This is a genomic window from Brucella oryzae, from assembly GCF_041929965.1.
Classification (GTDB): domain Bacteria; phylum Pseudomonadota; class Alphaproteobacteria; order Rhizobiales; family Rhizobiaceae; genus Brucella; species Brucella oryzae.
This window is the reverse complement of sequence record NZ_JBHEEO010000020.1, coordinates 1-55,408: the sequence shown is the minus strand read 5'-3', so window position 1 is coordinate 55,408 and position 55,408 is coordinate 1. Positions and strand designations below refer to the sequence as shown.

Sequence of the window (55,408 nt, the reverse complement as noted above, 5' to 3'; positions counted from 1 at the left end):
CCTTCGTCTGGTATTTCATGATCGCCTTCGCGGTCGCCGGTATGTACGCTTATCTCAACCTCGGACGGGAGGAGGATCCGTCCTTTACCATCAAGACGATGGTGATCCAGGCCCAATGGCCGGGCGCTTCTGCCGAAGAGGTCACCCAGCAGGTCACCGATCGTATCGAGAAAAAGCTCCAGGAGCTCGACAGCCTCGATCGGACGCGGAGCCTCACGACCGCCGGCAAAACCACGATCTTCGTCGATCTTCTTCCGACGACCAAGGCACGCAATGTCCCGGCGACATGGCAGCGCATCCGCAACATGATCGGCGATATCCAGCAGCAGTTTCCGTCCGGCGTCGTCGGGCCGTTTTTCAACGATCAATTCGGCGATGTTTACGGAAATATCTTTGCCTTCACCACGGAAGGCTTGAACCAGAGGCAGTTGCGCGATCTCGTCGAGGATGCCCGCACCAAGGTCCTGACAGTGCCGAATGTCGGCAAGGTCGACATCATTGGCGCTCAGGACGAGGTGATCTATCTGGAGTTCTCCACCCGCAAGATCGCAGCGCTCGGCATCAATCAATCCGACATCGTCGAAACCCTGCAAAAGCAGAATGCCGTCACCCAGTCGGGCTTCGTCGACGCCGGGCCGGAGCGCATCGCGCTACGCGTCGGTGGCCGCTTCATCTCCGAAGATAGCCTCCGGGCGATCAACCTGCGCGTCAACGATCGCTTTTTTCCGCTGACGGATGTTGCAACCGTCAAACGTGGTTACGTCGATCCTCCCTCGTCGCTGTTCCGGTTCAACGGCAAGCCGGCGATCGGGCTTGCAATCGGAATGAAGGCCGGTGGCAATCTGCTTGAGTTTGGTCACGCTCTTGACGAGATGATGGAGCGCATCGTCCAGGATCTGCCGCTCGGCGTGTCCGTCGATCATGTCTCCGATCAACCAGCCGTGGTCGATGAAGCCGTTTCCGGCTTTACCAGAGCCCTGTTCGAGGCGGTCGCCATCGTGCTTGCCATCAGCTTCATCAGCCTTGGCCTGCGCGCCGGGCTGGTTGTGGCGATCTCCATCCCGCTGGTGCTCGCCATCACCTTCATGGTGATGCAATATTCCGGTATTTCCCTGCAGCGCATCTCGCTCGGTGCTCTCATCATCGCGCTCGGTCTTCTGGTCGACGACGCGATGATCGCCGTCGAAATGATGGTGGCCCGCCTGGAGGTCGGTGACACTCTGCGCAAGGCTGCGACCCATGTCTACATATCGACTGCCTTTCCGATGCTGACCGGCACGCTGGTCACCGTCGCAGGCTTCCTGCCGATCGGTTTCAACAACAGCAACGCCGGCGAATTCACCTTCACGCTATTCGTCGTACTCGCGGTTTCGCTGACCGTGTCCTGGATTGTCGCCGTCCTGTTCACCCCGCTGCTGGGCGTGACGATCCTGCCGAAGACGATGAAAAAGCACGAGGAGCACAAGAGCCGTATGGGCGCCGCCTTCTCATGGCTGCTTCAGCTCTGCCTTCGCTTTCGCTGGGTGACCATCATCGTAACAATTGCCGCGTTTGGTCTGTCCGTTGCCGGCATGTCGCTGGTTCAGCAGCAATTCTTTCCCGCGTCCGACCGTCCGGAGCTTATCGTCGACTGGAACCTGCCGCAAAACAGTTCTATGGCCGAGACGAGCCGGCAGATGGCGCAATTCGAGCGGGAAAAGCTCACCGGCAATCCCGATATCGATCACTGGTCGAGCTATGTCGGCAGGGGCGCCCCGCGCTTCATCCTGTCCTTCGACGTCCAGCCCGACGATCCCACCTTCGGCCAGATCGTCATCGTCTCGAAGGGTATTGAGGTCCGCGACCGGCTCAAGGCCGACCTGCAGGCCTATTTGCTGAAAACCTTCCCGGGCACCGACGCCTTCGTCAGGACACTGGACATCGGCCCGCCGGTGGGCAAGCCAATCCAGTATCGCATCTCCGGTCCCGACATTCAAAAGGTCCGCGACCTGGCGCAGAAGACGGCTGGTATCGTGATGTCGCACCCTTCCCTGACCGGCCTCGTCTTCGACTGGAACGAGCCGGCGCGCGTCGTGAAGGTCGACGTCCTTCAGGACAAGGCCCGGCAGCTCGGGGTCTCGTCCGAAGATATCGCGACCGCCCTCAACGGTGTCGTCCAGGGTGCGACCGTGACACAGGTCCGCGATGCCATCTATCTGATCAATGTTGTCGGACGGGCAGAAGCGAAGGAACGCGCCTCCATCGACAGCCTGCTCGACCTCCAGCTGCCAAACTCCAGCGGCAAATCCATCCCGCTCTCTTCCGTGGCCAGATTCGATTACGGCCTGGAACAACCGACGATCTGGCGGCGCAACAGAATACCAACGATCACGATCAAGGCGGGTGTTCGCGACAACCTGCAGCCTGCCACGATTGTCCGGCAGCTCGATCCGAAGATAGAAGAACTGAAGGCCTCTTTGGAACCGGGATACGATATTGCCATCGGCGGTACTGTCGAGGAGAGCGCCAAGTCCCAGGCGCCGATCATAAGCGTGGTGCCGGTCATGATTTTCGTCATGACAACGCTTCTGATGACGCAGCTTCAAAGCTTCCACAGGTTGTTCCTTGTCTTCTCGGTCGCTCCACTTGCGCTGATCGGCGTCGTTGGCGCGCTGGTCTTGAGCCAGGCGCCATTGGGTTTCGTCGCAATCCTCGGCGTGCTCGCCCTGATCGGTATCCTCATCCGGAACTCGGTGATCCTGATCGTCCAAATCGAAGACCTGCGCACAACAGGAATCCCGCCGTGGCAGGCCGTCGTCGAGGCGACGGAGCATCGGATGCGACCGATCATGCTGACGGCCGCCGCTGCGACCCTGGCGTTGATCCCCATCTCAAGAGAGGTGTTCTGGGGACCGATGGCCTACGCCATGATGGGCGGCATCGTCGTCGGAACCGTCCTGACCCTGCTGTTCCTTCCCGCTCTCTATGTGACCTGGTTCAGGATTCCCCGCGATGTCGAACACAATTGATTCCACGGCATCGCTGCGACGGCTTTCGTTACTGGATGCCGTTGCCGCCCGAAAAGCCTGCTTACGCAATTCACGCGCGTGGCGAAGGCGCATCATATTGTTTCCGCTCCTTCTTTCCATGCTCGGCGGCTGCGCTGGCCGGCCGGAAAATGTCCTTCAGCCCGTGGCTTTGACGACGAACGACACAAGCCGCGTCGACATGCTGGTCGCGACCACCCGAAAACCCGCCGCAGATCCCGGCGAGCTTTATTCCGGAGAGCGCGGAACGGCGATCTCGCTCAACAACCTCACCGTTTCCATCCCGCCGGATGATGGGCGGAAGATCGGGGAGGTCCAGTGGCCGAAGCGCGTGCCCCCCAACCCTGCGAAAGAGTTCGCCGTGCTCAAGGACGAGAAGGTGATCTCAGAGCAGCAGGCGCTCAACTGGTTTCGCAAGAACCGGAATGCAAAGCGGCAGGTGATCATCTTCGTGCATGGCTTCAACAACACCTATGCGGATGCCGTCTTTCGTTTTGCCCAGATCACTCATGACGCCGGAACCGATGCCGCTCCGATCCTGTTCACCTGGCCCTCCCGCGCCAGCGTTCTCGGCTATCTCTACGACAAGGAAAGCACGAACTATTCACGCCGTGCCCTGGAGGATTTGATCATCCAGGCTGCCCGCAGCCCTGACGTCGGCGATATCACCATCCTTGCCCATTCCATGGGAACATGGCTGACGGCCGAGGCTCTGCGCGGGATCGCGATGCGCGAAAAGACGATCCCGGCGAAGGTCCGCAACGTCGTGCTGGCGTCGCCCGATATCGATGTCGACGTCTTCCGCCGCCAACTCATAGAGATGGGACCGAAGCGGCCGCAGTTCACCATTTTTGCCTCGACACGCGACCGGGCGCTTGAGGTATCGAGATGGATCTCCGGCGGAGTCAACCGTGTCGGCGGTGTCGATACCACCGCTTATACCGGCGTGCTGAAGCAGCTTGGGATCACGGTGATCGATACCAGCACCGTGCGTTCCAAGGACGCCCTCGGCCACAACGCCTTTGCCGATAGCCCGGAAATCATCGGGCTCCTGGGGAAACGCCTGGCTGGTCAATCCCTCGAGGGCGGTCAGGTGACATTGGCCGATCACGTCGGGATGGCGGCAATCGGTACGGTCAATCTGGCCGGCTCCGCGGCGAGAACTGTCGTTGCAGCCCCGATGTCGGTGGTCAGCCCCGAAGCACGGAAGATCTTGCAACAGGAACTATCCGGGACATCAGGGGGCCTCGTCAATGGACAGATCGCTTACTGAACGTCAGCGAGGCTGTATCATTCGCTTTACTATGAAGGGAAATCGGCAATGAACACCATTCAGGCAACACCGGCGGCTGTTACTGTTGTTGGCAATAATCTTCTGTATTTAATGAAACACAATCGCGTCTGCATTTTCACTTGCCATCATCCAGCATGAATGGATATATGGTCGCCGGCAGTCATCGCATGATGACATGAAATTAACCTGTCGGTTCAGGGGGATGCTGGCCTTTCCCATGTCAGCCAAACTGCTGACGTATTTGGGGCGAGCTGAGGGCGGGAATATGCAGCAAGAAAAATTCATCACGACAGCCTCATTGGACGCCGGGGAAATCAATCTCATCCATCGCTACTGGTGCGCCGCCAACTATCTGTCGGTCGGCCAGATCTATCTTCTCGACAATCCGCTCCTGCGCGAACCGCTCCAGGCCCAGCATATCAAGCCGCGCCTGCTCGGCCACTGGGGCACGACGCCGGGGCTGAACTTCATCTATGCGCACCTGAACCGGGTGATCAAAGCCCGTGATCTCGACGTCATCTATATCTGTGGCCCCGGCCATGGCGGGCCGGGCATGGTGGCCAATACCTATCTGGAAGGCATCTATAGCGAGATCTATCCGGAGATCGCCGAAACGACCGACGGGATGCGAAAACTGTTCCGCCAGTTCTCCTTCCCGGGCGGCATTCCGAGCCATGCGGCGCCGGAGACGCCCGGATCGATCCACGAAGGCGGCGAGCTCGGTTATGCGCTGGTTCATGCCTATGGCGCGGCCTTCGACAACCCGGACCTGATCGTCGCCTGCGTGGTGGGTGACGGCGAGGCGGAAACCGGTCCGCTGGCAGCAAGCTGGCATTCCAACAAGTTCATCAATCCGGCCCGCGACGGTGCGGTTCTGCCGATCTTGCACCTGAACGGCTACAAGATCGCCAATCCGACTCTGCTTTCGCGCATCGGCGACGAGGACCTGAAGAAGCTGTTCGAGGGCTACGGCTACGAGCCGCTCTTCGTCGAAGGCCATGAGCCCGAGGTGATGCACCGGCTGATGGCCGGCGCGATGGACAGGGCGATGGAGCGTATCCGGGCGATCCAGGATAGGGCGCACGGCGGTGCCTCCCCTGCCGAACTGCCGCGCTGGCCGATGATCGTGCTGCGCAGCCCGAAAGGCTGGACCGGTCCGAAGGAAGTGGACGGCAAGAAGGTCGAAGGCTTCTGGCGCGCCCATCAAGTGCCGGTTTCCGGCTGCCGGGAAAATCCGGATCACCTGAAGATACTCGAAGACTGGATGCGGAGCTACGATCCGGAAGATCTGTTCACTGCCGATGGTGGGCTGAAGCCGGAACTGAAGGCGCTCGCGCCAGAAGGCGACCGGCGCATGGGCGCCAACCCGCATGCCAATGGCGGCCTCTTGCGCAAGGAACTGAAATGCCCGCCGCTTTCCGACTACGCGGTCGACGTGCCGGAGCCCGGCAAGACCGTGGTGCAGACGACGGAAATCCTCGGGCGTTATTTGCGCGACATCCTGACCCTCAACGACGCGGAGAAGAATTTTCGCATCTTCGGCCCGGACGAGACGGAATCGAACCGGCTGGGTGCCGTGTTCGAAGTGACCGACCGCGTCTGGATGGAGAAGATCGAACCATACGACGTACATCTGTCGCCCGACGGGCGGGTGATGGAAGTGCTGTCGGAGCATCTGTGCCAGGGATGGCTGGAGGGTTATCTGCTGACCGGGAGGCACGGCCTCTTCTCCTGCTACGAGGCCTTCATCCACATCATCGACAGCATGTTCAACCAGCATGCCAAGTGGGTGAAGGTGACTCGCGAGCTGGAATGGAGAAAGCCGATCTCGTCGCTCAACTATCTGCTCACCTCGCATGTGTGGCGGCAGGACCATAACGGCTTCTCGCATCAGGATCCCGGCTTCGTCGATCTCGTCGCCAACAAGAAGGCGGACATCGTCCGCATCTACCTGCCGCCGGATGCCAATACGCTGCTCTGGGTCGCCGACCATTGCCTGAAGACCTGGGACCGGATCAACGTGATCGTTGCCGGCAAGCAGCCGGAACCGCAATGGCTGGCTATCGAGGACGCCGCCAAGCATTGCGAGGCGGGCATCGGCATCTGGGACTGGGCGGGCAACGAGGAGGATACGGTTTCACCCGACGTGGTGATGGCCTGCGCCGGCGACGTGCCGACGATGGAAACATTGGCGGCGGTGACCATCCTGAGGGAAGCGATCCCGGACCTGAAGATTCGCGTCGTCAACGTCGTCGACCTGATGACGCTGCAGTCGAAGGACCAGCATCCGCACGGGATTTGCGACGAGGACTTCGACCGGCTGTTCACCACCGAGCGGCCGGTGATCTTCGCCTATCACGGCTATCCCTATCTCATCCACCGGCTGACCTACAAACGCACCAACCATCAGAACATCCATGTCCGAGGTTTCGTTGAGGAAGGCACGACCACGACGCCCTTCGACATGACGGTGCTGAACCAGCTCGACCGCTACCACCTCGCCATCGAGGCGATCGAGCGCGTGCCGGGGCTGAAGGAAAAGGCCGGTCATGTGGTCGAAAGCCTGCGCGGCAAGCTGCAGGAGCATTTCGCCTATGTCCGTGAACATGGCGAGGATATGCCGGAAATCAGGGACTGGGCATGGCGATCCGGTTCTTAGCTTGCGACAGTAGAACAACATCCAGTCTGTCCCCGCCCCAGAGCGTTTGTGACAGGAATTCGAGACGGTTCCCATGGTTCGTATCCTAGCCCAAGCAATTCTGTCTGCTGCAGGCGTTGTGGTGGCCCTCTTCGTTTCGAGAGACGCGGTGGGTTTTCCCGTCTACGAAATGGTCGGCGCGCTGTTGTTGATCGCAGCTTTGGCCGTCATCGTCTGGTACGGCCCGCGTGTTGTTAAAGCGCTCTTCGGCCCCCGCTCGAAAGAATGATCGAGCAGGGCAAGGAAGGTGCGCGTGATACGGAACAGCAATCCTTCCTGAAGCCATGAAATACTCGAAAACGGAAAAATTGTGAAGGTAAACGATGCGGAGTTGCAACAGGAGATAGCGTTGGAAGAGTTTCTTGAGCAAGTAAAACATACCGGGCTCTCGCTTCGGGACATGCACATCATTCTTGATGCTCTGCCAATTCCAATCTCGTGGGCGGCAATACCAGCGGGTAAGATTCAGTTCATGAATCGTGCTTTCAAGGAGACCTTCGGTTATGACGAAAGTCATTTCGAAACCGTGGGTGCGTGGATTGAACAAAGCTATCCAAAAATAGAACAGCAACTCTTAGCTCGTGAGTACTGGAACCGTCTGCGGAGAGCCGATTCCACCGGAATATCCAAAGTAGAACCATTGGAACTGGACGTGGTGTCGGCGGATGGCGGTATCGTTACCGTCAACCAGCGTGGCATCCTTCTACATGACATAGGGGTCGGGATTGCTACATTCGAGGATGTCTCCGAGCGAAAGCGGGTGGAGGAGACGCTAAGACGCATCGCCTTCGAAGACCCATTGACGAGCCTTGGTAATCGGCGGCGGTTGTCAGCAAAATGGAACAGTATCGCAACGTCTTATGAAAACGACGTGCGGCCGATGATCGCTCTTATTCTGATCGATCTCGATGAATTCAAGCCAATCAATGATCTACTGGGACATAATGCCGGTGACGAAGCGCTGTTCTTGATAGCCAACAGGCTTCGCGCATGTGTTCGCAGCGACGATGCTGTGTTCCGATTGGGTGGGGATGAGTTTGCCATTCTCGTAGAGAACATGGGATCGCCATACCAGGCAGAACAAGTCTGCCGACGTGTCGAAAGAGCGCTCAAGCAGCCCATCCAGATTGGCGGGACGAGGACTGTGCTTGGTGCAAGCGTTGGCGTGAGCCTCTATCCTGACGACGCGACTGGTCTGGCGCAACTCATGAAACATGCCGATGAGGCACTCTATCGACTTCAGCGGGCCAGCAAGGGTGGTGGGCATGGTTCTCGCCGCCGGAAGCCACGAGATATCCGAAGAGCTCACCGCAACGCAACGTGCATGACCGCGAGCGGCCGAGGAACAACCGGCCGAACAAGTCAAGTTGGCAGCATAGATGAATGGCGAAGTGAGCAGGCGAAAGCAAGGGACTGGATCCGGTCTTCAAGAGCCGAATAGTCGCTTAGCGATTACCTCTAAGACAGCATAAAAGACTGTTGGATGCCGGATCTCGCGCTTGACCTGCGATATTTACGATATGCATTGTTGGTCGCCGAACACGGAAGTTTTCGCCGTGCGGCGGATGCGGTTGGCATGTCCCAATCTACTGTAAGCCGCCGGGTCCAACTGCTTGAACGACGTCTTGGTGTACCCCTCTTTACTCGTAGTCGCACCGGAGCAAAGCTAACCGTTGCAGGAGCGCGGTTTCTGCAAAACGCCGCATTCGGTGCATCCCATTTGCATCAAGCTGTGAAGGACATGCAAACGGCGCATCACGGCGACACAGGTGAGATACGAATCGGGCTGATGACGTCCCTGGCAAGCGGATTTCTTTCAGATCTCGTAGGCGAATATCATTCCCGCTTCCGCGGTGTAGAGGTGAAAATAGAGGAATCGACGTCCGAAGTGGCAGCCGCCAATCTTCTCAGCGGCCGTATCGATGTGGCCTTTCTTCCGGGAGAGCCTCAGTTAGCCGGTTGCAAAACGGTTCAACTGTGGACCGAGCGACTTTTCCTTGCGCTGCCAAAACGGCATCCTCTTGCAACGGCAGAGAGCGTTTCCTGGGCAGATGTGCGCAACGAGACATTCCTGATCCCGGCCGGTATCGCTGGTGCGGAATTGGATCAATATCTACTGCGGCAGCTTTCCAAATCCGATTCCGAACCGAGAATATCCATTCAGGGAGTCGGACGAGACAATCTTTTGAACATGGTCGGAGAAGGGTTCGGCATTTCGCTCATATTGTCGTCAACGTCCGGCGGTGCACACAAGGAAGTCGTGTTCGTTCCCATCTTGGATGGCCTGGAAGACATTCGTTTTAGTGCTGTCTGGTCGCCAAGGAATCATAATCCAGCACTGAAGCAATTTCTGGACTTGGCCACTGGAAAAGTTCGATGGAATGCAATTGCCAATCAGACCGATAGCGCTCGGTGAGCGGTGCCGGCGGCTCCGGTACTTTAGCGCGATTCGTCAATCTTTGGTGTTTGAGACGATGCGCCGGAAAAACCCAGAACAGCGCGCTTTTGCTTTGCGAAGCCGCGATCGGTCGTAATGAATCGCTGAAGCATAGGCACGATCAGCTTGGCGGGATCTGCCGACGATTGGCCTTGTTGCTGACGGTGGAGCAGCTCCGCATAGGCAACAAGATCCCGATATAGCGGTCCGGGAAGTTCAATACTCACCTTGACGGGCTTGTCGTCGACGAGCGGCCCGAGTTTCAATTTTGTCATCGGGCTAACCTCTATAGGGCTCCATCACAAGGTCTCGGGTGACGATGATCCGCACCGGGAAACCTGGCCTGATGGTGAGCGTGGGCGCGATCTGCAACTGGCGGCGGATGATCTGCTGACCAGCATCGTTGATGGTATCTTGCGCACCATTGCGGATAGCCTGAACCAGCCGGTCTTCGTCATCCATGGCAAGCTCTGCGCCGACCGCGAGCAATGTCGAGAGGCCAGCAGCTTTCGCCAGATCCCACCAGTGGTAGTCGACGCCGTCCTCGAGACCGGCATAGCCCTGCGTGTCGGCGCCGGGCTGTCGTTCAAGGACGATGGATCGGCCATTCGGGAATATCAGCCGGTTCCAGACCAGCAGGACACGCCTCTGCCCGAAACCGACATTGTTGTCGTATTGGCCGATGATGCGGGTTCCTTGCGGTACGAGCAGGATGCGGCCGGTCGGGCTGTCGTAGATGTTCTCGGTGACCTGGGCGGTAATCTGGCCGGGGAGATCGGAGCGAATGCCGGTGATCAGCGCTCCGGAGATTACCGAACCGGCCTGCAGCACATAGGGCGACACCGGCGGCATCACGCGATCGGCCGCCACAGTGCGTCGGTCGACGGCGGCGTTGAGGAAGGCGACCTGTCGGTCCTGCGCAGTAGGAGTGCCAGCCTGATCGAGACCGGCAAGATTTGTGGTCGTATTCGCGTCAGGCGCTATTGCGCTTGCCGTCGTGCGTGTTTCCGTCTGGAAGAACACGCGGCTGGTTCGGGCGGATTCCGCTTCGGCGAGGCGGCGTTGTTCGGCCGGATCGACACCCGGCGCTGTCGGCACAACAACAGGCTGGCCACGATCCTGCGCACTGAGGATCGGACGGCCGAGATCGCCGGGCAAAGCCGGCCCCAGGATCGGGCCGGTATAGTCCCGCGGCAGGCCTGCCAGACCGTCGGCCGTGGTCCGGTTCTCGGTGGTATAGAGTTCTTCGCCACCATTGCCACGATCTCGGGTCTGAAGAGCATAGATCAACGCGCCACCGATGCCGAGCGATGCGACCAGGCCAAGGCCGAGGAGCACCCTGCGCGATAGCCGGGTTACGCGTGGTGGTTCTGCCCGCAAGCGCATGGGTGGAACAGGACCGAGGGTCTGGGTTGCATCTTCGCGATTATCGGCCTCCCTCATGACGACCGCCCTCCCTTGATTCGGGCTGTCGGCGCCTGCACGACACCGCTTGTTCGAACGATCCTCACAGTCTCCTGATGCTTGCCGCTACCCAGGCGCAATTCCGCAGCACCGAAGAGGCGATCCACGATCAGGATATTCCGATAGATACGGGTATTGGCGATCTGCACCTCTCCTTCCGAACCGATGACGAAGAGTGGCGGGAATTCCCCCTGCACGATACCGCGCGGGAATTCGACATAGACCTTGCGGCCATCGTCATAGACGGAGACGGGCCGCCACGGCGGCGTGTCTCCGGTGAGACCGTAGCGGTAGTTTCGTGCCACGACAGCCGGAATAGCCGGCGTGTCCGGAATGGACTGCTGCGAGCCCGGCACCTGCGGGTAAGACCAGGCGACCGACGGCATGTAGGGCGTTTCGCCGGATCGCAGTTCGAGCATGTAGGTGCGTCGATCGGTGGAAATCACCAGATTGGTGGTGATGTCGGGGCGCGAGGGTTTCACAAGGACATGGACGCGCCGGGTGGTGCCGCTGCCGCTCTCGGTGTCGCCGATAATCCAGCGTGTGGTGTCGCCGGCAGCGATCGGCCCGGCTCCGGTCAGGCTTTCGCCGGGTTCAAGCGTGATGTCGGTGATCTGGCCGGGTGCGGCATAGACCTGATAGAGGGCGCCTTCGCTCCAGGGATAGATCTGGATTGCATTGTAGTAACCATCCCGGCGTGGCTCGACGCGGGCCGCCGCATTGGCATTCTGAACCCGGCCGGTCGGCGTGGTTGCGGTGGCACCCCCACGCGCCGGCGTCCAGCCCGGCGGAATGTGCAGCGGCTTCGGGCGCTCATCCCTCAGCACGGTGGGAACGACCGGCAATGCCGGCACATCGGAATCGTAGCGGATCTGCGGCGGCTTCTGCGGCGTGGCGCATCCGGCCAGCGCAGCGGTGGAAAGGAGCACGGCGACAATGGCGGGTTTGCGGAAAGAAGGGGTTCCGATTGTACGGATCGGCGACTTCTTCATTCGCCCATCTCCCGCGACCACGATATTGCATTGACATAGATGCCGAGGGGATTGGCCTTGAGTCGATCAGCATCGCGGGGCGTCTGGATCACTATGGTCAGGATCGCGGTCCAGCGCTCGGTGGTGGAAAGCTGTCCGTTCTCGTATCGGCGCTCGATCCAGGCGACGCGGAAGCTGTCGGGAGATGCGCGAATGACGCTGGAAACCTCGACGGCAACCTGCTGCTTGCCGACCTTGGTGAACGGGTCATTGCTGCGCGCATAGTCGTTCAGCGCCGTCGCGCCCCGATCCGTCGTCCAGTCATAGGCGCGGAGCCAGTTCTGGCGCACGATGATGGGATCGGCGGGAATGCTCCTGACCTGTTCGATGAAACGCGCCAGATGCCACGCGACCTGCGGATCTGTTGGACGATAGTCGGCCGTGGCGGCGGCGACGGTCTGTGCCTGACCGAGCTTGTCGACCTGCACGACCCAGGGCACGACGGTCCCTCGCGTGGACTGCCAGACGAGTGCTGCGGCAAAGCCTGCCGACAGGATCAGGCTTCCAAAGGCCATGAACCTCCAGTTCTTCGCCTGCACGCGGGCCGAGCCGATGCGCTCATCCCAGACCTGTGCGGCCTTCTGATAGGGTGTCTCGGGTTGCGGCGTCTTGCCGTAGTGGGTTGCCGGTCGTTTGAACAAGCTCATGAGCGGTCACTTTCGGAGAGATTAACAGAAGAGCCGCCGCCATGACTGTCGCCGGAACGAACGGCATGGGCGGCCGCGGAAACGCCGTGGCTGACGTGCTGGCTGCGTTTCATGCGCCTGGCCCAATCGGGGGCGCCATTGCCCGAAGCTACGGGGGTGGCGGCAAAGGAATCATCATTGGCGGCTTCGGCACCGCCGACCGTGCCGAGGGTGGAAAAGCCGCCGGTGGCGCTGAAGCCGCCTTTCACGCCTCCGGAGAAATCCGATTTAACGCTTTCGGACGCACGACCGATCGCGCGCTTCAGAGGCGAGACGGTGGCGGAGCCTGCTCCTCGCGCGACACCGCCGAGACCGGACGCCACACCGGCAGCGCCGGTCTGCCCCATCGATCCGAGATTGTAGGCGGTCGAGGCGGCACCTGCCGCCGCTGCGCCACCACGAACGGCAGCAGCGCCGCCGGACAGTGCCGCAGCCCCACCGCGCAAGGCCAGGCCAGCCGCACCGCCTGCGGCAAGTGCAGCACCTCCGACGGCGAGGCCGGTGCCAACGGCAGCACCAGCACCAAGTTGCGGGCCTCCGGAAACCAGACCGTTGGCAATGCCCGGTCCGAAGATGCCGAGGCCGAGCAGGGAAAGTGCTGCGAGCACGATCGCCATCGCGTCGTCGATCGTCGGCGTGACCCCGCCGAAGCCGGAGGTGAACTCGCTGAACAGCGTCGAGCCGATGCCGATGATGACAGCGAGCACCAGCACCTTGATGCCGGAAGAGACGACACTGCCGAGGACCCTTTCGGCCATGAAGGCCGTCTTCCCGAACAATCCGAACGGGATGAGGACAAATCCGGCGAGAACGGTCAGCTTGAATTCGATCAGCGTGACGAACAACTGGATCGCCAAAATAAAGAAAGCCAAGAGGACGAGCGCCCAGGCGAACAGCAGGCATGCGATCTGGATGAAATTCTCGAAGAACGCGACCCAGCCCATGAGGTCGGAAATGGATTCCAGGAGCGGCCGGGCCGCGTCGAGACCGACTTGCGCCACCCGGCCGGGACGAAGGAGGTCCGCCGTCGAAAAGCCGGTGCCGGAGCCTTTGAGGCCGAGGCCGGCGAAGCTCTCGAAGATGATCCTCGCCAGATTGTTCCAATTGTCGATGATGTAGGCGAAAGCCCCGACGAACAGGGTCTTCTTCACCAGTCGAGCGATGATGTCGTCGTCGGCGCCCCAGCTCCAGAACAGGGCGGCGAGCGTCACGTCGATGACGATCAGCGTGGTGGCGATGAAGGCGACCTCGCCGCCGAGAAGACCGAACCCGCTGTCGATATAAGAGGTGAAGACCCCGAGGAAATTGTCGATGACGCCGCTGCCGCCCATGGATCACTGTCCTTCGATGGTCTGTGGGGCGGCCGGTACGGACGTCCTGCCGAGGAAGCGGTCTCGCGTTTGCGACCAGATGCGCAGGCATTCGGCGTCGTTCGTTGCGGCCTGCCCGAGCTGCTGGCACCGGCGCTGTCCAACGCGAAGTGGATCTGCCGGCGATCCGACGGCGGCCGTGGGGCGTGTCCATGGTGCGGGCGCCTCTCTCCTTCTGAGCATTTCGGTCGCCGTCGCGGTGATCGCGACGGCGACAAAGACGACGGCGCCCAAGCGGGCCAGCATCTTGCCGTCCATGGCCCACGCCCTCAGTTGAACATCTTGGCGCTGCCGGCCTGATAGCCGGAGCCCGGCGTCAGGAAGCGCTCGCGCTGCACGCGACCCTGTTCGGCCGCGGCGGCGCGTTCTGCCTCGGTGAGCGCGGTGGACCGGCCATTGGCGGCAAGCAATGCCGTGAGGTCGGAGAGCTGCTGCGACTGGAGGGCGAGAAGCTGATTGCCTGCCTGTGCAGCCTGAAGCGCGCCGGTCGCGCTCTGGCTCCGGCCAACCAGTTGTGACATCTCGGTGCGGTTGGTATCGATATTGCCGACCACGGTGGCCTGCACGCGCATGGCGTCCTGAAGGCCGCCGACGCTGTTGCGCCAGCGCTCTTTGGCATCGGAGACGAGCTGCGCATCGGTGGCCGAGAGCGAGACATTGGCGTATTTCGACTGGAACGCCTGGTCGATCTGGCCGACGTCGAAGGCGATGTTCTGCGCCTGGGACAGAAGCTGCTGCGTGCGGCTCACCGACTGCTGGATCTGCTGGAGCGACGAATACGGCAGGCTCGCCAGATTGCGGGCCTGGTTGATCAGCATCTGCGCTTCGTTTTGCAGGCTGGTGATCTGATTGTTGATCTGCTCCAGGGCGCGGGCGGCGGACAGCAGGTTCTGCGAGTAGTTCGTCGGGTCATAGACGATCCAGGCGGCGGAAGCTGGCGGCGCCAGAACCAGCGAAGCCGGGCCTGAGACGGCAAGAAAGGATGCGGCAAGCAGCGCCGTGCGGGAATAACGGGTGTTCATGAGGAAGACTCCTTGTCCGGCTGGAGGATGAGATTTGCAAGGTCGGGAATGAGGTCCGCGGCCCAGTCGACGCCGCGCAGACGCAGCCAGGCGGCAAGGAAGCCGTCCCGGCCGTGCTCGGCGAAGATGCGAGCGATGGCGGACTGATCGGATTTCGAGGAGGCGGCCGTCAGCGCCAGACCCACTTCGGACAGGCCCAGGTCGAACAGGCGGTTCCCCCTGCGGCTCTGGCAGTAGTAGTCTTTCTTCGGCGTGGCCCGTGCGAGGATCTCGATCTGGCGCGCGTTCAAGCCAAATCGTTGATAGATGGCGGCGATCTGCGGTTCGGCGGCGCGCTCGTTCGGGAGAAGAAGACGCGTCGGGCAACTTTCGATGATCGCCGGTGCGATCGCCGAATTGTCGATGTCGGAGAGCGACTGCGTGGCGAAGATGACCGAAGCGTTTTTTTTTCTGAGGGTCTTCAGCCATTCCCGCAACTGTCCGGAAAAGGCTTCGTCATCGAGCGCCAGCCAGCCTTCATCGATGATGAGCATGGTGGGCGAGCCATCGAGTCGGTCGCCGATGCGGTGGAACAGATAGGACAGCACCGCCGGGGCAGCACCTGTGCCGACCAGCCCCTCGATCTCGAAGGCCTGCACCGACGCGCTGCCGAGGTGCTCGGTTTCGGCATCGAGCAGCCGACCGTAGGGACCGCCAATGCAATAGGGCCTGAGCGCCTGCTTCAGATCGTTCGACTGCAGCAGCACCGTCAGGCCGGTGATGGTGCGTTCCTCGACCGGCGCCGAGGCGAGAGAGGTCAGCGCCGCCCAGATGTGCTCCTTGACATCCGGCGTAATCGCAACGCTCTCGCGCGTCAGGATGGCGACGATCCAGTCGGCCGCCCAGGCGCGTTCCGGCACGTCGTGAATGCGGGCGAGTGGCTGGAGCGAGACGGAAAATGCATCGCCTTCGGTGAGATCGCCGCCGAGATCATGCCAGTCCCCGTCCATGGCAAGGGCCGCAGCCCGGATCGAGCCGCCGAAATCGAACGCGAACACCTGGGAGTGGGCATAGCGCCGGAACTGGAGCGCCATGCAGGCGAGCAGCACGCTCTTGCCGGAGCCGGTCGGCCCGACGACCAGCGTGTGCCCGACGTCGCCAACATGAATGGAAAGCCGAAACGGGGTGCTTCCCTCGGTCTTGCCGAAGAGCAAGGGGGCGCTACCGAGATAGTCATCCCGTTCCGGTCCCGCCCATACGGCGGAGAGGGGGATCATATGGGCGAGATTGAGCGTCGAGATAGGCGGCTGGCGGACGTTGGCATAGACATGCCCCGGCAGCGAGCCGAGCCAGGCATCGACGGCATTGATGGTTTCGGGCATCGCGGTGAAATCGCGGCCCAGCGCGACCTTCTCGACAAGACGGAGCTTTTCGTCGGCCAGGCGAGGATCGGTGTCCCATACAGCGATGGTCGCCGTGACATAGGCCATGCCGGCATAGTCGGCGCCGAGTTCCTGAAGCGCGATGTCCGCATCGGCCGCCTTGTTAGTAGCGTCGGTGTCCACGAGAACCGACGCCTCGTTGCTCATGACTTCTTTCAGGATCGCGGCGATCGACTTGCGCTTCGCAAACCATTGGCGGCGGATGCGGGTGAGGAGCCGGATGGCGTCGGTCTTGTCGAGCAGGATCGCGCGTGTCGACCAGCGATAGGGAAAGGCGAGCCTGTTCAGCTCGTCGAGGATGCCGGGCGTGGTCGCGGTCGGAAAGCCGACGATGGTGAGGATGCGCAGATGGGTGTTGCCAAGGCGCGGTTCCAGCCCGCCGGTCAGGGGCTGATCGGCCAGCAACGCGTCCAGATACATCGGCGTCTCGGGAACCCGGACGCGATGCCGGTTGGTCGAGACAGTGGAATGCAGGTAGGTCAGCGTCTCGCTGTCGTCGAGCCAGTCGCATTCCGGCATGAAGCCGTCGAGCAGCGCCAGCACGCGATCGGTGCGATCGATGAAGCCGCGCAAGATCTCGTTCGGATCGACGCCGGAGCGTTCGCGGCCCTCATAGAGCCAGGTCTCGGCGCGGGCTGCATCCTCGGCATGTGTGAGATAGGTGAAGGTCAGGAAGTAGCCGGAAATGAAATGGCTGCCCTGTTCCTCGAAATCGGCCTTGCGCTCGGCATCGAGCAGCGCCGAGGCCGGATCTGGAAAGCGGTCGTCGGGATAGGTCGCAGCCTCCTGGCGCTGTGCTTCCACGAAAATCGCCCAGCCGGAGCCAAGACGCCGGAAGGCATTGTTCAACCGGGCGGCGACGGCGACCAGTTCGGCAGCGACGGCGGATTCGAGGTCGGGACCGCGAAATCGGGCGGTCCGTTGCAGCGAGCCGTCCTTGTTCAGAACGACGCCCTCCCCGACGAGTGCCGCCCAGGGCAGGAAGTCGGCGAGGCGGCTGGCGGTGCGGCGATATTCGGCAAGGTTCAGCATGGTCGTGCTCCTCAGACCGCAAGATGACCGGGGATACGCAGATGACGGCGACCGACTTCCACGAACAGTGGATCGCGTTTCGCCGCCCAGACGGCGGCGAAATGCCCGATTGCCCATATGGCGAGACCGACCAACCAGAGGCGCAGGCCGAGGCCGACCGCTCCGGCCAATGTCCCGTTCATGATGGCGATGGCGCGCGGAGCGCCGCCGAGCAGGATGTGCTCGGTCAGCGCCCGGTGAACCGGGACATTGAGCCCCGGCACATCGTCGATCCGTAAGAGCGCCCCGGCCATCAGACCAGTACCCCGCCGCCGAAGGAGAAGAAGCTCAGGAAGAAGGAGCTGGCGGCGAATGCAATCGACAGGCCGAAAACGATCTGGATCAGCCTGCGAAAACCGCCGCTTGTGTCGCCGAAGGCCAGCGCCAGGCCGGTGGCGATAATGATGATGACGGCGACGATCTTGGCCACCGGCCCCTCGATGGATTCGAGGATCGACTGAAGCGGCGCCTCCCACGGCATGGAGGATCCGGAAGCATGAGCCGGCACGGATGCCATCATCATAACGACGGCGAGCGTGGTCGGTCCCATGAGGTGCCGACGGATGCCGCGCAGAACGGACGGTGCGCACGCCTGATCCGGCGCCGTGGGCAGGATGGGCGGAACATGGGAGGTCATGACTGTTCTCCTTTCAAGAGCGGTTGGCGATCAGGGGAAAGGTGAGCGGAAGCGACCCGGTAATCGCCGTCGGGGTCGAGCCCTTCGACGCGGGCGAGTTCGGAGAGACGGCGCGCGGAACCGCGGCCAGAGAGAACCGCCACGATGTCGATGGTCTCGGCAATGAGTGCCTTGGGGACGGTGACGACAGCTTCCTGGATGAGCTGCTCGAGACGGCGAAGCGCGCCGAGGCCGGTGCCGGCATGGATCGTGCCGATGCCGCCGGGGTGCCCCGTACCCCAAAGTTTCAGGAGATCGAGGGCTTCGGGACCGCGCACCTCGCCGACGATGATGCGATCCGGCCGGAAACGCATGGCCGAGCGTGCGAGATCGGTCAGATTGGCGATGAAATCCTTGGTGCGCATCGGCACCTTGTTCTCGGACTGGCTTTGAAGCTCGCGGGTATCCTCGATGATGAGAAGCCGATCCTGCCCCTTCGCCACTTCGGCCAGCAGAGCATTGGTGAGTGTCGTCTTGCCGGTGCCCGTGCCGCCGGCGACGAGGACATTGGCGTGCGATGCGACGGCCTCGCGCAGCAATGCCGCCTGATTGGCGGTCATCGTTCCTGCCGCAACATAGTCGTCGAGTGTGAACACCGAGATCGCCGGCTTGCGGATGGCGAAGGCCGGACCGGTGACGATCGGAGGCAGGAGACCTTCGAAGCGTTCGCCGCTGTCGGGCAGTTCGGCCGAAACACGTGGAGCGCCGGCATGAACTTCTGCGCCGACGTGGTGAGCAACCAGGCGGATGATGCGTTCGCCATCCGCGGGCAAGATGCGCTCGCCGGTGTCGGACATGCCTTCGGAGAGCCGGTCGATCCACAATCGCCCATCCGGATTGAGCATTACCTCGACGACACCGGGATCTTCCAGAAAGCGGGCGATGGATGCACCTAGCGCAGTGCGCAGCATCCGGGCGCCACGCGCAAAGCCTTCTGAATTTCGATGCGAGACTGCCATCCGATCCCCGTTTCTCGCCGAGGAAAATCAGACGGTCCCCGGATGGGGATGATTAAAGGAGCCAGAAATTATGCTGATTCAACAAGGAATTGGCGTCGTAGTAGCGTAGCGTGCAAATACAGGGAAACGGCGGTGCCGCGATCTGCTTGATCTCGCGAAAGCCGTCACTACTCGCCATGTGCGCCCATGCGCGGGGAGCCCTGACTGTCAGATGAGTCGGCGACATCCTCGGAGATCTCCTGCCGCAGTTTCGGCCCCTGGGCGAGCCGGCGGCCGAGTGCCGCGACGAATGCCTCATAGCGCTCGCCGGCCTTGGCTCGCGCCGCCTGTACGGCCGGTTCGGGCAGTGCTGGCGTGGTGGTGAGCCAGAAGCGAACGAACACGGCAAGCGTCTCGACCGAAATGCCGACATCACGTTCCAGCCGCGTCATGCGGCGATCGATCTGGTCGAGACGCTTGGTGATCAACGCCTCGCGCCGTTCGGCGTCGTCCGGCGACAGGAAGGAGGCGACGGCCGCCTCCACGATCAAGGACATCGGCTGCTCCCGGCGCGCCGAATAGTCCGAGAGCATCGTCATGACGTCGGGTTCGAGATAAACGGAGATCTGCGTCTTCTTTTTCCTGCCGGTCATGCGTTCACAGCTCCATCCCGTCATTCGGATCAAGCGACACCTGCCGCGCCACACCCTGCATGAGCCGGGTCATACGACGGTTCCGGGTGGCTTCCTCCTCCATCTCATCGGGGGGATCGATCTCGAACTCGTTCTCGATCGGCTCCTTTTTCTCGACGGGTTTCACCCGGCTCAGCTCCGGCTGACGCCGGCGTTCGGATTCGGTCGGGTCCTCATCCTCTTCGGTGGCGCCCGCCACGACGTCATCGAACGGAGGGCGGGTCGGGATCGGCAGGCGGCTCCAGTCATCCGGATGCGGTTCGCCGGCACGGACCAGTTTCGGCGGCGGTAATATCCGCTCCTGAAACCGCGCATCCTCGAAATACCGCGCCTTCTTCGCCCGGATCGGCGGCGTTCCAGCGACCATGACGATCTCGTCGGCCGGAGGAAGCTGCATGATCTCGCCAGGGGTGAGCAGCGGCCGCGCGGTTTCCGAGCGCGAGACCATCAAATGCCCGAGCCAGGGCGACAGCCGATGCCCGGCATAGTTCTTCATCGCCTTCATCTCGGTGGCCGTGCCGAGCGCGTCGCTCACCCTCTTCGCGGTTCTCTCGTCATTCGTGGCGAAGGACACCCTCACATGGCAGTTGTCGAGGATCGAATTGTTGGCGCCGTAAGCTTTTTCGATCTGGTTCAGCGACTGCGCGATCAGGAATGATTTGAGACCATAGCCTGCCATGAAGGCCAAAGCCGACTCGAAGAAATCCAACCTTCCCAGAGCCGGAAACTCATCCAGCATGAGCAGCAATCTTTGTCGTCCCGCCTTCGCCTGCAGATCCTCGGTCAGGCGCCGGCCAATCTGGTTGAGGATCAGGCGAATGAGCGGCTTCGTCCGATTGATGTCTGACGGCGGTACGACGAGGTAGAGCGTCGTCGGCCTCTTGCGGCCGACGATGTCGGTAATGCGCCAGTCGCAACGGCGCGTCACCTCTGCAACGACAGGATCGCGGTACAAGCCCAGAAACGACATGGCGGTCGACAACACGCCGGATCTCTCGTTGTCGCTCTTGTTCAGCAGTTCGCGTGCAGCACTGGCAATGACCGGATGCGGACCGGCTTCACCCAGATGCGCCGTCTTCATCATCGCGGCGAGAGTCGACTCGATCGGCCGCTTCGGATCGGACAGGAATGCCGCGACGCCGGCCAGCGTCTTGTCTTTCTCAGCATAAAGAACGTGCAGGATGGCGCCGACGAGAAGCGCATGCGACGTCTTCTCCCAATGGTTCCGCTTGTCGAGCGAGCCTTCGGGATCGACCAGGATGTCGGCGATGTTCTGGACGTCGCGGACCTCCCATTCACCCCGCCGCACCTCGAGCAGCGGATTGTAGGCGGCGGACTTTGCATTGGTCGGATCGAATAGCAGCACGCGACCGTGCTGGGATCGGAAGCCGGCGGTGAGTGTCCAGTTTTCGCCCTTGATGTCGTGGACGATGGCCGAACCGGGCCAAGTGAGCAACGAAGGCACGACCAGGCCGACGCCCTTGCCCGATCTGGTCGGCGCGAAACACAGGACATGCTCCGGACCGTCATGCCGCAGATAGGCCCGATCGAGCCTGCCGAGAACAACGCCGTCCTGGTCGAGCAGACCGGCGTCCTTCACTTCCTCAGGCTCGGCCCAGCGCGCCGATCCGTAGGTCGCGACATTCTTGGCTTCGCGTGCCCGCCAGACCGACATGCCGATGGCAACCGCTATGGCGATGAAACCGCCAGATGCGGCGATATAAGCACCTTCGACGAAGATCGGTGGCGCATAGGCGTCGTAGAAATACCACCACCAGAAGAAGGCTGGCGGGTAATAGACCGGCCAGCCGGCGATCTGGAACCAGGGATGGCCGAGCTGCGGCTGGAAGCCGAGCTGCCAGGCCGTCCACTGTGTCGCTCCCCAGGTCGTCATCAGCACGATCAGAAGGACGGTGAGGATCTGTCCCCAGAGGATTTTCGTCGCGGACATGGCGTTGGTCCTTTCTCCGATATTGAGGGTTAGAGGCCGAGCCCCCGTTTGCGGCCAAAGCTCCAGTCGATGCCGCCGTCGCTGCGAGCGACGCCGGAGACGTGCCGGCCGAGCTGCTTTTCCAGCGATGGAGACCACGGTACGAGCTGGAAGCCGAGGCCGTCGTCAATCATGGCGAAGCGGCCGGAGGCGAGTGTGAAGCGCTGTCGATAGGTGCCGGCGACATATTCGCCACTGCCGGCGCGGTTAAACGGCTGGCCCGTCTCGGCGGCGAGCTTCTCGCCGAGTGCGTCCAGTTCGCGGCGACGCAGCATGTCGACCAGCCTGCGGGCGAACGCCACGCTGCGCCCCTGTCGCTCGGCCAGACCCTGCTCGACAAGATGGTCAGCGCGCCGCTCCATGGCCCGTTGCACCTCGGCGCCGAAGCCGCCGTCGGAGAGTGACAGCGGCTCCCTCGCGACGGCCTGCCGGTCGAGCCAGGTCGCGCCCGACGCCGTGACCTGTCGCTCGATGTCGAGATCGCTGCGAACGGCGAGTGCGACGCGACGCTCACCGCGCGCATCATCGAATTTGCGTAGCTCGACGATCGAGCCGGGAGCGCTGTCGCCGGCAGCATCGAGGTCGGGCAACTTGATGTGATGGGTGCGGCCATCCACGCCGTCGACGACGGCATAGGCCGAGCCTCTCAGCTCGTCGTCGAGACCGCGATCGACCAGGCGGCCGATGATCGGCTCATCGAGGCTCTCACCGGCCAGCACATAGTTAGCCGAGCCGCGCTCGATACCGCGATCCGTCAACGCCTTGTGCATGCGCTTGATAATGTCGCCGCGCTCGCCGAGTTCGCGCAGCACCGCCTCCGTCTCGGGCTTGATGAACCATTGCGAATGGCCGACCTGTCCGGCCAGCCCAAGGACTTCCAGTCTGCGCAGCCGTCCGACCTTCAGGGCATGGAACACGTCGGGCTGGCGATCGGATCGCGGCGCAAGATCGATGATGCCGGTTTCTCGTGCATCCCGGACAAGCTGACGATCGAGCTGCGTCCAGCGCTCGGCTTCGATCTGGCTCTCCAGCGTGCGGCGGATGTCGAGGTCGGTGCGCGGTCCCAGCTCCTGGGTGATGAGATCGCGCGCGCGGTCGCGCATGCCTTCCTTGATATAGTCACGCGAGATGACGAGATCCTGGCCGTTGTCGCGGACACCGCGCACGATCAGGTGGACGTGCGGATGTTCGGTGTTCCAGTGATCCACCGCCACCCAGTCGAGCCGGGTGCCGAGATCCTTCTCCATCTGCCCAACGAGATCGCGGGTGAAGGATTTGAGGTCGGACATTTCCAGCGCGTCGTCGGGCGAGACGATGAACCGGAAATGATGCCGGTCATCCTCGCAGCGTTCAGCGAAGGCGCCGGCATCGGCGTTCTCGGTTCCCGGCCCGAACAGCCGGGCCTTCTCCCCGTCACGGGTCACGCCCTCGCGGCGCAGATAATTGAGATGGGTGCCGAGCGGCGCGGTGCGGGCCGAATGGCGCACGACACGCGCCTTGATGACGGCGCCGCGCGAGCGGGACGAGATCAGCCGATTAGCCTGGATACTGGCGCGCTGGCCGTGACCGAAGCGTGAGCGATTGCCGGAGACGACGCGGCCGGAGCGAGACACGCCGCCGCCCGCCTTTTTGGCAGCGGCGAGCGCCTGCGAAATGAAGGGCCGCGCCGATTGTGCCCGACTGGACCGGATACGCCCCGGACGAATTCGGAACTCGCGTTCATCGGCCATGGCGCAGCCCTGCAATGTTCAAAAAATCGCGTAGAGACAGAGGGTTGGATCGTTGACGAACATTGCGGCAAAGACGGGCAATGTGCTGCACAGCGAAGAAATCCAAACAAAAACAACCGCCCGATCGGCGCGCAATGTGCGCCCTTTTATCCTGCCATCCCTCGGTTGCTGCTTCTGCCTCCACCCCCGGCACCCACCATGATGCGCCAGAGCACGACAAGATGCCCAAAAGCCGATCGAGGGTCATCGCGGACCGTCCCCCTCGCGCCGAACGAGGAAAATGGAGTCTTCCTGTGGTCCGGCGGCGCTATCGTCCTGCACCGGAACGGAAGGATGAAGCCCACTCGGCGTACGGTCGGCAGCGCGATCATCGTCACGCGGGCGGTCGCCTCCACGCGCCACGAAGAGCGGTGCTTCGCGCCAATCGGCCGGCGGCTGGAGCACGATGCGCGTTCCGTCCGACGGCGCGGCGGCACCAAGCGCGGGCGCGAGCAAAGCGACATAGGCGCGCGTCTCTGCCGGCAGAGCGCGGCCGGTGGCGAGATGCTGGTCGTAGCGCGCCGGGCCAGCATTATAGGCAGCAAGCATCGCCGGGACCGTGCCGTAGCGATCAAGCATCTCGCGCAGATAGGCGGTGCCGGCGATGATGTTGTCGCGAGGATCGAACGGATCACGACCGAGCCGGTAACGGGCGCGCAGTTCGGCCCACGTATCGGGCATGATCTGCATGAGGCCAAGCGCACCGGCGGGCGATACCGCACGCACGTCGTCACGGCTTTCGGTGTGCTTCACCGCGACGATCCATGCCTGCGGGATAGCGAAGCGCTGCGACGCCTCGGCGATGTGCGCGGCATGGGGATCGGCGATCGCGGCGCGGGTCGGCGGCAGCGATTGCGCAACAGCCGGACACGCCGCGGAGGCGGCAAAGGTCAGGCCGGAAAGAAGAAGGGAGAGTGCCGAGCGTCGGACGGTAGCAGAACGTCCGACGCAGGCACGTTGCCGGATTGCCACCGTTCAGTCCTCCTTCCGCTTCTTCGACGGCGGGTTGGTGTGCAGGCCCCAGGCGGAGCCGTCGTCACCGGCACGGAAGAGGTTTGCGCGAAGCGTGCCGCCGAACAGCGGGCTGTAGATCTCGATGGAGACGAATTCGCCGGCGCGGTCGCCGACATGCGACCAGCCAGCGCCGATATCGAGACCTTCCTCGTCGCCGAGCAGAACGCGGTAAGCAGGGGCATTCTTTGCTTCCGAAGGCTCGGCCGGAACGAAGGTGATTTCCTCGTCGATGCCGAGCGCCCTGAAACGCCCTTCGAAGCCGGATTGCGTGCGGGTGAAATGTCCAATCTGAGCCATGCTCATGGTCTCCTGTGTTGTGCGGCAAGGTTGCGAAACTTGCGCCGTCACCGCGTCGGCGCGCGCCAGACGAAGCGGCCTTCGCCGTCGTCGTCGGTGTAGAGGGGGATTGCCCGGCCGATCACGGCGGAGGCCGGAAGCGGCCCGAAATAGCGGCCGTCGAGACTGTCGCGGACTTCCCAGTTCATCAGGAAAAGCTCGTCATCCGCGACGACGCGGCAGCCCTGCCAGATGGGCAGCGCGCGGCCGAGGCGATCGCGGTCGAGCGCTTCGCCCATCTCGATCCCATCGACCGTGATCAGGTCGCGGCTGCGGCACACGCGCTGACCGGGCAAGCCAAGGACGCGCTTCAGCAGCGGCACGCCGCGGCCGACATAGCCGCGCTCCACCATGAAGTCGGCGAGCGGTTCGGGCGGCATGACGGCGACCAGTTCGGGCACCTCCAGCCGATCGGCTGGCGCGATGGTGTAGAAGCCGATCGGCGCGCTTTCGGTGGCGTTCCAGATCAGCTTGGTGGATGTCGGGATGAACGCGGCGATGGCGACGCCCATCGCCGCGAAATACGTCACCATGACGTAGCCGAAGCGGGTCATCGGCCGATCTCCCGCCGCTTGAGCCACGCCTGATGACGCTCCATCGTGTAGGAGCGTGGCGTCTCGCCGGACTGCATTCGGTGAGCGATGTGGCGCCAGTGATCGGGGGCGACGTCGCAGGCGTCGATGCCGACACGCTCGATCGCATCGATGTGGCGCAGCACGTCCTCGACCTTGGGCCAGCCCTCGATCTTGAGCAGGATCTCGCCACCGGGACGCACGAAGGGCAGCGTCTGATAGGTTTCGCCCGGCTCGACGGCGCGCACGATGTCGATGCGTGATATGATCGTGCCGAAATCGTTGCCGGCCCAGCGGGCGAAGGCGAAGATGCTGTTTGGGCGGAAAGAAATGACGCGACGGCGGCGATCGAGGATCAGTTCGCCGGATTCCCGGCCGAACCTGATCCAGTATTCGACCTTCTTCTCGATCCATGTCAGCTCGACATGGGTCATATCGTCGGTAGAGCCTGCGGACGGCAACGGGCCGCCGCGCAAGCGGGGAGCCGCATTGCCGGTCATGAGGGGTCTCCTTGGGTTGGCGGGAATTCACGAGCGAAGAGATCGCGCAGCATGTCGGCGACGGTGACGCCGCGCCGGAAGGCAGCGATCTTGATCCTGCCGCGCAGCTCGGGCGTCACGTCGATGGTCAGCCGGGCGGTGAAACCGCCGGCGTCACCATTGCGGGGCGGCGCGTCGGCAGCCCTGATCCACTGGTCGGGATCGGCAGGCCGGGAGGCGAAGCCTTTGCGGGCGGGACGCTCGCTCATGGCGCGGCCCTCCCGTCGAACCGCAGCACCGATGCGATCCGGGCGCGCGCCTTCTCCGCCATGTCGGGTCTGATCTTGCAGCCGAGATAGCGTCGGCCGGTAAGCCGGCAGGCTTCACCGGCCGCGCCCGATCCGGCGAACCAGTCGCCGACAAGCCCGCCCTCCGGGCAGCTTGTTCGGATCAGGATTTCCATGAGCGCCGAGGGTTTCTCGGTCGGATGGATGGCACGGCCGTGGCAGTTTCGCAGGTAGATAACCGAGCGCATGAGGCGCGGCCCGCCGTCATGGCTGACATAGTGACCGGCATCGATATGGCCGGTGTGCGGCGGGCGCATCTTGCGCCGCACGGTGCGCGCCGTCGCATCCGGCGTGGTCTGGACGTCGTTGTAGATGTCGCGCCAGGCGGTCTCGGCCGGGTAGAACTGGACGGCCAGTTCATGCACGCGCTTGAAGCGGTCCGCGTGGAACGACGATCCGTTCTGCTTCTCCCAGACGATCTCCTGGGCGATCTGCAAACCGGCATCGGCGAACTGGTCGGCGGTCGCCATGAAATGGCGCAGCGAGCCGAATACCCAGAGCGAGCCGGTGGGTGTGAGCGCCACGCGAGCGAGCGTGATCCAGTCGGCGACGCGACGATCCCAGGCAAGCGATGTGTCGCCGTAAGGGGGATCGGCCAGGATCAAGTCGAACGGGCCGCGTGCCGGCATGAGATCGCGGCAATCGCCGGTTAGCACGGTTTCGGTGAGGACTGTCATGATGCGGCCCTCCCGATTTCGAGATGCTCGATCTCGGCGGCCAGCGCCGCGATCTCGCGCGCGGCCGGCGTGTCGTCGTCAAGTTCGGATGCGAGGCGACCGGATTGCGCGGCAACGGCAAAAGCGATGCGCTGGCCGATAGTGGTGGTCAGCACCGGCGGATCGTGATCGGCGAGTGTCTCGGCTGTCTCGCGTGCGAGCACGGTGCGGGCGCCGCAGCGGTTCAGCACGAAACGTGCGGCCAGTTCCGGCCGGTAGATGAGCGCCTCGGAGAGCAGCGCCAGCATCTCGGCCGAGGCCCAGCCGTCGAGCGGCGACGGCTGTACGGGGATCAGCACGAGGTCGGCGGCGAGCAGCGCCGAGCGCATGAGGCCGGCGACCCTCGGTGGCCCGTCGATGACGATATGATCGACGTCGCGGGCAAGTTCAGGCGCCTCACGATGCAGCGTATCGCGCGCCAGGCCGACGACGCCGAACAGGCGCGGAAGGCCCTCACGGCTGCGCTGCTGCGACCAGTCGAGCGCCGAACCCTGCGGATCGGCGTCGACCAGGGTGACGCGCTTGCCGCGTGCCGCCCATTCCCCGGCGAGGTTCAGCGCCAGCGTCGTCTTGCCGACGCCGCCCTTCTGATTGAGGAAGGCGACGATCATCGGCGTCCTCCCGGTGGATCGAGAGGAAGCCGAGGTATTTCGGGATCGGATGCAGGGGTATCGGGGAGATCGGGAGCCGATCGGGGGGCGGACGGCCCGGCCGAAACGCTCTTTTTCGCGGCTATGCTGAGGCTTCTGGCAGCGTCGCGGATGAGGTTTTCCACATCGCGCGCGCGCTCTTTAAGGTTAGATTCTTGGTTAGACTCTAAGTTAAGGGCGCGATTTCGTGTTTGATTTCCGCGCGTTACCCCCTGTTTGGGTTCCTGATAGCACGAGCCTCCGGTTCCCGATAGCACGATAGTCCGGGTTCCCGATAGCACGAGGCTATCCACAGGTTTTCCACAGGTCGGAGTGGGCTCGAAAGCGAGCAGCGTGCGCCCGCCGATCTCGGTCTCAAGGGAGAGCCTGTAGCCCGGCAGTGGCTGGCGCCGGATGATGTCGCGCAGTTCGAAGGCGAAGCGCTTGAACGGCGACAGGCTGCCGGATTTCTGATGGAGATGGCGGAAGTCGAAACGCCAGCCGTCGCGCTGGCGGCCGCCGTGCTTGCGCACCAGGCGGTAGAGCCAGCGGTCGAGGCCGCCCGTCAGATCGAAATAGGCGCGGTCGATGGTCAGCACGAGGGCATCGTCGATAACGGCCTGGTAGAACCAGTCCGGGACGATCATCTCGATGCCCTCGGGACGGCCGTTGCGGTCGGTGCGCTCCTGCCATTCGTTGATCCACGAGAAACGATGGCGACGGCCCTCGGCCGGCTGGCGGATCGAGGTGGACACCGTGGTCGATTGCAGCCGGTCGAGTGCTGCCTTCAGGCGCTGATAGTCGCGCACGCTGGTGCCACGCCCGACATAGGAAAGGATTTCGTATGGCGTGGCAGCCATCAGCCGGGAAGTGCGAAGCCCGGCATCGCGGGCTTCGACGATCTGGCTTGCCGCCCAGATCAGGATATCGGCGTCCCAAATGGTCGCCATGCCGTGATCGGGGACGGCCTCGACCCGGATCGTCACATTGCCGGCGACGAAATCGATCGGCGCGACGCGATGGGTCTTGGAAAGGGAGAAGAAGGGATAGGCCATGAGATCCTGCGCGTCTCGTGGCGCGAAGTCGCCGGGGAGCGCCCGGAACAGATCGAGCTGCCCACGCTCCGAGAGGGACCGATGCCGCGCCGCCATTCGAAAAACCGGCCGCGATCAGCGTGCGTAGCGGCTGGGCTGCGGAACGGCGGGCAGCGCATGGCGCTTCGCCGGCAGCACCTGGCCACGCGGATCGGAGGTCGAGGTGACAGCGCCGAGTGCGGCCCAGGCTTCAAGATCGTCCACGGCGTAGACGACACGCCCACCCAGCTTGCGATACGAAGGACCAGTCCCGTAGGTCCGGTGCTTTTCGAGGGTTCGAGCGGAGAGGCTGAGGAATTCAGCGGCCTCCTTGGTGCGAAGGAAGCGCGGCGGCAAAATGACGGGATCGGGTCGCATGGGGCGGGCCTCCGTGGGGTTGCAGGCGGCCGCTGCGGATTAGCGGCGGACGGCGACCACGGTGGCGGAGGGAAGCCTTCAGGGGGGATGGGGAACTAAGGGGGACGAAAATCCCCACCCCCGGCTCGCCAAAAACAGTTAGGATCGATGGCGGTGACGCAGCAATTGGAGATAACCGCCGCTGGTCATGGCGAAACTACCTTCGACGAGCCCTATGACGGCATCGCGCAGAGAAGATGTTTTCCATGGTTCGGCGGCGATACGCGCATCACCATAGATGGCGATCGCGATTTCGCGGTAAGTCGCCCCGTCCAGGCGCGCGTCGAATGCGCGCAGCATCTGGCGGATACGCCGCCGGCGCTGCGACGTCAGCCGCATGTCTGTGGGGACACGACGGCGAAACAGCATCGCGCAAAAGCGGCTCAGCGCATGAAGCCGATCCAACGCGGCGGCATCGAGGATCAGAACAGCGACAAGGATGCCGTCGGATGGGGCATCGATACGGGTGACTTCGAGGCGTTCACCGGCAACGTCGATCCGCAGATGGAGAGCATCGATGCGGTCAAAGGAGTGCGCGCGGATGAAATCCTCAGCAGCGGCGGAATCGCCTGAAGCGAGGGACATCCTGTGGAGTAGAATTGCCCCAGGGTCGGCATTCGGGGTCCAGAAGATAGGATGATCGATTGCTGTGTGCCGGGGATCGGCGGCGAAAGCACAGCCCCCATTGTTCGGCGACGGCACGAGCCTGATCGCTATCAAGTTGCCCGCGCGCAGCGAGGCTCTCGTAGGCTTTCCGGTAATCCTCGTTTCGCCGAAGGAATTCCCAAGCAAGCTCGGACGTCGTCAATCGATCAATAAAGTCATAGTCGGCGTCGGACCGCCAGTCATGTTGTTCAGGCATCGCCTGACCTCCACATACGCTTTACGACTGTGGGCAATGCAAGGGCTACGATCTCAAGTTGCTTTGGTTTTGGGAACAACGAAGGTGGCGTAACGTGATGCGGGTTCTGCACCACCTGGATCGAAGGTCAGTGAAGGGCGGCGCGCATCAGGCTGGAATAGCCCTGCTCGGCCATCCACTTCGCCCGAGCCAGATGCGAGGCGTAGATTCGATGGGCGCGTTCTGCGTCTTTCCTGGGATCAAGGCGCAAGACCAACTCGGCAACCTCCTGCCAATCCGCGCCATCGGCCTCCGCATCGAGAAGACGCAGATACAGCTTTAGATGCGCCCGGTCGTAGGCGGTGAGCTCCGCGTCAGCCGGCGGATGGTCCATGAGCAAGTTTTTGATCACACGATCCCCACTACTGAACCCTATCCAATGTATTGGTGCTTGTTAACGGATTTGTGATGGCAAAACAGAGGTGGAAGCCGCGAATACGACGCCTCCCTACAGTCGGGACAGGATTAGAGAATTTCGCGAACAAGCATAACTCCCACACCACGATCGGAATTGAGGAAGACGATGCCGTTGTCTTCGAAAGACCGACGAACCTGATCGCGTGTGGTCTCGTATACCTCGAAGCCGCTTTCGGATTCGAGGCGTTTGAGGGCGGTCAATGATACACGGGCCTTGTCGGCGAGCGTCTCCTGCGTCCAACCAAGCAACGCGCGCGCGGCCCGAGATTGTCGGGCGGTGATCATGCATGATCACCTCCCACATGGACCTACGCACATTCCAAAACTACGGCTATTTTAGTCGTTCTTGGCGTGAAAATCCAGAAAAAACCCTATTTGATTCAGCGAATCCGGCGAACGGCCGCGAACTGATTCGGTTTCGGTAAACGCCGGCCTAGTGGCGCATGCGGGGCCACCGCCCGCAGGCGGTGGCCGACGCCGTCCGGCTCAAGCGAACGGGTCTATCTCCTTGATGACGGTATCGTCTTCTCCGTCGTATTCGGCGGCGGGCATCACGCTGAGTGTGCCGTCGCCGGCGCGGAAGACGACGATAGTGACCATCAGGGTGGCGGCGAGGCTGAAGGCGAAGGCGTGGGCATCTGCAAGGGACATTTTCCGGCTCCTGTTTGGAGGCGGGGACCATTCCCCGCTCGACAGGCGCCCGATGTGTTTTGGTCCCGGCCGCGATCACCGCCGAGGCGAAGCCTCGCGCGGCGGCATGCTTCGCATAGTCCGACCCTTCATGGGTTGATCGTGGAAGGCCGGGATTGAAACCAAGGTTGCGCCTCAAAGAGCGGGGTGGTGCGCGCTGACATGAGCTGGAAATCCCTGCATTGCCGGATATCCGAGCTTGCCGATGGCGCCACCCTGATGATCTCGATTATCCTTGCACCATTGGCGACAGTTGCGTGATGCCCGCCGCCGAATATGACTGGGCCGGATCAAGCTGTTCCCATTGGCCTGAGCCGGATGGGGCCTCGGCTCGGCAACACCAAGGCAAGCAAGCAGCGATCACGATATGATGCGAACATGGGAAAACCCGGCGGCTTGCGCCGCCGGGCCTTTGGCACCCCGCTCAGAACGGGATGTCATCGTCGAAATCGCGCTGTCCTTCACCGTTCTCGGTCTGCTTCGCTCGCGTCAGGAACGTGACCGACTCGGCGATGATCTCGGTGCCGTAGCGGTCATTGCCCTGCTGGTCGGTCCATTTCGTGTAATGGATGCGGCCCTCCACCAGTACCTTCATGCCCTTACTGCAATGCTCCTGGACCGTCTTGCCAACGCCGTTGAAGGCGATGACGCGATGCCATTCGGTATCCTGGACCCGGTAGCCGTTCTCGTCTCGGACAACCCGGCCTTCCGAATAGCGTGGGCGCGAGGTTGCGAGCGTGAAGTGGGTGATGCTGGTGCCGCCCTGGGTAGTGCGGGTTTCGGGGTCCTGGCCGATGTTGCCGGCAAGAATGGCGATGTTTGTCATTTTCGTATCTCCGTTGCGCCTCGGAGGGACCATCCCTCCGACGAGACCCGGCCAAGGCCGTCGGGAGATGCTTGCACTGGCGCTTTCAAGCGGCAGCTTGACCCGTAAGGCCCGGAGTGGGGCGGGCAGGCGCTTGCGCCAACTCGGTCCGGAGCCGCGCGGGTTGCGGTCAGAAACCGAACGGTCTTAGGGGATCAGTCAGTCGGAGGGATTGGTGCCTTTGAGAGCACAAACGGAGATATGCGGCGCAAACCATCGTCCTTGCCGGTAACAGCGTGGTGCCAGGCTCCGTGCTGAAACCCTTATCAGATCGGTGCGCCTGCAAGAGCCTCTTCACCCGTGACCTCATGCCGCCAGCCGGAAGGCCGGCAGTCCGGACGTAGCCGTAACGGCTATCGGGTTTCAGGCACATGGCGCCGTTCCCGGCTCGCCGGCTGAAGGAACGATCCAGTAGTATTGAGAGACGGAAACATGAAGGTGTTCGCGGTTGCCCCCCGCTATACGGATACCGGACCGATGCGGAAGGTGCTGACCGTAACATCGCGCGGGATTGTCGTTCGGTGACCGCCTTCCCCTGCCGGGCGAAGCAGGCCGCGAATGAGGATGACGAACACCGCGCTGATCTGCCATCTCTCATCTGGGCGGGTGACAAAGAAACGGCGGCGCAAGCCGCCGGTTTTTTCCATGGAAGCAGCAGGTCGCGCCCGCTTCAGCGCGAGAGGATCGCCGTACCGAGGGCGTTGAGATTGAGCAGCGCCGCAACGCCAATGAACAGGCCACCGGCTCCGCCGAGCAGGTTCAGCGCAACCGTGGAATCGATGAAGTTCTTCGTGACCCCGTGGACGAGCGCGTAGCCGGCGATGGTCGCGGGGATCGCGAAGACAGCAAGCGCGATCAGCCGCAAGGCCGGGTTCTTCGCAAAGCCCACAACGGCGATGACCAGCGCCACGGAAAGCAGCGCCGCGCCAATGGCAGCAAGCCCCGACATCAGGAAACCGGCCTCCATTCCATGAACATATTGGAAGGCGGAAAGCCCAACCATGAAGGGCAAGGCATAGATGGCGAAGTTATAGGCGATCACGCACATGGCGATCGTCAGGGAGATGGCGAGCAGGATCAGGGTCATGACAGCCTCCAGATGAACGGTTGAGGATCACGTCAGGCTGCCAGGAGATACGCTCCGCCTGCGACTATGCCAGTTCACCGTTGCTGCAAGGATGCTCCATTTGAGCCAGATCAATGGGATTTCGTCAAGTATTGGCGGCTGAAACAGCCGCCGAGCGGCGGCGCTTTACGCGCCGCCGTCGAACTTCATGACGGGAATGCCGAGATTGCGGGCCTTGTCCTCGAGATTGCCCTGGATGCCGCCACCGCCGAAGATGAGAACGCCGACCGGAATGACTTCGAGCATGGTATCGTTGCGCTTGAAGGGCGCCTGTTTCGACGAATACTTCTTGAAGTCCGGTTCGAAGGCGATCTGCGTCACCTTGCGGATGCCTGCCCAGTCGGAAGCGATCTTTTCGGCGCCTGTCTTGGCGCCGCCGTGGATGAGCACCATATCAGCATGCTTTGCATGGACCTGATCGAGCTTCGCCCAGATCAGGTGATGGTCGTTGAAGTTCGTGCCGCCGGAGACGGCAACCTTCGGTCCGGCGGGCAGCAGCACCTCTTTCTCCGCTTGGCGCTTCGCAGCAAGGAAGTCGCGGCTGTCGATCATCGCGGCGGTCAAGTTGCGGTGGCTGATTTTCGAGCCGGTGCGCGGCCGCCAAGCGCTGCCGGTGTGGTGCTCGAAGGCTTCTGTGGCGACTTCACGGAAGAGTTCCATGCTGTTGCGCCGCTCGATCATGGTCTGCCCCTCCGCCGTCAGGCGTTCGAGTTCGACCGACTTCACCTCGCTGCCATCCTGTTCTCTCTGAAGGCGGCGCTGTGCCTGCTCGTTGTCGTCAAGCTCGCGTTCGACCCGGCTGGCGGCGCGATGGAAGAGATTGACGGTTCCCCAGAGCAGCTCTTCGAGATCGGGTTCGAGGCGAGTGTCGCCGAGTGTGGCGATGAGGGCGTCGAAGATGTCTGCGACCGCGGCGGCGACGGTATTGCCCTCCGGCAGCGGTCGAGGATCGGGTTCGTCCTGAAACGGACGCCAGCCGTAGAGCTGGAGTTCCGTGAGGACATGATCGGTGGGAGATGAGGCGTGGACCGGCTCGAAACCTGCATCATCGTCTTCGTTCGTCATCGGGAGCGTCCTTTGTCTGGAGACCGCGCCCATCGCGGCCTTCGCAGGCGTCGAAGCTCACGGGCGGGACGGACTGGCAGCCCTCGCACTCCCGCGAGGGCCTTGATGGCCGGGTTCCGGCTATTTTGTTTCGCGCTGCAAAGGCGGCATCGCCGCCGGCGGAAAATAGCCGGGACACGGCCATTGCCTGGCCGGCCAGCTTGTGAGCCGATCGTCCTCTCAGAAGGCCGTGGGCGCCGCTCTCTCCGACACGAGAAGGATGCTTCCGATGATGAATGGAGGCGGCAGGTGGAGATGCCCTTCCGCACCTCATCCCCCGCCGATGTCCTCATCCCTCCATGAATCGGCTAACGTCTTCGGGGTGAAGCTGGTCCTTCAGAGCCGCCCGAAGGGCGTCGACGCCGCGCCAGCGCAGATCGTCGTTGAAGTCCTCGCCGACCGGCGACACCGGGATCGCCTGGATGCCGACGCTCGCTGCTCTGTCGATCAGGCTGTCTCTCGCGCTATCGCCTGCCGGATCGCGATCTCTGAGGACATAGAGCCTGCGCAGTGTCGCCGGGAACAGGATGGCAGCGAGATGTGCCGCCGAAAGCGCCGCCAGCATCGGCATGTGGGGCAAGACCTGACGGGGCGACAGCACGGTTTCGATGCCCTCGCCGGCCGCGAGCACCTCACCGGCAACGCCGAAGCGGACGCCGTGCCCGAGAAGGTCACCCATCGCCCGCCTCGGTGTCTCGACAGGCGCCTTGCCCGAACCGTCCGGGGAAAGCCAGGTGCGGTGAGCGCCGGTCTGCTTGCCGTCGAGATCGGTCACGGACGCGACAATCGCCGGCCAGATCTCCGTGGGCGAATGCTCATCGGGCCTGTAATAGCACCGCGGATGGTAGCGCAGCGCGGAGCCACCGACGAGCGACGTGATCGCCCTGCTTCTGAGGTAGATTTCCGCAAGGGTGCCGCCGATCGGCTGCGACATGGCGAAGAGCCGCCGGGACGCTTCAGGCGAACCGATGACAATGTTTGAAGTCATTCCGGTCGGCGTTCTCGGCCTCGAAGGTTCGGGATGGGGCAGCGAGAGGAACCGGCGCGCTTCCTCGGCTACGTCCTTGAAGTCGATGAGGCCGAGCGCCTCGCGGATGACGTCGAGGAGATCGCCATGCTCGCCCGTCGCGCCGTCGGTCCATTTGCCGGCCGGGCCTTTGGCTGTGTCCTTCAGACGGACATAGAGGGAGCGGCCGGGGCTGTTCTGGACGTCCCCGACCAGCCAGTAATTGCCGGAGCGACGGCCGGAGGACAGATATTCGCGGCAGACCGCCTCGGCCTGCCTGCCGAGACGGATTGCCAGATCGGAAGCACCGTGACGGGCCATCACGCAGCCTCCCGCTCGCCGATGCGCTCGACCGGCCAGCGGTCGAGGAGCTTGGCGAGAACGACCGGCCCGTTGGCATCGACAGGCACGAACATCCTGAGCTTCCACGAGATAATCTCGTGGAACAAGCCGTAGGCCGTCAGGCGCTCGCGCATGGTGTCGTCGAAGCCGGAAAGCTCGATGCGGTTGGCGCCCATGACACGGACACGGCGAAGCTGGAGACCCTCGGCGAGATCGAGGATGGTGCGTCCGTCCATCAGCGCCGTGAAGGCTTCGTCGGGCGTTAGCGACGTCGTGCCGGTCGTGGTCGCTGTTGCGGCCCAGGCCGGCGAGACACGGCGACCGATGATGCGCTCACCTTCGTCGGTCTGAAGACGATAGACGCGGGTGGATTCCTGTGGCAGCCGCTTCCAGATCGGTAGCAACAGGCCGGCGACGACATGGATGGTGCCGTCGGTGAACTCCGGCACCTCGGCCAGCTCGGCGTCCCAGGCCGCGGCAAAGGCATCATGGTCGGCTTCGAGCCAATAGGTCTCGGCCATCAGCTTCACCGGGATGTTATGCCCTTCCATCGGCCGGATCAGGCGGACACGCCGTTCGATCTCGCCATCGTCGAGCATGACGCTCGTGATTGGGATCTGCACCGCGGCGCGGCCCGACCGCTCGTTGATCAGCAGCATGGCGCGCGGATCGTCCAGATGGCCAAGGGCTTCGGTCAGCGTGACCGGCCGGTTGCGCTTGCGCTCGGTGATGGTCAGAAGGCGGGTTTCGGCACCGGTGCCCGGATGGACATAGATGGTCTTCCGGTCGGTGACGACGAAGCTCTCGGCCGTCAGCGTTTCCAGCCCGACATCATAGGTGCCGCTGGCGACCGCCCCTTCGATCTTGGCCGCGAGAAGCTGCTCGAACGCGGTGAAGAGGATGCCCTGAAGCTCGATCGTCAGCGCCAGCAGGCGATTGAGAAAGGTCGTGATCGGCGGCAGATCGTCCTTGATGCCTGTCGAATCCATCAGCTTCAGGCCGGTGGCGCTTTCGAAACGATCGAGGCTGCATCCCTCGACCTTGCCGCGGACCAGCAGGAGATAGAGCTGGCGCAGCGCGTCGCGAGCATAAACGCTCTCCAGATTGTCCTCGGGGCGGAACAGGCCCTGGCCGCCGGTCTGGCGCTGGCCGCGCGTGATCGCGCCCAGCGTGTCGAGACGGCGAGCAATGGTCGAGAGGAACCGCTTCTCGGCCTTAACGTTGGTGGCGATCGGCCGGAAGAGCGGCGGCTGTGCCTGGTTGGTGCGATGGGTGCGGCCGAGCCCCTGAATCGCCTTGTCTGCCTTCCAGCCGGGTTCGAGCAGGTAGTGGACGCGCAGCCGCGTGTTCTTCGCCGAAAGCTCGGCGTGATAGGACCTGCCCGTGCCGCCGGCGTCGGAGAAGACGAGCGCACGCTTGTCATCGTCCATGAAGGCTTGCGTCTCGGACAGATTGGCGGAAGCCGCTCGGCTTTCGACCACGAGACGATCGATACCACCGGAACTGCGTTTCCTGACGATGCGGCGGGAGCGGCCCGTCACCTCGGCCACCATGTCGGTCCCGAAATGCTGGACAAGCTGGTCGAGGGCGCCGGGAACCGGCGGCAGGCTGGCGAGCTTCTCGATCAGGGCATCGCGGCGGGCGACCGCCTCGCGGCTCTCGACCGGCTGGCCGTCCCGATAGACCGGCCGTGACGACAGGTTGCCTTCCGAGTCGGTGAACGGCTCATAGAGCTGCACCGGGAAGGAATGTGAAAGGTAATCAAGGACATACTCGCGCGGCGTAATGTCCACGCGGACGTCGTTCCATTCTTCGGTCGGCAGGTCTGCCAGCCTGCGCTCCATGAGCGCCTCACCGGTCGAGACGATCTGGACAACGGCCGAATGGCCCTGCTCCAGATCGCTGGTGATCGAACGGATCAGCGTCGGCGATTTCATCGACGTCAGCAAATGCCCGAAAAACCTCTGCTTGGCCGACTCGAAAGCGCTGCGGGCGGCGGATTTCGCCTGCTTGTTCAACGTGCCCGTGTCGCCGGTGATATTGGCGACCTGCATCGCGGCGTCCAGATTATTGTGAATGATTTGGAACGCGCCGGCATAGGCGTCGTAGATGCGCCGCTGCTCCTGCGTCAGTTCATGCTCGACCAGTTCGTATTCCACACCGTCGAAGGAGAGCGAGCGGGCGGTGTAGAGGCCGAGCGCACGAAGGTCGCGGGCGAGAACCTCCATCGCCGCAACACCGCCGTCTTCGATCGCGGTGACGAATTCGGCACGGTTGGCGAAGGGAAAATCCTCGCCGCCCCAGAGGCCGAGCCGCTGGGCGTAGGCGAGATTGTGGACCGTGGTGGCGCCGGTCGCGGAAACGTAGGTGACGCGGGCGTTCGGAAGCGCATGCTGGAGACGCAGGCCGGCGCGGCCCTGCTGCGATGCGGCAACGTCGCCGCGCTCTCCTTTGCCGCCACCGGCGTTTTGCATCTCGTGCGCCTCGTCGAAAATAATGGCTCCGTCAAAGTCCTTTCCCAACCATTCGACGATCTGTTTGACGCGCGAAACCCTTGTCCCACGGTCGTCGGAGCGTAGCGTGGCATAGGTCGTAAATAGGACGCCTTCCGGCAGCGTGATCGGCTTGCCCTGCGGGAAGCGCGATAGCGGCGTCACCAGCAGGCGCTCCATACCGAGCGCGCTCCAGTCCCTTTGCGCGTCTTCGATCAACTTGTCGGATTTGGAGATCCACACCGCCTTGCGGCGGCCCTGCATCCAGTTGTCGAGGATGATGCTCGCGGATTCACGGCCCTTGCCGACGCCAGTGCCATCACCGATCATGAAGCCACGCCGGAAACGCACGGCATTCTTCGCGTCTTCGGGTGCCGCGCTGACGAGATCGAAGGTCTCGTCCACCGTCCACGAACCGGCGAGATAGTCGGAATGGGCCTCGCCGGCATAGATCAGGGTTTCGAGTTGTGCGTCGGAGAGCAGGCCGTGAATGTTGGTCGGTAAGTGTGGCCGGTAGCTTGGCTTCGGCGGCGCAACACTCGCCATCGCCACCGATTGCACGAGCTTGGTCGGATGCGCCGTAGAGCCGGGAATACGGATAACCTGAAGTCCGTATTCCTCGTAGATGGCGTCGGAGATACGGCCATCCTCGGCCGCCTGCCAGTCGACGGTCTCGTATTCGAGCGCCACGGCTTCGGGCTCGGCCAGCGGCGCGGAAGGAGCCGGCCTTGCGGCAGCGGCACGGTTCAGATAGCCGCGCACGGTGCGGGGCGCGGGCGCGGTGACCACAGGGACCGCGACGGACGGATCGACAGGCAGGCGCACAGGCAGATGCGTGTCGAGCCAGCCCATCAGCGTAGCAACATCCGGCGCGACACCGGGAGCGGCCGGAAAGAGAGCCGGATCATCGGCGGGCAGCTTGTCGATGACGGTGATCCGTGTCGGGATCGTCGTGCCGTGCTTGGCATAGACCGAGCCGTCGATCGCGGCGGAGAAGACGACGCGACCCCGCTCCTGCAGCCGGGTAAAGGCAGGAGTCCAGGCAACATTGTCAGGCGCGAAGTTCGCGCCGGTGATCGTCACCAGTCGTCCGCCGGGTGCAAGACGCGCCAGCGCCGAGGCGACGTGGCGATAGGCGGCGTCGGCCATGCGACCCTCAACATTGGCCATGGCAGAAAATGGTGGGTTCATCAGCACGATGGAAGGAACCAGACCGGGATCGAGATGATCGTCGATCTGGGCAGCATCGAAGCGGGTGACGGAAACGGCCGGAAACAGGGAAGAAAGCAGGCCGGCGCGCAGCTCGGCCAGCTCGTTGAGCACAAGCGCGCCTCCGGCGATCTCGGCGAGAATGGCGAGCAGCCCGGTGCCGGCCGAAGGTTCCAGCACACGATCGGCGGGCGTGATCGCCGCTGCCGTCGCGGCCACCAGGCCGAGCGGAACCGGCGTCGAGAATTGCTGGAAGGTCTGTGCCTCTTCGGATCGCCGTGTGTGGGTCGGCAGGAGGCTGGCGATTTTCGACAGGGCGGAAAGTCGTGCAGCCGGAGAACCGGCTTTACGGAAAAGCGCCTTTCCGTATTTGCGCAGGAAGAGGACGGTTGCGGCCTCGCAGGCGTCATAGCCGGTTTTCCAGTCCCAGGCGCCGGCCGCATCGGAAGCTCCGAAAGCGGTTTCCATTGCGGCGCGCAGCGTAGCGGCATCGACACGCTGGCCGCGCTCGAGATGGGGAAGAAGAAGATCGGCGGCCGCGAAGACGGAAGCGGCCGTGTCGGTGTCGGAAGCAAGCGGGAGTGACGCGGAAGCAGGAGCCGCCGCAGATGCGGAAATCATGTTCATGGGAACGACCTCGGGAGAGCAGAACAGGATTGAGCCGCGCAGCGCTCTCTCTCGACCGCACAGGCTCAAACCCGTCCCGGCAACCCTCTCCCTCTCCGTCCCGAGGAAAGACGCCCGACTACGAGGTGGAAATAGCCGAGGCTGCCATGACAAGAGCACCCGACCGTTGGGTGGGACGCTCAGCCGATAGACGTGGGTTTCGATGATCTCAGGCATCAGGATCACCTTCATCGAGAACCTGGGCGGGCCAACCATCGGTATAGGTCCATGCGACGGTCTCGCCGGTGGCGAGATCAAGGACGTGCGCCCCGCCGCCGAAACCATCGATCCGCGGGCGTGAGCAGGTGTTGGCGTACTGGAAACCCCAACGACCTGTCAGGCCGAACTCGGCCGCGCAGATCTTCACGAACTGGATCAGACGCTCGGGATCGCCGGTGACGTCATCGTGCATCCAGAGCTGAGTGCCACCATGTTCGGGCTGGATCGAGAGAAGGAAGCCCTCGGAAGGCGGTTCCTCCGAGGCGCCTTCCTCGGAGAGCTTGTTGTAAAGGTCGAGCGCGCGGGCGGCATTGTCGGGCGTGCCGACGTCGAGCAGGCAGGAGAAATGAGTGAAGTAGTTGGCCATGTCAGGCTCCTGAAACGCAAATGCCCGGCGCGATGGCCGGGCGAGGTTGAGGGGATGCTTGCGGCTATGTCAGAGGCGGAAGTGGGCCACGAGCCGCTGCGCGTCGGCGTGATGCCGGAGCATTTCGCGATAGAAGCGCTTGCGGGCTTCCCGCTTCGCCGGATCGCGGCGCGCGGCGCGGATGACGGCCCGGTTGCTGTCCCAGACCATGATGTCGAGCCTCAGATAGGTGGCGTACATTTGAGCCCCCTACAGTTGATGCCTTCGCACAGGGCGTCGATCCGAGTCAGATCAAGGCCGGCGTGAGCGCCGTCATTGGTGAGGATGCTCCCGAGCGGCGGATCGATGTCGCCCCGCGCAAGGGCGATCTGAAGAAGCCGGAGACCAGCCAGTACGGCATCGCGCTCCTGGGCCGTGACCGCGACGGTCAGGAACGCTTCGATGGTCTCGTCATCTTCGAGCAGGCGAACGCCGTCGTCCGCGTCGATTTCGAAGTCGTCATATTCCGACACAGAGCCGGTAGCGAACCATTCGCCTTCATACATGAAGCTGTTGGCGAGGCTTCGCGCCTGCTCCGGCGTCGCAGCCTCGACGACGGTTTCGTAATAGACCAGGGCATCATGGCGTGCGGTGACAACAAATTTCGGCATGGGGGACTCCTCAAATGAAAGCGCCCGGCGCGGGGGCCGGGCTGGATCGGGGAATGTGGTGGGGCATCGGGGTCAGGCAGCCTGGAACAGCGCTGCCCGGACGGTCTGCCGCCAATCAGGATGAACCAGGCGGCCTTCGAGGACGCTGGCGCGGAAACGAAGCACGCGGGCGGTGCTGTGATTGTCCCATCCGGCCTCCAGGGAGGCTTCGCCGCGCAGCTTGCTCGCCTTTGCCACGACAAGGCGGGCCTCGCCGTCGGAGGCGACGGGATCGCACCATCGGATGCCGCGCTGCCACGGCTCGCCGGCAAGCACTTGCCGGTGCTCACCGTCAACGACAACAAACAGCCGGGGCTGGAAACCGATGGCATCGTCGTCGCCGGTGACGATACGGCTCTGTCGGGCAATCCCTTCGACGAAGGCGATCGCCTCATCGAGCGAGCCGCATTGCGCCAGTTCGATCGTGGTAACCGTGGAATAGGAACCGTAGATTGGATCGTCTTCCGGATACTCAATTTCTCCGAGGCAGGTGACGCGCAGGGGAAATTTCCGGGAGGCCAACAGAGCGGCAACGGCGCGCGAAACTGGAACGCCGGCATTCGCAAAGGTGAAACTGTTCATCACGATATCTCCGCGACGGGCGGCGGAAGCCTCTCTCCCGACCCTCATCCCGCCACGGCCAAACCGGCCCTACTCTCCCTCTCATCGCTCTCGCATTGCGGCCGTGGCCGGCATGAAAAAAGCGCCCCACCGATCGGCAGGACGCTTTTTGAGATTCAATCGATGGCCTGGAATATCTCGGACGCCTCGGGATGGCCGTCCAGATTGTCGCGAAGGCGGTGGAAGCTTTCCACCAGTAGGTCGGATTCGTATTGGAAGGTGAGATGCGAAAGCGTGAACATCGTGGCGATGATGCCGGCGGCCTCCGCCGAGACCTCGCCACGAAACTCCGTGAGGCCGCTTTCGATCCGGTAACGTGGCCTGGACGTCGGTGCGAGGAACAGCGGCTGATCATGATGCTCGTAGAAATTCCAGAAGCCGCCGCGATAGTCGTCGGGGCTGAGCCGCTCCATGATCGTATAGACCGCGGCCTCGGCGACGATGAAGAGCCGATGCCCGAACAGCGTCGGCAGGAACTTCCCGCGGCGATGATCCGGAACGAGGGTTGCAAAATGAGAAGTAGCGACTTGCGTAGACATGGAACTGGTTCTCCGGAGAGCGGAAAAGGACAGGACCGGACGGCGCTCTCTCTTTGCCCGTCCGAACCCATCCCGGCCCCGCAAGCACTCTTCCTCTCAGTCCCAAAGTTCGTCCGCGATCTCGCGCGTGAGCATGGTCCGTGCCTTCATCATCACGTCCGTCACCGGACGTGTCGATATGCCCATAGAACCGCGCGCGTCGACCATTCTCGGTCCAGTCGGCATAATAGCAGTAGGTCTGTTCCGTGCGCCGGAAGGCCCTCATGTCGGATGCCCAGTGCGGCTTCGGCTCGACGACAACGGTGACGGTGCCATGCGTCTCCTCCCACGGAAGCGAACGCTCCGCGGGAGGATTGCCGCGATCGTCGGCGAAGATCTCGTCGATCGTCGTCATGATGCACCTCCGTCTTCGGGGTTCTCGATGAAACCGGCCGGATCGTCGGGATCGGGCGGCAGATAGAGATCGTAAGGATTGCCGTCGGCGAGATGGCCGAACGGCGTCATGACGATATCGCCGTCATCCGCGCGGCCTACGGCGCAGACGACATAGCGACGCTCGCGGGTGACGGCATCCAGGCACTCCATGAGTGCGAGATTGCCGTCGCCGGCGGCGCGAAGCAGGGTGTTGAAGTTCGTGCGGGCATGGTCGGGGATGGCCATGAGGTTTCTCCAGAAACGAAAAAGCCCGGCGCGATGGCCGGGCCGGGTTGATCGGGAAGGTATGTGCTCAAAGCGCCGCGCGGTTTATGGATTTATCGGAATGTACTGACCGAGAACCGGCGTCAGCGCGTCGTTGATCGCGTGCAGAAGTGCCGTGCGCTCGCCGTCCGACAGACGGGAGAGCGCATGGTCGGGGATGAGATTGTTGACCGCGTGGGTGGCATCGTCGATCAGGCCGTCGAATTCCTCGGAGGCGAGAGCGGCACTATCCGGGACCGCCTCCTGACCGGCCTCCGTGCCGTAATCGACGAAGCCGTCGATGACGACGACATCGAGCGTATAGCTGCCGATCATCGTGTCGTCGGACAGGAATCCGGCGCCCATCAGCCGCGAACGAATGGCATCGTCGGTGGCCTCTGCGGCCCAGACATATTCCTTTCGCTCGTCAATCAGGACGCCGCTTTCGTCCTCCAGGTCGAATTCGAGAGTGGCATGAATTTTCATCGTTATTCTCCAAAACAAAAAAGCCCGGCATGGGACCGGGCTGTGAAACAAGGGAGGGAAGACAGCGGGGCGACCTGAGTCACCCCGCCGATGCGACCTATTCGGCAGCCACCAGATGTTCGGGTTCCTCACTGCTGGCGCCGTCGTCCGCGGCATCCTCGTCGTCATCGCCTGCGAGGAAATCGGGCAGCGCCGCTTCGTCACCGCCATCGCCGTCTGCCGATGGTTCCACGGCCTGATCGGCATCGGAACCGGCAAGACGCAGCGGCTCCGGCAGCCAGCCGGTATCCGCCAGCAGGCGCTCGGCCTCCTCGACCATTTTGGCCTTTTTCATGTCGGCAATCAGGTCGGCCATCCGATCACCGGCACCTTCGCGCACGGCTTCGAGAATGCGGATTTTGGGGACGCGGCCGAGATAGTTGACGGCCGTCGGCCGGAAACCTGCCTCCGCCATGTCTAGGCCGGTGACGCGGGCAAGGCGGTCGGCTTCCGCCATGCGGGTCTGAAGACCCTGTTCCGTTATGCCGGTCCCGCTGAAGGGGTTCGGCCGCTCATAGAGCGCGTTGATGCCGAACGAGACGCAATGCGCCAGCAGCGCCATGCGGCTGGTATCATCGAGCGCATGGAGCCAATCCCACAGCGCATCGGCGTCGGTCGGAAGATCCGCCTTCCATCCCGCGTGCCGCTCGGCGACCGACTTCGCATAGGGGCTGTCCTTGAGGTCGATGCCCTGCTCGCGGAAGTACACTTCCTGGACCGAGACTCGCACGGTCGATCCGGTGGTAGACTGCTTGAAGCGGTCGCGCACCAGCCGATGCAGCAGCGCCGTCATGGCGACATGCGGATTGGCGGCCACGGCGTCGCTCAGTGCCACGGTGCGATGCGCCGTCAACTCGATCACCAGCTTTTCGGGAAGAGGCTTGATCGTGTCCTCTTCTTCCTCGGGCTCGGCCGACTGCCCATCGATGGTGATGGTGGCGCGCTGAACATCAGGCGCCGCCGCACCATCCGTATCGCTGCCAGCTTCAGCCTCCGGCGTTCCGCCTTCGGCGCTCTCGACCGGCTCGTCCTCCGGACGGACCCAGCCGCGATCGACCGCAAGCGTTCCATCCTCGTCGATGCTGACGAAAACGCCGGCGATGGCGATGTCGGCGGGATCGTAGATCGCCGGACGACGCTCGAAAGCTTCGAGCTGCTTTTCGATCTCGCCGAGGCGCTGGTCGATGTCGGCGGGCAGTTCGTCAGCGCCTTCATGCTCGGCCTCGATCCGTTCATATTCGTCGCGAAGCGCCTGGCGGGCAGCCCGCTCCTCCTCGGTGAGATCGGCGAAGGTGAAGCCGAGCGAGCGCAGGCCGTGATCGTGGCCGTAGGGAAGATTGATATCGACCGTGATCCACTTCCAGCCCTCGGCCGAGATCTCGTCAGCGATGGTCTTCAGCTTCTCGGCAACCAGCCGGTCGAGAAGCGGCACGTCGTCGAGCCAGCCGTTTTCCTCATCGTCGAAGAGGTAGCGCGGCAGCACCGGGCCACCCGCTGCCATATAGGCGTCGATGCCGACGAAGGCCGCACGCCTGTCGGAAACCGGAACGCTGGTTTCGGTCAGTATGTTGCGGATGCGCCAGGGCTCGCGGTAGTGGGACTGCTGGAGGGCCTCCCAGACCTGCTCCTGGCGCTCGTGATGCGGATTCGCGGTGAACGCCTCCAGTTGCGCCAGCGTCATGCTGTTCTGGGCATAGGCTTCGTGCAGCACCGGCGAGACCTTGGCGAGCGCCATGCGCTGGTCGACATAGCGCTCGGTGGTGAAGTAGGCGCTGGCGACTTCTGCCTTGGTCATGCCGCCATCGACCATGCGCTTGAACGCCTTGAACTGGTCGAGCGGATGGAGCGCGCGCCGGAAGGTGTTCTCGGCGAGCGAGTCGTCGACAGCGCTGGTCTTCGCATCGGCCTTCTTGACGATGCAGGGAACGAGGCCATCGGCCGGGAAGCGCCCGGTCTCGACCAACCGCGCGACGGACCTGTAGCGGCGACCGCCGGCCGGGGTCTCGAAATCGCCGGTTTCGTTGCCGTCAGCATCAAGGATGGCGCGGACATTGAGACCCTGCACGAGGTCCTCGCGGCGGTCGATGTCCTGGGTGAGTTCGTCAAGGCCGGCTTCGACGTCGACTTCCCGCACGTTGTCGGCCGAGAGGTGGATGCGATTGAACGGAATGTCGCGCGACCGCGAGAAGACAATGATTGCAGGTGCGGACTTTTTCTTGGCAGCTCTTGCCATGGTGGGTTACTCCATGACGGGCAGCCGAGAGACTCTCTCTCGACCTACCAACCCGTCATGAAATCCCCAGCCTCTCTCTCCCTCTACAGCGCGGGAGGCAGGCTCGGCGTCACCAGTCGAAGCACCCAGGCCGCTGCGCGTTGACACCGTATTTCCGGCGCAGCGCCTCGATCGCCGCCTCCTGCCGCTCGATCCTGAGCCGTAGCCGGTCCATATCTGGACCTGACACCAGCAGAAAGCCGTCGAGAACGCGCCGGTATTCTACCTCGTCGGCGCCGGTCCACCGGCTCATCCGGCGATGATAGTATCGCGCCTTCGGACGCCGGCCGATCGTCTCGGCTTCGGCCCGGTCGCTGAGCGCACGCTCGGCAAGGGCGAGGTTGCGGCGGGTTTCCGCTAGACTGGTTTCCATGCGCGCCAGGGCCGCGCGCAACTGCTCACGGTCGATCATGGCCGCCGCCTTGCCCCGAAGTTTCATCGGGATCGTCAAGATCGAGATCCTGCTGCTGGAAGCGCGGCGGGATTTTCTCCTCCGGTCCCTGCCAGACGATCCGGCCGTTCTTCCAGATCGTGACGAAACCGCCACCTGAAGGCCGTGGCATCGGTGGCTTCGCCTCGAAATTCCGGCAACAGAAATCCGCCGTCGTCGCGGAGAAGACGGTCGAAGTCCGGCCGACGAGCAACACGCGGTCGCACGTTCCGGAAGGCCGTTTGACGCGCCGGCGCGAAAGGCCGAGCCGAAAATTTTCGTAGTCCCGCTGCTCGCGTTCGGGCGGGGCGTGCCAGTGGATGCAGTTTTTGCATCGGCCATCCTGCCGGGCATCAGGCCCATCGAGCGGAGGCCCGCCATTATGGCCGGACGGAAGGGAGCGTTCGGTCATACCGCGCCTCCCGTCCTGACCTCGGGCGTGACGCGAACCATGCGCCGGACGACGACGGGCCGCGTGTCGCTGGCCTGGGCGAGCCGCTCGATCAGCGCGAAATCCGCATCGGAGCATTTGCCGCGCACCTCGATATCGACCCAATGACTGGCCCGGCCGAGATTGGAACCGCCAAGGCTGTGACCGTCGAGGATGTGGAGGCTTTCGTCCGGATCGATCGGACGGGCTTGTGAGGCGAGAAAAAGGATGCCGGAGCCGAGATTGCCGCAGAACAACAGTTGGTCGGCTTCGGTCGCGTTCTGCCCAAGAGCGGCCTTGCGCCTGCCGATCTGCCGGAAGGCGTCGGCGAAGGTTGCCGGGTTGCGGGTGATCCGCACTGCGAGCTGCTGATGGAAGACCCACGGTGGCCTGTAGGGATCGAGCTTGCCGACCGCGATCTGATGGAGAAAATCGGTAAAGCTCGCCGGGTCCGCCGGATAAGGGCAAGTCCGCCAGATCTCGCGGACGCGGTGGCGCAACGGATCGGGGAACGCGAACAGCCGGGCACGGCCTTTGCGCCACCAGGCCGCCCGCTGGCTGCGGCGCTCGCGTTCGGCCTCGTCCCACCAGACGGCGCGGCGGGCCATTTCCTCGTCTACGCTGTGCTGACCGGCAGCGATGTCGTCGGCGAAAAGCGGCAGGGCCTCGCGTTCGAGGCGCTGCTTGCGCAGGAACGCCGCGCGTTTGCGCGACGTGTCTCCATAGGGTTCGGGTCTGTGCCAGCGACGGAAGCGCATCACGCGGCCCTCCTGTCGATGGCGGTTTCCGGTTCGGCGACGGGCCGCTCGTCCTCCGGCAGGAAGGACAAGATCCAGTCGGCCGCCTTGCTGGCTTGCGAGGCTGCGCGGACGATGACGCGATTGTCTGCGCGCATCGTATCGATCCACGCGCCAATGTAGTCGCTATGCCTCACGGTCGGGACGATCCCCATCGCCGCGCAGCAAAAGGCGCTCGAAATTTCGGCCACACATTCCTCGAAAAAATAAGGCTTTGAGCCAAAGGAACCGGACAAATCCCGATTGAGCCGGCTGTGATGGCCGCTCGCGTGACCGACTTCGTGGAGCGCAGTTCTGTGCCAGTTGATCGGCTCGAAATAGGCGGCGGGCGGAGGTACGTGCACCACATCGAGCGACGGAATGTAGAAAGCCTTATTGCCGCCGATGTGGAAGTCGATGCCTGTCGCCTTAATGAGCGCCTCAACGCGCGGCTCGATCATGCCGGGCGGCGGAGGTGGCACGATGGTCTCGATCTCCTCGGGCAATCCTTCGCATTGCGCCGTGTTGAACACGGTGAAGCGTTTCAGGAAGGGGATAGCGTGGGCTTCCTCGCCGGCGTCGCGCGCACGCTTTTTCTCGTCGTCGGGGACGAAGCGGTCGGCATAGACGACAGTCGTGCCGCGTTCGCCCTTGCGGACATTTCCGCCAAGGGAAAGGGCCTGGCGGAAAGTGAGCCAGCCCTGAGCGGGAAAGCCGTGCTCGATGACGGCACCCCAGAGGATGAGAACATTGATGCCGCTGTAGCTGCGGCCGGTGCTGGCGTTTCTCGGCAGTCCGAGCGGTGCTTTCGCTGCCGACGTGCCCCAGGGCTGCACCCAGGGAATACGTCCGGCCTCCAGCTCGGCGATGATCTTGTTGGTGATTTCGTCGTAAAGGTTTGCCCGATCCGATCCGGTACGGTCATATCTGGACATCGCGGTTCTCCGCGACGGGCGCCGGAAGCCTCTCTCCCAGCCCTCAACCCGTCGCGGAAAACCCGGCCCGCACTCTCACTCTAAGGGGGCGTTGCGGGGTCTCCCCGCTGAAGAGGGTGCGCCGGCAACGCAGTGCCGGCCAGGGGGAAAGCTTTCCCCCACCCAAGATACGGAAACTCGTGGAAACGACAGTCCGGAATTCAGCCTTGGAACCTCGACCAGCAATTCCGAATCAAAGCCCATGCCGCCGATAGCATCGAGGCGATGCCGTCATGCGTCATATTGCGCGAAGTTAAGATCGGAGACGAGACTGTCGATGGCGATGCCGGTCCTGTCGCAGAATTCCAGCATTTCAATCCAGGGATTGCTGCCGGGATCGCGGTCCCACAGACGCACGATATATTGCTGGTAACCATGGCCCGCGGTGATATCGCCAAGCAAATGATGCTCAAGCAGGTTCATACGCTGACGTAGCTTGGTCTTACCCAGGCTGAATGCGCCCGCCACATCTTCAGCCGGCAGATTGTCGACGTCTCGTGCCTCATGCGCTCCGTCAGCTTGATGGCGAAGGCGCGCTCTTCAAGGGGAAGCTCCTTCAGTCGGTCGATGAAGGTAGCCAGCCCTTCGACCTCTTCATCGAGTCGGTAACGTCGAACACCTCTGTCGAAGCTGCGGCGGTCTTCGTTGCTCATCTTGGAATCGAAGCGCGGCCCGCCTTTTTCGGCGGCGTAGATATGGCGATCTTGCCCAGCATGGCGCCGCTTGCATCGACAAGCCGCTCCTGGCAATCGGGGATCGCGCATTGGTTTCCGCTATAGGCGAAGAGTTTCTTTATCGTGGATTGTGTCGGATCAAGTCGTTCGACCGGCTTCTTGGCCATATGTGCGGAACCATCACTCTGAAATCGGACTGGCTGTGCACCGGGATATTGCAACGAGCCGGGGAATGACGTCTTCGGCGTAAAGCCGGAAACACGTAAAACCGTGGATCAGGGTTTCAGGGAACGGAGAAAACCGCCCTAGAGATCGCCGACGTGTTTCTCGATCTGCGCCGCCAGCCTGATGAGCTTCTGGTCGCGCAGGATGCCGATGAAGTCTGTGGCCGAAACACGCGACCGGCTGAGATTGCTCCGCGCATTCGCCAGCGAGCTGACAAGCTGCTCCGGAACGTGCTCGTAGAGAGCGGCAAGGAAAACATCCGGCGACTGACGCATGAGGCCATGCTTGCGCAGCTCGCCGACCGGAAAATCGCGCAGGTTCCAGGTGATGATTGTCGATGCACCGGCCTCGATGGCGGCCGCTGCGACATGACGATCATCCGGGTCGGGGAGACTGACGGCCTGAACATGCCTTTCGTATCCGGCGACCATCGCGCTCGGCAGGGCGACGTCCATGAGGCGCTTGGTGGCTTCCAGCCGGTCGATCGAGAGGCCCGGCGTTTTGGCCACGAGGTTGCGCATCCATTCGTCATGGATCGTGTCGGTCCAGCGCGCATGGAACAGGCGATCGACGCTGGCCTGGACGATGATATTTCTCAAATGGAACGGATAGAGGATGCAGGCATCGCAGACTGCGACGGAGAGACTAAATGCCATAGCGCAGATGGAGGTCCTCGGCGTCAGCCGCCAGATCCTGCATGGCCTTGCGCTGGACGTCGAGCTGCGCCTTCAGCGCCAGCACGTCCTTGAGCGAGGCGCGGCGATGCTTTCCGACGTAGCGGAACGGCAGGTCGCCGATGTCCATGCGATGGACGACAAGCGGACGAGAGATGCCGAGAATGGTCGAGGCTTCGGTCGGGCTCAGTTCCTGATTCTCGGCAATGACCGCCACCCGTTCGCCGCTGAGCAGCCACGAAAGCAGGGTTTCTATGGCATTGGCGGCGGCCGGCGGCAGTGAAACCGTCTGCTCCGCACCGTCCCGGCGGCGGACATACAGTTCGACATGATCGCCCTCGCCGAGTTTCGGCAGGTGCGTTACATTCTTGCGATCCCGGTCCGAAAGGCCGGCAAACTGGACGACTTGGCTGGCCATGGCATGTTCTCCTTGCCTGCCAATATAGGGATATACGTCATCAACTGCAATAACTGAAATCGAACACACCTTGCGGGACCGGCGACGGGAGCCGTCGCCGGCAAGGTGCGGGTCCGTGCTCTGCGCCATCACGCCGCCTGCCTTTCTACCTGTTCGGGAAACACGGCTTTGTCCTCTTCATCCAGGAGGGAGGCGATTTCCTCGCAGGTGCGGGTGACGGCGAGCTTCAGGGCCTCATCGATATGGACATAGCCCTGTGTCACGCTTTGAGCAGCATGGCCAAGCAGTGCCCTGATCGTCAGCTCGGAGAAGCCGAGATCGCCGGCGACGCTGCCGAAGGTGTGGCGCAGCGTGTGCGGCGTGACACCCTCAATACCGACGCTGGCGCAGAGCCTGAAGAGGCAGGCCTTGGCCGACGTGAAATGGCCGTCGGTAATATCGGACGGGAAGACATACGGATTATTGCCGCGAGCCGGCTGGCTGGCAGCGATCTTCGCGGCGGAAGGGCCGATCGCACGGATCTGCGCATCGCTCTTGGTGTCGGGGAAAGCCACGTAGCCGACCCCGGCGTTGAGCCAATGGCGTTGCACGCCTTGTCCCTCTGAGATGCGGAAGCCTGTGAGCGCCAGGAAGCGGACGATGGCGAGGGCCACAGGGCTTTCGCCGTTGCGTTCCGCGTGCCGCATCGCGGCGCCGAGTTTCTTGATCTCGGCCACGCTCAACCGCCGCTGTTTCTTCTTGCCCGCGAGCTTTCGCGCGCCGCGGCTCGGATGGCTTTCGATTTTGTCGAGGCGGGCGGCGTGACCAAGGATACTCTGGAGCGTTCCGACGGCGCGGGAGGCAACGCCGGGGCCGCCGGTCGTGACGCCGCCTCGACCTCCGCCTCGCGGCTTCGCCGTCTTGCCGGCCACGATATCCGACTGCATCCCCTCGATATCGGCCACCTTCAGCGTATGCGCGAGGCGACTGCCGAGGAGCGGCTTGATGTGCGTTTCGATGCGGCTCTTGTCCATGGCGAGCGTCGATTTCTTGATCGGCCGATTGCGGCGGCCGAGGATGCGGCCAGCCTCGGCCTCGGCGAGATACCAGTCACACAAGGCAGAGACTGTCTGCTGGTGATGCGGGTCCTTGTCGGCATCGGCAGGATCGTCTCCGTCCGCGATCATGCCGAGCTTGACCTTGGCCTTTTCGCGAGCCTGCTCAACGGTCATCACTCCGAAACGGCCGAGATTAATGCGCCGTTCCTTGTTGGCCGCGTTTCGATAATTCAGCACGAACGTCTGGAGACCGGAGGGGAGCATGCGGACTCCGAAACCCCGGAGTTCGCCGTCCCACAAGAATGCCTGCTTGCCCTTCTCGGGCGGGGTCATGGCTTCGAGTGCCCGCTTGGTGAGTTTGGCCATGTTGCTTCCTCTCTGACTGCGGTTGACGATTTTGCTGACAATAGCATAACCGCTTGGCCTTTGTCAGCAAGTTGTCAGCGGAAAAAGAGAAATGGAAGCGTATTTGACGGATACAGACGGCGATGCAAAAATGAAATTACATAATTATTTTAGTATGATAGAGAGAATTCGGATAGTGTAGCGTAGGGTCTCGTCAATCTTGCCAAGGTTGGGGTCGAGGGTTCGAATCCCTTCGCCCGCTCCAGTTTTTCTTTGATCCAGGTTTTACGAAGGCTGCCGACAGGTGGCCTTTCGTGTTTCAGGGCAATGTTTCGGAAAGCGGACCGCCGCTAAATCAGCTTGAACGGCAAGCCTGAAACAAGCGCCTTTATATAGCGCTTCTTCTGAAAATTGCCGTTGAGTGAAATACGCGGAATCGCTGCGGCTGGCATCACACCTGTTTGCTGCAGCACACCGGGCTGGGTGGTCACACCCACATCGAAACCAGCTTCTGAAACGGCCCGGATCTCACGTTCCCCAACTGCCGCCTTCCATCCGTATGGATAGGCGAAGGATCGCGGCCTGTAACCGGCATAGCGCTGCATTGATTCGGTCGATTCAGCAATTTCCTTGGCCAGCCTCTTGTCATCGACCCGACGCAGATTGACATGGGTGACGGTATGCGCTCCGAGATGCACAAGCGGATCAAGCGCAAGGGTACGCAACTCCGATGGGTTCATCACCGATTCGTCGACAAGGGAAATAGCGTCGATCCCGACCGTCTGTGCTGCTGCATCTATACGAGCTACTGCCTCGTCTTCATCGAAACACTGCATGAACTGTACAAGCCGAGCAAAGGCCGCTGTTATCTGGCTAGGGCTTTCCGAGCAGACATCGACAGTACCGCCGCCAAAGTCGAACTGGAAACTGTCGGTTTCCGTCACCAGAGCTGCGATGGTCCGCCACCACATGGATCGCTTGCGCTCCACGAAGCCCGTGGTGATAAAAATCGTGTAGGGAATGCTGTATCTGGCAAACACCGGCGCCGCAAATTCTGCATTGTTCCGATAGCCGTCATCCAGCGTGAAAGCGACATATTTCCGGGTGCCGGTTTGCTCGGAAAGTAATCTCGGCAAGTCATGCAGATGCACGGGAATGAGGCCCGCTTCCAACGCGACCTCTATCGCCATTTCAAGCGTTTGCGGCGTAATCGAAAGAATGGCGTTAGGGTCCGACCGATCTGTCGCATCTTCCGGTTTGACATGGTGCATCGTGAAGACAACACCGCGGCCACTGGCAGAAGGAAAAAGCGCCGACGCGCCGGAAAAGGCGATAGCCTCCAGCCCCGCACGGATCAGCGGATATTTCAAACTGCCCTTTATCGACCGCAGCGACATCTTCTCGAATATACTTCCCCCGAAGGCCAGACTTGGCGAAGGGTCGTGCCCCGGCCATGAACCCCACTCGCCTATAGCAATTTCATCTCCCCGCGTGAATTGCTTTCGCCGCATCTTATTCCAAACAAAAAGGCCGCACGCAAAGCGTACGGCCCTTTATCATTTTGCTCGTCAGATTCGCACATCATAGCGAAGTCGAGCTCTTCCACCAGTCGGTTCCGCCATCATGCGCATATTGGTCAATTTCAGTCAGTTCCTCATCGCTGAATGCGAGCCCCTTCAGAGCACCTAACGAGTTTTCAAGCTGTGCGACCGAGCTTGCCCCGATGAGCGAAGATGTGACGCGCGGATCACGCAGCGTCCAGGCAATCGCCATCTGAGCCAAAGTCTGTCCGCGGCGCTCCGCAATGGCGTTCAATGCCCGGATACGACCCAGCAGTTCTTCATTCTCTGCGCTGGCTTTCAGGGAGCCGCCCTGATTCGCCCGCGCTCCCTCTGGAATACCGTGCAGATAGCGCGATGTCAGCAAACCCTGAGCCAATGGCGAGAAGGCAATGCAGCCAGTGCCCAGCTCATCCAGCGTATCGAGAAGCCCATTCTCGATCCAGCGGTTGAACATGTTGTAATTCGGCTGGTGAATGAAAAGCGGCACGCGCTCTTCCTTCAGGATCGCTGTCGCCTTCAGCGTCAGTTCCGGCGAATAGCTCGAAATGCCGACATAAAGCGCCTTGCCCTGGCGATGCAGATGCGCGAGCGCTCCCATCGTCTCTTCCAGAGGCGTCGTTGCATCGACACGGTGCGAATAGAAGATGTCGACATAGTCAAGCCCCATCCGCTTCAGCGACTGATCGAGACTGGCGATCAGATATTTTCGGCTGCCGCCAATTCCGCCATAAGGTCCCGGCCACATGTCCCAACCGGCTTTCGACGAAATAATCATCTCATCGCGATAGGGCCGAAAATCGCTGGCCATGATGCGACCGAAATTTTCTTCGGCAGATCCGGCAGGCGGCCCATAATTATTGGCCAGATCAAAGTGGGTCACGCCCAGGTCGAAGGCGCGACGGAGAATCGCGCGACCATTTTCATAGACATCCCGGCCACCGAAATTGTGCCAGAGGCCAAGCGATATGGCTGGCAAATCAATGCCGCTCCGGCCGGTACGGCGATAGATCATATCTGACTGGTAGCGATCAGCCGCTGCAGAATAATGCATAACGCATCTCCATGAATGAAATGGTTTGACCACGCATGGACGACAGCGCCTACCCCATGCATAACAGATGTGGCGCATATTTGATCTCGAAGGGGAGACGAGGCAACGCTATTCTGTTGTTTATTGCTCAACGAAAGATTGATGAATATTCAACATCAGCACTCAAAGCAACACGGCTTCCTCCGCGACGACCAGTCGCGTGAGACCTTGATCTTCCCGGATAAGATCGATCAACCGGCCTAAGCCGGGTGGAATCTGCCGTCTGCTTGGATAATACATGGTCAGCGACGGACCTTCCGAAGCCCAGTCAGGCAGCACAGCTTCCAGCGCACCCGTATCCAGGTAATTCCGGACCAAAGGCTCCAGACAATAGGCAAAGCCGATCCCACTCAAGGCGGCCTCAACAGCCTGCTCGGTCTCATTGGCACAAATCGGACCTTTCACATCGACCCGCCGCAGGAAGCTCCATTTCCCAGTTCCCACGCGTAGCGGGAATTGTCCCCGAGCTTTGTCTCTTGGCATGGCAAGCGTAGCAGATCGTCCGGTGCTTCGGGGCACCCTAAGGCTCAACGCGTTACGCGATGCCGCTCAGTTGATTATTGCCCCCATCCTCCCGCGCTCACTCGTCAGCCGCATCGAGCTGGTTTCCGAAGGCGAGGAACTGGCGATCGTGCTGCGCGGCGACCTCGCGGCGATCCTGACGTTTGCCAGTGGCAAGAAGAACCCTGACTTCCTGAAGGAGAAGGCGCTTCTGGACGCTCTTCTAGGCCATGTAAAAGAAAGCCAGAACGCAAAAAAGCCCTTCGGTGAGAAGGGCTTGAGTGTATCGCAGGTATCGTTGGTTGCGGGGGCAGGATTTGAACCTGCGGCCTTCAGGTTATGAGCCTGACGAGCTACCGGGCTGCTCCACCCCGCG

The 55,408-nt window shown here is 62.5% G+C and carries 60 protein-coding genes and 1 tRNA gene (1 of these 61 cut by a window edge); 7 read left to right on the top strand and 54 right to left on the bottom strand.

Annotation, left to right across the window (positions count from 1 at the left end; all coding sequences use genetic code 11):
- From JNC70_RS17910 to JNC70_RS17885, 6 genes are all read left to right on the top strand, one after another.
- Window positions 1-3,008, top strand: partial view of an efflux RND transporter permease subunit gene (locus JNC70_RS17910; RefSeq protein ID WP_097143280.1) — the 3' portion only. 43 nt of this gene lie to the left of the window's left edge; the window shows 3,008 of its 3,051 coding nt (coding positions 44-3,051); the start codon falls outside the window, past its left edge; the stop codon is at window positions 3,006-3,008.
- Between the two features lie 118 nt (window positions 3,009-3,126).
- Window positions 3,127-4,299 (top strand): alpha/beta hydrolase, encoded by a 1,173-nt coding sequence (locus JNC70_RS17905; protein ID WP_097143296.1) that lies wholly within the window; start codon window positions 3,127-3,129, stop codon window positions 4,297-4,299.
- A 286-nt stretch (window positions 4,300-4,585) separates the two neighbouring features.
- Window positions 4,586-6,979, top strand: coding sequence for a phosphoketolase family protein (locus JNC70_RS17900; RefSeq protein ID WP_374788790.1), 2,394 nt, complete (start codon window positions 4,586-4,588; stop codon window positions 6,977-6,979).
- 73 nt (window positions 6,980-7,052) lie between these two features.
- A complete protein-coding gene (locus tag JNC70_RS17895) occupies window positions 7,053-7,247 on the top strand; it encodes a hypothetical protein (RefSeq protein ID WP_097143282.1) in 195 nt (64 codons plus the stop codon).
- Between the two features lie 81 nt (window positions 7,248-7,328).
- Window positions 7,329-8,459: a diguanylate cyclase domain-containing protein gene (locus JNC70_RS17890; protein ID WP_374788782.1), complete on the top strand. Its 1,131-nt coding sequence runs from the start codon at window positions 7,329-7,331 to the stop codon at window positions 8,457-8,459.
- Window positions 8,460-8,501: 42 nt separating this feature from the next.
- Entirely contained in the window at window positions 8,502-9,434 is a 933-nt protein-coding gene (locus JNC70_RS17885) for a LysR family transcriptional regulator (RefSeq protein ID WP_374788781.1), read from the top strand.
- 23 nt (window positions 9,435-9,457) lie between these two features.
- Here the strand turns inward: JNC70_RS17885 and JNC70_RS17880 are convergent, their stop codons facing one another.
- The 47 genes from JNC70_RS17880 to JNC70_RS17650 form a co-directional block, all read right to left on the bottom strand.
- Window positions 9,458-9,730, bottom strand: coding sequence for a DUF2274 domain-containing protein (locus tag JNC70_RS17880; protein WP_164056810.1), 273 nt, complete (start codon window positions 9,728-9,730; stop codon window positions 9,458-9,460).
- 4 nt (window positions 9,731-9,734) lie between these two features.
- Window positions 9,735-10,898 carry a TraB/TrbI/VirB10 family type IV secretion system protein gene (locus tag JNC70_RS17875; RefSeq protein WP_374788780.1) on the bottom strand — a complete coding sequence of 388 codons (1,164 nt, stop codon included), beginning with the start codon at window positions 10,896-10,898 and terminating at the stop codon, window positions 9,735-9,737.
- Complete coding sequence (gene trbG / locus JNC70_RS17870; protein WP_374788779.1) at window positions 10,895-11,911, bottom strand: P-type conjugative transfer protein TrbG; 1,017 nt, start codon at window positions 11,909-11,911, stop codon at window positions 10,895-10,897. The genes JNC70_RS17875 and trbG overlap by 4 nt, the downstream gene beginning before the upstream one ends.
- Complete coding sequence (gene trbF / locus JNC70_RS17865; RefSeq protein ID WP_125301497.1) at window positions 11,908-12,597, bottom strand: conjugal transfer protein TrbF; 690 nt, start codon at window positions 12,595-12,597, stop codon at window positions 11,908-11,910. Before trbF ends, trbG begins: the two co-directional genes overlap by 4 nt.
- A complete protein-coding gene (gene trbL, locus JNC70_RS17860) occupies window positions 12,594-13,967 on the bottom strand; it encodes a P-type conjugative transfer protein TrbL (RefSeq protein ID WP_374788778.1) in 1,374 nt (457 codons plus the stop codon). The genes trbF and trbL overlap by 4 nt, the downstream gene beginning before the upstream one ends.
- A gap of 3 nt (window positions 13,968-13,970) precedes the next feature.
- Window positions 13,971-14,264, bottom strand: coding sequence for a putative entry exclusion protein TrbK-alt (gene trbK-alt / locus JNC70_RS17855; protein WP_097143289.1), 294 nt, complete (start codon window positions 14,262-14,264; stop codon window positions 13,971-13,973).
- Between the two features lie 11 nt (window positions 14,265-14,275).
- Entirely contained in the window at window positions 14,276-15,028 is a 753-nt protein-coding gene (trbJ, locus tag JNC70_RS17850) for a P-type conjugative transfer protein TrbJ (protein WP_125301499.1), read from the bottom strand.
- Entirely contained in the window at window positions 15,025-17,481 is a 2,457-nt protein-coding gene (gene trbE / locus JNC70_RS17845) for a conjugal transfer protein TrbE (protein ID WP_374788777.1), read from the bottom strand. Before trbE ends, trbJ begins: the two co-directional genes overlap by 4 nt.
- Before the next feature lie 11 nt (window positions 17,482-17,492).
- Window positions 17,493-17,774 (bottom strand): VirB3 family type IV secretion system protein, encoded by a 282-nt coding sequence (locus tag JNC70_RS17840; RefSeq protein ID WP_125301503.1) that lies wholly within the window; start codon window positions 17,772-17,774, stop codon window positions 17,493-17,495.
- The gene (locus tag JNC70_RS17835) at window positions 17,774-18,070 is read right to left on the bottom strand and encodes a TrbC/VirB2 family type IV secretion system protein (RefSeq protein WP_125301579.1); all 297 of its coding nucleotides are present in this window, start codon (window positions 18,068-18,070) and stop codon (window positions 17,774-17,776) included. Before JNC70_RS17835 ends, JNC70_RS17840 begins: the two co-directional genes overlap by 1 nt.
- Before the next feature lie 83 nt (window positions 18,071-18,153).
- Window positions 18,154-19,155 carry a P-type conjugative transfer ATPase TrbB gene (gene trbB, locus JNC70_RS17830; RefSeq protein WP_125301505.1) on the bottom strand — a complete coding sequence of 334 codons (1,002 nt, stop codon included), beginning with the start codon at window positions 19,153-19,155 and terminating at the stop codon, window positions 18,154-18,156.
- Between the two features lie 167 nt (window positions 19,156-19,322).
- A complete protein-coding gene (locus JNC70_RS17825) occupies window positions 19,323-19,787 on the bottom strand; it encodes a CopG family transcriptional regulator (RefSeq protein WP_125301507.1) in 465 nt (154 codons plus the stop codon).
- A gap of 4 nt (window positions 19,788-19,791) precedes the next feature.
- The gene (locus tag JNC70_RS17820; RefSeq protein ID WP_374788776.1) at window positions 19,792-21,777 is read right to left on the bottom strand and encodes a conjugal transfer protein TraG; all 1,986 of its coding nucleotides are present in this window, start codon (window positions 21,775-21,777) and stop codon (window positions 19,792-19,794) included.
- 29 nt (window positions 21,778-21,806) lie between these two features.
- Window positions 21,807-23,546, bottom strand: a complete 1,740-nt coding sequence (locus JNC70_RS17815; protein WP_374788775.1) for a relaxase/mobilization nuclease domain-containing protein — start codon at window positions 23,544-23,546, stop codon at window positions 21,807-21,809.
- A gap of 243 nt (window positions 23,547-23,789) precedes the next feature.
- Entirely contained in the window at window positions 23,790-24,557 is a 768-nt protein-coding gene (locus tag JNC70_RS17810; protein WP_374788774.1) for a lytic transglycosylase domain-containing protein, read from the bottom strand.
- 3 nt (window positions 24,558-24,560) lie between these two features.
- Complete coding sequence (locus JNC70_RS17805; RefSeq protein WP_125301513.1) at window positions 24,561-24,896, bottom strand: DUF736 domain-containing protein; 336 nt, start codon at window positions 24,894-24,896, stop codon at window positions 24,561-24,563.
- A gap of 47 nt (window positions 24,897-24,943) precedes the next feature.
- Entirely contained in the window at window positions 24,944-25,489 is a 546-nt protein-coding gene (locus tag JNC70_RS17800) for a S26 family signal peptidase (protein WP_125301515.1), read from the bottom strand.
- A complete protein-coding gene (locus tag JNC70_RS17795; RefSeq protein WP_097143158.1) occupies window positions 25,486-26,007 on the bottom strand; it encodes a DUF2840 domain-containing protein in 522 nt (173 codons plus the stop codon). Before JNC70_RS17795 ends, JNC70_RS17800 begins: the two co-directional genes overlap by 4 nt.
- Entirely contained in the window at window positions 26,004-26,255 is a 252-nt protein-coding gene (locus JNC70_RS17790; protein WP_125301517.1) for a hypothetical protein, read from the bottom strand. Before JNC70_RS17790 ends, JNC70_RS17795 begins: the two co-directional genes overlap by 4 nt.
- Window positions 26,252-27,010 carry a DNA-methyltransferase gene (locus JNC70_RS17785; protein ID WP_374788773.1) on the bottom strand — a complete coding sequence of 253 codons (759 nt, stop codon included), beginning with the start codon at window positions 27,008-27,010 and terminating at the stop codon, window positions 26,252-26,254. The genes JNC70_RS17790 and JNC70_RS17785 overlap by 4 nt, the downstream gene beginning before the upstream one ends.
- Window positions 27,007-27,660, bottom strand: coding sequence for a ParA family partition ATPase (parA, locus tag JNC70_RS17780; protein ID WP_374788772.1), 654 nt, complete (start codon window positions 27,658-27,660; stop codon window positions 27,007-27,009). The genes JNC70_RS17785 and parA overlap by 4 nt, the downstream gene beginning before the upstream one ends.
- The gene (locus JNC70_RS17775; RefSeq protein WP_374788771.1) at window positions 27,657-28,829 is read right to left on the bottom strand and encodes a replication initiator protein A; all 1,173 of its coding nucleotides are present in this window, start codon (window positions 28,827-28,829) and stop codon (window positions 27,657-27,659) included. The genes parA and JNC70_RS17775 overlap by 4 nt, the downstream gene beginning before the upstream one ends.
- 18 nt (window positions 28,830-28,847) lie before the next feature.
- On the bottom strand, window positions 28,848-29,129 hold the full coding sequence (locus JNC70_RS17770; protein ID WP_125301527.1) for a helix-turn-helix transcriptional regulator: 282 nt from the start codon (window positions 29,127-29,129) through the stop codon (window positions 28,848-28,850).
- A 138-nt stretch (window positions 29,130-29,267) separates the two neighbouring features.
- The gene (locus tag JNC70_RS17765) at window positions 29,268-29,537 is read right to left on the bottom strand and encodes a DUF2285 domain-containing protein (protein ID WP_235824448.1); all 270 of its coding nucleotides are present in this window, start codon (window positions 29,535-29,537) and stop codon (window positions 29,268-29,270) included.
- Between the two features lie 181 nt (window positions 29,538-29,718).
- On the bottom strand, window positions 29,719-30,030 hold the full coding sequence (locus tag JNC70_RS17760; RefSeq protein WP_235824442.1) for a transcriptional regulator domain-containing protein: 312 nt from the start codon (window positions 30,028-30,030) through the stop codon (window positions 29,719-29,721).
- 127 nt (window positions 30,031-30,157) lie between these two features.
- A complete protein-coding gene (locus JNC70_RS17755) occupies window positions 30,158-30,421 on the bottom strand; it encodes a DNA -binding domain-containing protein (protein ID WP_425359574.1) in 264 nt (87 codons plus the stop codon).
- A 113-nt stretch (window positions 30,422-30,534) separates the two neighbouring features.
- Window positions 30,535-30,771: a helix-turn-helix domain-containing protein gene (locus JNC70_RS17750; protein ID WP_097143166.1), complete on the bottom strand. Its 237-nt coding sequence runs from the start codon at window positions 30,769-30,771 to the stop codon at window positions 30,535-30,537.
- Window positions 30,772-30,972: 201 nt separating this feature from the next.
- Complete coding sequence (locus JNC70_RS17745; protein ID WP_185758011.1) at window positions 30,973-31,137, bottom strand: hypothetical protein; 165 nt, start codon at window positions 31,135-31,137, stop codon at window positions 30,973-30,975.
- A 463-nt stretch (window positions 31,138-31,600) separates the two neighbouring features.
- The gene (locus JNC70_RS17740; RefSeq protein WP_125301529.1) at window positions 31,601-32,002 is read right to left on the bottom strand and encodes a single-stranded DNA-binding protein; all 402 of its coding nucleotides are present in this window, start codon (window positions 32,000-32,002) and stop codon (window positions 31,601-31,603) included.
- A gap of 497 nt (window positions 32,003-32,499) precedes the next feature.
- Window positions 32,500-32,688 (bottom strand): hypothetical protein, encoded by a 189-nt coding sequence (locus JNC70_RS17735; RefSeq protein ID WP_125301531.1) that lies wholly within the window; start codon window positions 32,686-32,688, stop codon window positions 32,500-32,502.
- A gap of 23 nt (window positions 32,689-32,711) precedes the next feature.
- Window positions 32,712-33,128, bottom strand: coding sequence for a hypothetical protein (locus JNC70_RS17730; protein ID WP_125301533.1), 417 nt, complete (start codon window positions 33,126-33,128; stop codon window positions 32,712-32,714).
- A gap of 165 nt (window positions 33,129-33,293) precedes the next feature.
- Window positions 33,294-34,232 (bottom strand): DUF2493 domain-containing protein, encoded by a 939-nt coding sequence (locus JNC70_RS17725; RefSeq protein WP_125301535.1) that lies wholly within the window; start codon window positions 34,230-34,232, stop codon window positions 33,294-33,296.
- A gap of 328 nt (window positions 34,233-34,560) precedes the next feature.
- A complete protein-coding gene (locus JNC70_RS17720; protein ID WP_313533756.1) occupies window positions 34,561-35,598 on the bottom strand; it encodes a DUF7146 domain-containing protein in 1,038 nt (345 codons plus the stop codon).
- Entirely contained in the window at window positions 35,598-39,947 is a 4,350-nt protein-coding gene (locus JNC70_RS17715; protein WP_374788770.1) for a strawberry notch-like NTP hydrolase domain-containing protein, read from the bottom strand. Before JNC70_RS17715 ends, JNC70_RS17720 begins: the two co-directional genes overlap by 1 nt.
- Window positions 39,948-40,155: 208 nt before the next feature.
- On the bottom strand, window positions 40,156-40,572 hold the full coding sequence (locus JNC70_RS17710; RefSeq protein WP_125301541.1) for a hypothetical protein: 417 nt from the start codon (window positions 40,570-40,572) through the stop codon (window positions 40,156-40,158).
- Between the two features lie 69 nt (window positions 40,573-40,641).
- Window positions 40,642-40,812 carry a hypothetical protein gene (locus JNC70_RS17705; RefSeq protein ID WP_185758012.1) on the bottom strand — a complete coding sequence of 57 codons (171 nt, stop codon included), beginning with the start codon at window positions 40,810-40,812 and terminating at the stop codon, window positions 40,642-40,644.
- On the bottom strand, window positions 40,794-41,222 hold the full coding sequence (locus JNC70_RS17700) for a hypothetical protein (RefSeq protein ID WP_374788769.1): 429 nt from the start codon (window positions 41,220-41,222) through the stop codon (window positions 40,794-40,796). The genes JNC70_RS17705 and JNC70_RS17700 overlap by 19 nt, the downstream gene beginning before the upstream one ends.
- 72 nt (window positions 41,223-41,294) lie before the next feature.
- Window positions 41,295-41,843 (bottom strand): hypothetical protein, encoded by a 549-nt coding sequence (locus JNC70_RS17695; RefSeq protein ID WP_097143176.1) that lies wholly within the window; start codon window positions 41,841-41,843, stop codon window positions 41,295-41,297.
- 155 nt (window positions 41,844-41,998) lie between these two features.
- Window positions 41,999-42,421, bottom strand: a complete 423-nt coding sequence (locus JNC70_RS17690; protein WP_097143177.1) for an antirestriction protein — start codon at window positions 42,419-42,421, stop codon at window positions 41,999-42,001.
- Window positions 42,422-42,811: 390 nt separating this feature from the next.
- Window positions 42,812-43,081 (bottom strand): DUF6117 family protein, encoded by a 270-nt coding sequence (locus tag JNC70_RS17685; protein ID WP_097143178.1) that lies wholly within the window; start codon window positions 43,079-43,081, stop codon window positions 42,812-42,814.
- A gap of 84 nt (window positions 43,082-43,165) precedes the next feature.
- The gene (locus tag JNC70_RS17680; protein ID WP_374788768.1) at window positions 43,166-43,585 is read right to left on the bottom strand and encodes a hypothetical protein; all 420 of its coding nucleotides are present in this window, start codon (window positions 43,583-43,585) and stop codon (window positions 43,166-43,168) included.
- Between the two features lie 97 nt (window positions 43,586-43,682).
- Complete coding sequence (locus tag JNC70_RS17675) at window positions 43,683-45,857, bottom strand: ParB/RepB/Spo0J family partition protein (protein ID WP_097143180.1); 2,175 nt, start codon at window positions 45,855-45,857, stop codon at window positions 43,683-43,685.
- Window positions 45,858-45,966: 109 nt separating this feature from the next.
- On the bottom strand, window positions 45,967-46,308 hold the full coding sequence (locus JNC70_RS17670) for a hypothetical protein (protein ID WP_097143181.1): 342 nt from the start codon (window positions 46,306-46,308) through the stop codon (window positions 45,967-45,969).
- Complete coding sequence (locus JNC70_RS17665) at window positions 46,295-46,738, bottom strand: hypothetical protein (RefSeq protein ID WP_097143182.1); 444 nt, start codon at window positions 46,736-46,738, stop codon at window positions 46,295-46,297. The genes JNC70_RS17670 and JNC70_RS17665 overlap by 14 nt, the downstream gene beginning before the upstream one ends.
- Window positions 46,735-47,514, bottom strand: coding sequence for a hypothetical protein (locus JNC70_RS17660; RefSeq protein WP_374788789.1), 780 nt, complete (start codon window positions 47,512-47,514; stop codon window positions 46,735-46,737). Before JNC70_RS17660 ends, JNC70_RS17665 begins: the two co-directional genes overlap by 4 nt.
- On the bottom strand, window positions 47,514-48,467 hold the full coding sequence (locus tag JNC70_RS17655) for an ArdC family protein (protein ID WP_374788767.1): 954 nt from the start codon (window positions 48,465-48,467) through the stop codon (window positions 47,514-47,516). Before JNC70_RS17655 ends, JNC70_RS17660 begins: the two co-directional genes overlap by 1 nt.
- Before the next feature lie 270 nt (window positions 48,468-48,737).
- Window positions 48,738-48,974, bottom strand: coding sequence for a hypothetical protein (locus tag JNC70_RS17650; RefSeq protein WP_256886282.1), 237 nt, complete (start codon window positions 48,972-48,974; stop codon window positions 48,738-48,740).
- Between the two features lie 29 nt (window positions 48,975-49,003).
- Here JNC70_RS17650 and JNC70_RS17645 point away from each other — a divergent pair, with 29 nt between their 5' ends.
- The gene (locus JNC70_RS17645; RefSeq protein WP_256886283.1) at window positions 49,004-49,285 is read left to right on the top strand and encodes a hypothetical protein; all 282 of its coding nucleotides are present in this window, start codon (window positions 49,004-49,006) and stop codon (window positions 49,283-49,285) included.
- Between the two features lie 200 nt (window positions 49,286-49,485).
- Here the strand turns inward: JNC70_RS17645 and JNC70_RS17640 are convergent, their stop codons facing one another.
- The 7 genes from JNC70_RS17640 to JNC70_RS17610 all read right to left on the bottom strand — a co-directional run bounded on the left by JNC70_RS17640 (window position 49,486) and on the right by JNC70_RS17610 (window position 55,408).
- A complete protein-coding gene (locus tag JNC70_RS17640) occupies window positions 49,486-50,061 on the bottom strand; it encodes a PIN domain-containing protein (RefSeq protein ID WP_097143147.1) in 576 nt (191 codons plus the stop codon).
- Window positions 50,051-50,626 (bottom strand): MerR family transcriptional regulator, encoded by a 576-nt coding sequence (locus tag JNC70_RS17635; protein WP_374788766.1) that lies wholly within the window; start codon window positions 50,624-50,626, stop codon window positions 50,051-50,053. Before JNC70_RS17635 ends, JNC70_RS17640 begins: the two co-directional genes overlap by 11 nt.
- A complete protein-coding gene (locus JNC70_RS17630) occupies window positions 50,626-51,900 on the bottom strand; it encodes a site-specific integrase (RefSeq protein WP_097143145.1) in 1,275 nt (424 codons plus the stop codon). The genes JNC70_RS17635 and JNC70_RS17630 overlap by 1 nt, the downstream gene beginning before the upstream one ends.
- A 329-nt stretch (window positions 51,901-52,229) precedes the next feature.
- Window positions 52,230-53,276, bottom strand: coding sequence for a polysaccharide deacetylase family protein (locus JNC70_RS17625; RefSeq protein ID WP_104754199.1), 1,047 nt, complete (start codon window positions 53,274-53,276; stop codon window positions 52,230-52,232).
- 184 nt (window positions 53,277-53,460) lie between these two features.
- Window positions 53,461-54,492, bottom strand: coding sequence for an L-glyceraldehyde 3-phosphate reductase (gene mgrA, locus JNC70_RS17620; RefSeq protein ID WP_104754198.1), 1,032 nt, complete (start codon window positions 54,490-54,492; stop codon window positions 53,461-53,463).
- 162 nt (window positions 54,493-54,654) lie between these two features.
- Window positions 54,655-54,936: a LysR substrate-binding domain-containing protein gene (locus JNC70_RS17615; RefSeq protein ID WP_167394013.1), complete on the bottom strand. Its 282-nt coding sequence runs from the start codon at window positions 54,934-54,936 to the stop codon at window positions 54,655-54,657.
- A gap of 395 nt (window positions 54,937-55,331) precedes the next feature.
- Window positions 55,332-55,408, bottom strand: a tRNA-Met gene (locus JNC70_RS17610).

What these genes read in the sequence shown, in the direction of transcription:
- JNC70_RS17905 (WP_097143296.1), top strand. Translation starts at nt 3,127, where the DNA reads ATGCTCGGCGGCTGCGCTGGCCGGCCGGAAAATGTCCTTCAGCCCGTG.
- JNC70_RS17900 (WP_374788790.1), top strand. Translation starts at nt 4,586, where the DNA reads ATGCAGCAAGAAAAATTCATCACGACAGCCTCATTGGACGCCGGGGAA.
- JNC70_RS17895 (WP_097143282.1), top strand. Translation starts at nt 7,053, where the DNA reads ATGGTTCGTATCCTAGCCCAAGCAATTCTGTCTGCTGCAGGCGTTGTG.
- JNC70_RS17885 (WP_374788781.1), top strand. Translation starts at nt 8,502, where the DNA reads ATGCCGGATCTCGCGCTTGACCTGCGATATTTACGATATGCATTGTTG.
- JNC70_RS17880 (WP_164056810.1), bottom strand. Translation starts at nt 9,730, where the DNA reads ATGACAAAATTGAAACTCGGGCCGCTCGTCGACGACAAGCCCGTCAAG.
- JNC70_RS17875 (WP_374788780.1), bottom strand. Translation starts at nt 10,898, where the DNA reads ATGAGGGAGGCCGATAATCGCGAAGATGCAACCCAGACCCTCGGTCCT.
- trbG (WP_374788779.1), bottom strand. Translation starts at nt 11,911, where the DNA reads ATGAAGAAGTCGCCGATCCGTACAATCGGAACCCCTTCTTTCCGCAAA.
- trbF (WP_125301497.1), bottom strand. Translation starts at nt 12,597, where the DNA reads ATGAGCTTGTTCAAACGACCGGCAACCCACTACGGCAAGACGCCGCAA.
- trbL (WP_374788778.1), bottom strand. Translation starts at nt 13,967, where the DNA reads ATGGGCGGCAGCGGCGTCATCGACAATTTCCTCGGGGTCTTCACCTCT.
- trbK-alt (WP_097143289.1), bottom strand. Translation starts at nt 14,264, where the DNA reads ATGGACGGCAAGATGCTGGCCCGCTTGGGCGCCGTCGTCTTTGTCGCC.
- trbJ (WP_125301499.1), bottom strand. Translation starts at nt 15,028, where the DNA reads ATGAACACCCGTTATTCCCGCACGGCGCTGCTTGCCGCATCCTTTCTT.
- trbE (WP_374788777.1), bottom strand. Translation starts at nt 17,481, where the DNA reads ATGCTGAACCTTGCCGAATATCGCCGCACCGCCAGCCGCCTCGCCGAC.
- JNC70_RS17840 (WP_125301503.1), bottom strand. Translation starts at nt 17,774, where the DNA reads ATGGCCGGGGCGCTCTTACGGATCGACGATGTGCCGGGGCTCAATGTC.
- JNC70_RS17835 (WP_125301579.1), bottom strand. Translation starts at nt 18,070, where the DNA reads ATGGGACCGACCACGCTCGCCGTCGTTATGATGATGGCATCCGTGCCG.
- trbB (WP_125301505.1), bottom strand. Translation starts at nt 19,155, where the DNA reads ATGGCAGTCTCGCATCGAAATTCAGAAGGCTTTGCGCGTGGCGCCCGG.
- JNC70_RS17825 (WP_125301507.1), bottom strand. Translation starts at nt 19,787, where the DNA reads ATGACCGGCAGGAAAAAGAAGACGCAGATCTCCGTTTATCTCGAACCC.
- JNC70_RS17820 (WP_374788776.1), bottom strand. Translation starts at nt 21,777, where the DNA reads ATGTCCGCGACGAAAATCCTCTGGGGACAGATCCTCACCGTCCTTCTG.
- JNC70_RS17815 (WP_374788775.1), bottom strand. Translation starts at nt 23,546, where the DNA reads ATGGCCGATGAACGCGAGTTCCGAATTCGTCCGGGGCGTATCCGGTCC.
- JNC70_RS17805 (WP_125301513.1), bottom strand. Translation starts at nt 24,896, where the DNA reads ATGGCTCAGATTGGACATTTCACCCGCACGCAATCCGGCTTCGAAGGG.
- JNC70_RS17800 (WP_125301515.1), bottom strand. Translation starts at nt 25,489, where the DNA reads ATGACCCGCTTCGGCTACGTCATGGTGACGTATTTCGCGGCGATGGGC.
- JNC70_RS17795 (WP_097143158.1), bottom strand. Translation starts at nt 26,007, where the DNA reads ATGACCGGCAATGCGGCTCCCCGCTTGCGCGGCGGCCCGTTGCCGTCC.
- JNC70_RS17790 (WP_125301517.1), bottom strand. Translation starts at nt 26,255, where the DNA reads ATGAGCGAGCGTCCCGCCCGCAAAGGCTTCGCCTCCCGGCCTGCCGAT.
- JNC70_RS17785 (WP_374788773.1), bottom strand. Translation starts at nt 27,010, where the DNA reads ATGACAGTCCTCACCGAAACCGTGCTAACCGGCGATTGCCGCGATCTC.
- parA (WP_374788772.1), bottom strand. Translation starts at nt 27,660, where the DNA reads ATGATCGTCGCCTTCCTCAATCAGAAGGGCGGCGTCGGCAAGACGACG.
- JNC70_RS17775 (WP_374788771.1), bottom strand. Translation starts at nt 28,829, where the DNA reads ATGGCGGCGCGGCATCGGTCCCTCTCGGAGCGTGGGCAGCTCGATCTG.
- JNC70_RS17770 (WP_125301527.1), bottom strand. Translation starts at nt 29,129, where the DNA reads ATGCGACCCGATCCCGTCATTTTGCCGCCGCGCTTCCTTCGCACCAAG.
- JNC70_RS17765 (WP_235824448.1), bottom strand. Translation starts at nt 29,537, where the DNA reads ATGCTGTTTCGCCGTCGTGTCCCCACAGACATGCGGCTGACGTCGCAG.
- JNC70_RS17760 (WP_235824442.1), bottom strand. Translation starts at nt 30,030, where the DNA reads ATGCCTGAACAACATGACTGGCGGTCCGACGCCGACTATGACTTTATT.
- JNC70_RS17750 (WP_097143166.1), bottom strand. Translation starts at nt 30,771, where the DNA reads ATGATCACCGCCCGACAATCTCGGGCCGCGCGCGCGTTGCTTGGTTGG.
- JNC70_RS17745 (WP_185758011.1), bottom strand. Translation starts at nt 31,137, where the DNA reads ATGTCCCTTGCAGATGCCCACGCCTTCGCCTTCAGCCTCGCCGCCACC.
- JNC70_RS17740 (WP_125301529.1), bottom strand. Translation starts at nt 32,002, where the DNA reads ATGACAAACATCGCCATTCTTGCCGGCAACATCGGCCAGGACCCCGAA.
- JNC70_RS17735 (WP_125301531.1), bottom strand. Translation starts at nt 32,688, where the DNA reads ATGGAAAAAACCGGCGGCTTGCGCCGCCGTTTCTTTGTCACCCGCCCA.
- JNC70_RS17730 (WP_125301533.1), bottom strand. Translation starts at nt 33,128, where the DNA reads ATGACCCTGATCCTGCTCGCCATCTCCCTGACGATCGCCATGTGCGTG.
- JNC70_RS17725 (WP_125301535.1), bottom strand. Translation starts at nt 34,232, where the DNA reads ATGACGAACGAAGACGATGATGCAGGTTTCGAGCCGGTCCACGCCTCA.
- JNC70_RS17720 (WP_313533756.1), bottom strand. Translation starts at nt 35,598, where the DNA reads ATGGCCCGTCACGGTGCTTCCGATCTGGCAATCCGTCTCGGCAGGCAG.
- JNC70_RS17715 (WP_374788770.1), bottom strand. Translation starts at nt 39,947, where the DNA reads ATGAACATGATTTCCGCATCTGCGGCGGCTCCTGCTTCCGCGTCACTC.
- JNC70_RS17710 (WP_125301541.1), bottom strand. Translation starts at nt 40,572, where the DNA reads ATGGCCAACTACTTCACTCATTTCTCCTGCCTGCTCGACGTCGGCACG.
- JNC70_RS17705 (WP_185758012.1), bottom strand. Translation starts at nt 40,812, where the DNA reads ATGTACGCCACCTATCTGAGGCTCGACATCATGGTCTGGGACAGCAAC.
- JNC70_RS17700 (WP_374788769.1), bottom strand. Translation starts at nt 41,222, where the DNA reads ATGCCGAAATTTGTTGTCACCGCACGCCATGATGCCCTGGTCTATTAC.
- JNC70_RS17695 (WP_097143176.1), bottom strand. Translation starts at nt 41,843, where the DNA reads ATGAACAGTTTCACCTTTGCGAATGCCGGCGTTCCAGTTTCGCGCGCC.
- JNC70_RS17690 (WP_097143177.1), bottom strand. Translation starts at nt 42,421, where the DNA reads ATGTCTACGCAAGTCGCTACTTCTCATTTTGCAACCCTCGTTCCGGAT.
- JNC70_RS17685 (WP_097143178.1), bottom strand. Translation starts at nt 43,081, where the DNA reads ATGGCCATCCCCGACCATGCCCGCACGAACTTCAACACCCTGCTTCGC.
- JNC70_RS17680 (WP_374788768.1), bottom strand. Translation starts at nt 43,585, where the DNA reads ATGAAAATTCATGCCACTCTCGAATTCGACCTGGAGGACGAAAGCGGC.
- JNC70_RS17675 (WP_097143180.1), bottom strand. Translation starts at nt 45,857, where the DNA reads ATGGCAAGAGCTGCCAAGAAAAAGTCCGCACCTGCAATCATTGTCTTC.
- JNC70_RS17670 (WP_097143181.1), bottom strand. Translation starts at nt 46,308, where the DNA reads ATGATCGACCGTGAGCAGTTGCGCGCGGCCCTGGCGCGCATGGAAACC.
- JNC70_RS17665 (WP_097143182.1), bottom strand. Translation starts at nt 46,738, where the DNA reads ATGACCGAACGCTCCCTTCCGTCCGGCCATAATGGCGGGCCTCCGCTC.
- JNC70_RS17660 (WP_374788789.1), bottom strand. Translation starts at nt 47,514, where the DNA reads ATGCGCTTCCGTCGCTGGCACAGACCCGAACCCTATGGAGACACGTCG.
- JNC70_RS17655 (WP_374788767.1), bottom strand. Translation starts at nt 48,467, where the DNA reads ATGTCCAGATATGACCGTACCGGATCGGATCGGGCAAACCTTTACGAC.
- JNC70_RS17640 (WP_097143147.1), bottom strand. Translation starts at nt 50,061, where the DNA reads ATGGCATTTAGTCTCTCCGTCGCAGTCTGCGATGCCTGCATCCTCTAT.
- JNC70_RS17635 (WP_374788766.1), bottom strand. Translation starts at nt 50,626, where the DNA reads ATGGCGCAGAGCACGGACCCGCACCTTGCCGGCGACGGCTCCCGTCGC.
- JNC70_RS17630 (WP_097143145.1), bottom strand. Translation starts at nt 51,900, where the DNA reads ATGGCCAAACTCACCAAGCGGGCACTCGAAGCCATGACCCCGCCCGAG.
- JNC70_RS17625 (WP_104754199.1), bottom strand. Translation starts at nt 53,276, where the DNA reads ATGTCGCTGCGGTCGATAAAGGGCAGTTTGAAATATCCGCTGATCCGT.
- mgrA (WP_104754198.1), bottom strand. Translation starts at nt 54,492, where the DNA reads ATGCATTATTCTGCAGCGGCTGATCGCTACCAGTCAGATATGATCTAT.